Annotated in this window: 37 protein-coding genes and 2 pseudogenes; 28 read left to right on the top strand and 11 right to left on the bottom strand. The window is 54.5% G+C overall.

Going from position 1 to position 42,898, the window contains the following annotated elements:
• Nucleotides 1-57: 57 nt before the first annotated feature.
• The 5 genes and pseudogenes from WF331_RS26725 to WF331_RS26705 all read left to right on the top strand — a co-directional run.
• Nucleotides 58-687, top strand: a pseudogene (locus WF331_RS26725) (CaiB/BaiF CoA transferase family protein); the annotation flags it as partial.
• 61 nt (nt 688-748) lie between these two features.
• Nucleotides 749-1,939 carry an alpha-hydroxy acid oxidase gene (locus tag WF331_RS26720; protein WP_232877749.1) on the top strand — a complete coding sequence of 397 codons (1,191 nt, stop codon included), beginning with the start codon at nt 749-751 and terminating at the stop codon, nt 1,937-1,939.
• 67 nt (nt 1,940-2,006) lie between these two features.
• Nucleotides 2,007-3,308 (top strand): MFS transporter, encoded by a 1,302-nt coding sequence (locus WF331_RS26715; RefSeq protein WP_232877751.1) that lies wholly within the window; start codon nt 2,007-2,009, stop codon nt 3,306-3,308.
• Between the two features lie 325 nt (nt 3,309-3,633).
• The gene (locus WF331_RS26710) at nt 3,634-7,167 is read left to right on the top strand and encodes an indolepyruvate ferredoxin oxidoreductase family protein (protein ID WP_232877753.1); all 3,534 of its coding nucleotides are present in this window, start codon (nt 3,634-3,636) and stop codon (nt 7,165-7,167) included.
• 218 nt (nt 7,168-7,385) lie between these two features.
• Complete coding sequence (locus tag WF331_RS26705; RefSeq protein WP_196184760.1) at nt 7,386-7,982, top strand: TetR/AcrR family transcriptional regulator; 597 nt, start codon at nt 7,386-7,388, stop codon at nt 7,980-7,982.
• 190 nt (nt 7,983-8,172) lie between these two features.
• Here the strand turns inward: WF331_RS26705 and WF331_RS26700 are convergent, their stop codons facing one another.
• Nucleotides 8,173-9,063 carry a LysR family transcriptional regulator gene (locus WF331_RS26700; RefSeq protein WP_340623483.1) on the bottom strand — a complete coding sequence of 297 codons (891 nt, stop codon included), beginning with the start codon at nt 9,061-9,063 and terminating at the stop codon, nt 8,173-8,175.
• Between the two features lie 250 nt (nt 9,064-9,313).
• Here WF331_RS26700 and WF331_RS26695 point away from each other — a divergent pair, with 250 nt between their 5' ends.
• From WF331_RS26695 to WF331_RS26670, 6 genes are all read left to right on the top strand, one after another.
• On the top strand, nt 9,314-10,186 hold the full coding sequence (locus tag WF331_RS26695; protein WP_103447276.1) for a TauD/TfdA dioxygenase family protein: 873 nt from the start codon (nt 9,314-9,316) through the stop codon (nt 10,184-10,186).
• 813 nt (nt 10,187-10,999) lie between these two features.
• On the top strand, nt 11,000-12,352 hold the full coding sequence (locus WF331_RS26690) for an OprD family outer membrane porin (protein ID WP_340623482.1): 1,353 nt from the start codon (nt 11,000-11,002) through the stop codon (nt 12,350-12,352).
• Nucleotides 12,353-12,780: 428 nt separating this feature from the next.
• The gene (locus WF331_RS26685; RefSeq protein ID WP_340623481.1) at nt 12,781-13,686 is read left to right on the top strand and encodes a LysR family transcriptional regulator; all 906 of its coding nucleotides are present in this window, start codon (nt 12,781-12,783) and stop codon (nt 13,684-13,686) included.
• 41 nt (nt 13,687-13,727) lie between these two features.
• On the top strand, nt 13,728-14,543 hold the full coding sequence (locus WF331_RS26680; RefSeq protein ID WP_060501428.1) for a carbon-nitrogen hydrolase family protein: 816 nt from the start codon (nt 13,728-13,730) through the stop codon (nt 14,541-14,543).
• Between the two features lie 2 nt (nt 14,544-14,545).
• Nucleotides 14,546-15,211, top strand: a complete 666-nt coding sequence (locus tag WF331_RS26675) for an RraA family protein (RefSeq protein ID WP_060501426.1) — start codon at nt 14,546-14,548, stop codon at nt 15,209-15,211.
• Nucleotides 15,212-15,323: 112 nt separating this feature from the next.
• Nucleotides 15,324-16,616 (top strand): MFS transporter, encoded by a 1,293-nt coding sequence (locus tag WF331_RS26670; RefSeq protein ID WP_340623480.1) that lies wholly within the window; start codon nt 15,324-15,326, stop codon nt 16,614-16,616.
• Between the two features lie 215 nt (nt 16,617-16,831).
• Here the strand turns inward: WF331_RS26670 and WF331_RS26665 are convergent, their stop codons facing one another.
• Nucleotides 16,832-17,758, bottom strand: coding sequence for a LysR substrate-binding domain-containing protein (locus tag WF331_RS26665; protein WP_340623479.1), 927 nt, complete (start codon nt 17,756-17,758; stop codon nt 16,832-16,834).
• A gap of 637 nt (nt 17,759-18,395) precedes the next feature.
• Here WF331_RS26665 and WF331_RS26660 point away from each other — a divergent pair.
• From WF331_RS26660 to WF331_RS26620, 9 genes are all read left to right on the top strand, one after another.
• Nucleotides 18,396-19,976, top strand: a complete 1,581-nt coding sequence (locus WF331_RS26660) for an ABC transporter substrate-binding protein (RefSeq protein ID WP_103447282.1) — start codon at nt 18,396-18,398, stop codon at nt 19,974-19,976.
• Complete coding sequence (locus tag WF331_RS26655; protein ID WP_340623478.1) at nt 19,977-21,104, top strand: NAD(P)/FAD-dependent oxidoreductase; 1,128 nt, start codon at nt 19,977-19,979, stop codon at nt 21,102-21,104.
• A complete protein-coding gene (locus tag WF331_RS26650) occupies nt 21,073-21,381 on the top strand; it encodes a (2Fe-2S)-binding protein (protein ID WP_197080547.1) in 309 nt (102 codons plus the stop codon). The genes WF331_RS26655 and WF331_RS26650 overlap by 32 nt, the downstream gene beginning before the upstream one ends.
• Nucleotides 21,378-22,778: an NAD(P)/FAD-dependent oxidoreductase gene (locus tag WF331_RS26645; RefSeq protein ID WP_340623477.1), complete on the top strand. Its 1,401-nt coding sequence runs from the start codon at nt 21,378-21,380 to the stop codon at nt 22,776-22,778. The genes WF331_RS26650 and WF331_RS26645 overlap by 4 nt, the downstream gene beginning before the upstream one ends.
• A 124-nt stretch (nt 22,779-22,902) precedes the next feature.
• Nucleotides 22,903-23,844, top strand: a complete 942-nt coding sequence (locus tag WF331_RS26640; protein WP_041505939.1) for an ABC transporter permease — start codon at nt 22,903-22,905, stop codon at nt 23,842-23,844.
• On the top strand, nt 23,841-24,713 hold the full coding sequence (locus WF331_RS26635) for an ABC transporter permease (RefSeq protein WP_302088393.1): 873 nt from the start codon (nt 23,841-23,843) through the stop codon (nt 24,711-24,713). The genes WF331_RS26640 and WF331_RS26635 overlap by 4 nt, the downstream gene beginning before the upstream one ends.
• A 47-nt stretch (nt 24,714-24,760) precedes the next feature.
• Nucleotides 24,761-26,611 (top strand): ABC transporter ATP-binding protein, encoded by a 1,851-nt coding sequence (locus tag WF331_RS26630; protein ID WP_340623476.1) that lies wholly within the window; start codon nt 24,761-24,763, stop codon nt 26,609-26,611.
• A gap of 112 nt (nt 26,612-26,723) precedes the next feature.
• Nucleotides 26,724-27,797: an NAD/NADP octopine/nopaline dehydrogenase family protein gene (locus tag WF331_RS26625; protein ID WP_340623475.1), complete on the top strand. Its 1,074-nt coding sequence runs from the start codon at nt 26,724-26,726 to the stop codon at nt 27,795-27,797.
• Between the two features lie 384 nt (nt 27,798-28,181).
• Complete coding sequence (locus WF331_RS26620) at nt 28,182-29,345, top strand: MFS transporter (protein WP_196184756.1); 1,164 nt, start codon at nt 28,182-28,184, stop codon at nt 29,343-29,345.
• Between the two features lie 403 nt (nt 29,346-29,748).
• Here WF331_RS26620 and WF331_RS26615 read toward each other — a convergent pair whose 3' ends face one another.
• The 3 genes from WF331_RS26615 to WF331_RS26605 all read right to left on the bottom strand — a co-directional run bounded on the left by WF331_RS26615 (nt 29,749) and on the right by WF331_RS26605 (nt 32,387).
• Nucleotides 29,749-29,997: a hypothetical protein gene (locus WF331_RS26615; RefSeq protein WP_033690626.1), complete on the bottom strand. Its 249-nt coding sequence runs from the start codon at nt 29,995-29,997 to the stop codon at nt 29,749-29,751.
• A gap of 80 nt (nt 29,998-30,077) precedes the next feature.
• Entirely contained in the window at nt 30,078-30,542 is a 465-nt protein-coding gene (locus tag WF331_RS26610) for a hemerythrin domain-containing protein (protein WP_196184755.1), read from the bottom strand.
• Between the two features lie 90 nt (nt 30,543-30,632).
• On the bottom strand, nt 30,633-32,387 hold the full coding sequence (locus WF331_RS26605; RefSeq protein ID WP_196184762.1) for a glycoside hydrolase family 15 protein: 1,755 nt from the start codon (nt 32,385-32,387) through the stop codon (nt 30,633-30,635).
• Nucleotides 32,388-32,635: 248 nt separating this feature from the next.
• Here WF331_RS26605 and WF331_RS26600 point away from each other — a divergent pair, with 248 nt between their 5' ends.
• A complete protein-coding gene (locus tag WF331_RS26600; protein ID WP_196184763.1) occupies nt 32,636-32,869 on the top strand; it encodes a hypothetical protein in 234 nt (77 codons plus the stop codon).
• 29 nt (nt 32,870-32,898) lie between these two features.
• Here WF331_RS26600 and WF331_RS26595 read toward each other — a convergent pair whose 3' ends face one another.
• From WF331_RS26595 to WF331_RS26585, 3 genes and pseudogenes are all read right to left on the bottom strand, one after another.
• The gene (locus tag WF331_RS26595; protein WP_196184754.1) at nt 32,899-33,342 is read right to left on the bottom strand and encodes a DUF421 domain-containing protein; all 444 of its coding nucleotides are present in this window, start codon (nt 33,340-33,342) and stop codon (nt 32,899-32,901) included.
• 9 nt (nt 33,343-33,351) lie between these two features.
• The gene (locus WF331_RS26590) at nt 33,352-33,858 is read right to left on the bottom strand and encodes a hypothetical protein (protein WP_181004481.1); all 507 of its coding nucleotides are present in this window, start codon (nt 33,856-33,858) and stop codon (nt 33,352-33,354) included.
• Between the two features lie 11 nt (nt 33,859-33,869).
• Nucleotides 33,870-34,380: pseudogene (locus WF331_RS26585) on the bottom strand (CinA family protein).
• Between the two features lie 153 nt (nt 34,381-34,533).
• Between WF331_RS26585 and WF331_RS26580 the strand changes: the two are divergent.
• Nucleotides 34,534-34,695: a hypothetical protein gene (locus WF331_RS26580; protein ID WP_181004482.1), complete on the top strand. Its 162-nt coding sequence runs from the start codon at nt 34,534-34,536 to the stop codon at nt 34,693-34,695.
• Nucleotides 34,696-34,749: 54 nt separating this feature from the next.
• On the opposite strand, the gene WF331_RS26575 is transcribed toward WF331_RS26580, so the two are convergent.
• Nucleotides 34,750-35,607 carry an SDR family oxidoreductase gene (locus WF331_RS26575; RefSeq protein WP_340623474.1) on the bottom strand — a complete coding sequence of 286 codons (858 nt, stop codon included), beginning with the start codon at nt 35,605-35,607 and terminating at the stop codon, nt 34,750-34,752.
• A 196-nt stretch (nt 35,608-35,803) separates the two neighbouring features.
• Here WF331_RS26575 and WF331_RS26570 point away from each other — a divergent pair, with 196 nt between their 5' ends.
• The 3 genes from WF331_RS26570 to WF331_RS26555 all read left to right on the top strand — a co-directional run bounded on the left by WF331_RS26570 (nt 35,804) and on the right by WF331_RS26555 (nt 37,847).
• On the top strand, nt 35,804-36,328 hold the full coding sequence (locus WF331_RS26570) for a hypothetical protein (protein ID WP_004573937.1): 525 nt from the start codon (nt 35,804-35,806) through the stop codon (nt 36,326-36,328).
• A gap of 32 nt (nt 36,329-36,360) precedes the next feature.
• Nucleotides 36,361-37,431, top strand: a complete 1,071-nt coding sequence (locus WF331_RS26565; RefSeq protein ID WP_340623473.1) for a M42 family peptidase — start codon at nt 36,361-36,363, stop codon at nt 37,429-37,431.
• 329 nt (nt 37,432-37,760) lie between these two features.
• On the top strand, nt 37,761-37,847 hold the full coding sequence (locus tag WF331_RS26555; RefSeq protein WP_258035886.1) for a DUF4113 domain-containing protein: 87 nt from the start codon (nt 37,761-37,763) through the stop codon (nt 37,845-37,847).
• Nucleotides 37,848-37,887: 40 nt separating this feature from the next.
• Here WF331_RS26555 and WF331_RS26550 read toward each other — a convergent pair whose 3' ends face one another.
• Entirely contained in the window at nt 37,888-38,232 is a 345-nt protein-coding gene (locus WF331_RS26550; RefSeq protein WP_103447305.1) for a con-10 family general stress protein, read from the bottom strand.
• A gap of 574 nt (nt 38,233-38,806) precedes the next feature.
• Between WF331_RS26550 and WF331_RS26545 the strand changes: the two genes are divergently transcribed.
• The 3 genes from WF331_RS26545 (at nt 38,807) to WF331_RS26535 (ending at nt 41,951) form a co-directional block, all read left to right on the top strand.
• The gene (locus tag WF331_RS26545; RefSeq protein ID WP_232877770.1) at nt 38,807-39,250 is read left to right on the top strand and encodes a hypothetical protein; all 444 of its coding nucleotides are present in this window, start codon (nt 38,807-38,809) and stop codon (nt 39,248-39,250) included.
• A gap of 62 nt (nt 39,251-39,312) precedes the next feature.
• On the top strand, nt 39,313-39,522 hold the full coding sequence (locus tag WF331_RS26540; protein ID WP_340623472.1) for a hypothetical protein: 210 nt from the start codon (nt 39,313-39,315) through the stop codon (nt 39,520-39,522).
• Nucleotides 39,523-39,860: 338 nt separating this feature from the next.
• Nucleotides 39,861-41,951, top strand: coding sequence for a hybrid sensor histidine kinase/response regulator (locus WF331_RS26535; RefSeq protein WP_340623471.1), 2,091 nt, complete (start codon nt 39,861-39,863; stop codon nt 41,949-41,951).
• Between the two features lie 11 nt (nt 41,952-41,962).
• On the opposite strand, the gene WF331_RS26530 is transcribed toward WF331_RS26535, so the two are convergent.
• A complete protein-coding gene (locus WF331_RS26530; protein WP_103447310.1) occupies nt 41,963-42,655 on the bottom strand; it encodes a DUF421 domain-containing protein in 693 nt (230 codons plus the stop codon).
• Between the last annotated feature and the right edge of the window lie 243 nt (nt 42,656-42,898).

The following is a 42,898-nucleotide window of genomic DNA, read 5'->3' as shown; positions in this document are numbered from 1 at the left end:
AAGGCTTGAGAAAGGCGGCTCAATAGCCAGCCTCTTGGCGTCCGCCGCCACGGGACAGGCCCAGTCGATACTTCGCTCCTGGAAGCATCGGTGATCCACACCTACTGGCCAGCGGCGCTTGCGCTTGCCACTGGCCGCTCAGCAGGGCCCATGGGGTCGGCACACCCTGTCGCTGCGCCATATCAGGCCTTCCGCACTCAAGACGGCTGGATCAACATCGGGGCGATCGGGCCAGCAAACTGGGCCCGCCTTGCCAACGTCCTCGATCTGCCATCGCTGCTGGTTGATGAGCGCTTCATCGACAATGGCAGCCGTATGGCTAACTTGCCGGAGCTGGTCGAGATCATTGAATTGGCGCTGCAGCGCGCTACCACTGACGAGTGGGTTGAGGCCTGTGAGAAAGCAGGGGTGCCAGCAGGCCCGGTGCGTAGCATGGCGCAGGTGCTTGAGGATCCACACACCATCGCTCGAAAGATGGTGATTGAAGTTGAGCATCCAATTGCCGGTACCGTGAAAGCGCTGGGATGCCCAATCAAGTTCTCCAAGGAAGACGGTGTCACAAGCAAAGGCTCGCCGCTGTTCGGAGAGCATACGGTAGAGGTTCTGCGAGAGGTTGGGCTCAGCGCAGACGAGATCTTTCAGCTGGCCAAGGATGGTGTCATTCCATCGCCGCAGACTTCGCTTTGATTTAAGTTGCTGCCCTTAGGCAGCAGCTCACATACAAATATAAGAATATGAGGTGGGCGTGATGTTAAGTAACGCTGCTGATATAAGTGATCTTCGCCTGCAGGCGAAAAAGCGACTGCCCAAGATGGTCTTCGAGTTCATTGATGGAGCAGCTGGCTACGAGTTGACGGCAGGGCGTAACCGCCGTCAGCTGGACGATGTGCTGCTGAAACAAGAAGTATTGATCGATGTATCAAAGCGGACAACCGCTACCAAGGTTTTTGGTCAAGACCTGGCTTACCCCTTCATGATTGGCCCAACCGGGCTTAATGGCGCTTTCTGGGTGAACGGTGATTTGCACCTGGCCCAAGCCGCGAAAGAAGCCAATATTCCATTCATCATCAGCACCTGTGCCACCTCCAAGCTGAACGAAATTGAGCGTGTAGCGGGTGACCTTCGCTGGTTTCAGCTTTACATGCTAAAAGACCGTGGGCTTGCGAAGTCCTTGCTTGATCGTATTGCCGGAAGCGGTTTTCACGTCTTGGAGTTGACGATCGATACGCCAATTCCGGGCAGGCGGAACAGGGATGTCCGCAACGGATTCACTATCCCTTTTCGATGGAATTTGGCCAATTTCTTCGATACCGCCATGCATCCCCGTTGGGCATTGTCGATGCTCAAGCATGGGGCGCCAACCTTAAAGGTCTTCGCAGAAATCATCGGAAAAGTGCCGACGGGCAGGACTGTGAGCGAGGTGGTTCAGCAGCAATTCAGTGACAGTTTCACCTGGAACGACATCGACTGGTTACGAGACCACTGGCAAGGCAAACTGGTCTTGAAAGGCGTCTCCAGCGCAGCAAACACTCGCCAAGCCATCAGCCTGGGCTTGGATGGTGTGGTTATCTCCAATCACGGCGGACGTCAGCTTGAAGGCGCGCGCTCCACAATCGAATGTCTTCCTGAGGTCGCTGATGCTGCTGCAGGATCGTGCACGGTGTTGATCGACAGTGGTTTTCGTAGTGGAAGTGATATTGCCAAGGCAATTGCCCTCGGCGCCGATGCAGTCCAGCTCGGACGCTCAACGCTCTACGGCCTGGCTGCGGGCGGCAAGGCAGGTGTCAGCCATGCGTTGAAAATCCTGGGATCTGAATTCGACATCGCGATGGCGCTTTCCGGTGCACGAACACCTCAAGAGTTGCGTGGTCGCGTAGTGGGACTGCGACAACCGTCGGAAGCGCTGGCAGCAGTACCCACTGCGGTACTCAATCGTTAGCTGTAACACCGTGATGGCGGAGCAATCCGCAGACCAGTTACCAAAACAAGAATAATTGAGGTCTACCATGAGTACGATCAGTGGCGTAGCTATTGGTGCGAGCGATGTAGACGAGCTTAAGATTTATCGGCGTGTAGCGTGGCGAATCCTTCCTCTGTCAATTATTTGCTATTTCTTTTCTTACTTAGATCGAATAAACATCAGTTTTGCGAAAACCCAGATGCAGTCGGAGCTAGGCTTGTCCGACGCGGCATACGGAATTGCAGCAAGTATATTCTTCGTTGGTTATGTCCTCTTTGAGGTGCCGAGCAGTATTGGCTTGCGGAAGTACGGAGCGCCGGCCTGGCTCTGCCGAATCATGGTCTCTTGGGGGCTTGCAACTGCTGCCATCGTCTTTGCTTACAACGAATACACGCTGTATCTGCTGCGCTTCCTAATTGGCGTGATGGAAGCTGGGTTTGCTCCAGCAATCCTGTTCTACCTTGCATGCTGGTTCCCCAAGAAGAAGATGGCCAGTATCAACGGGATTTTCCTGATCGCTGCTCCTCTGTCCGGCGCGCTCGGGGCGCCGATCGCGGGCTTGATCCTTGACGGGATGCACGGCCTGATGGGGTGGTCAGGGTGGCACTGGCTGTTCCTGTTTTCTGGCTTGCCCTGTGCTCTCTTCGGCTTGGTTACGGTCTGGAAGCTGGATCGAGATATCGAGGCGGCAAAATGGCTTAGCCCTGATGAAAAGGTCTTCCTCAAGGAGGCGGTTGCTGAGGGTAGGCAAGCGAAAGGCAAGCATGGCTCTATGTGGGGCGTTCTCTTTACGCGAGAGGTGGCGGTGTTTGCAGTGATCTACTTCATCATCAAGACGTCCGCTTACGGCTTGAATTTCTGGATGCCCAATCTCATTGCGAAGTCGGGAGTGCACGACCTGGTAACAGTCGGCTTCTTGACTGCAATGCCATACGCGGTGGCGGTCGTGGCGATGCTGGCTGTCACCCGTTATTCGGATAAGACCAATAACAGAAGGACACCCACCTGGTGCTGCCTGGTGGTGGCTAGCCTGGGGTACCTTCTGGCATGCCTTTACCATGACAACACCACGATCATGATGTTGGCGCTGACTGCAGCAACTGCAGGGTCATTTGTCGCTGTGCCTGTGTTCTGGGCGCTGCCGCAATCCACGTTCAGCGGTTTGGCCATTGCGACTGGCGTGGCGGCAGTGAACTCGGTAGGTCAGCTGAGCGGCATTGTGGTTCCTGCCTGGGTCGGCTTCATGAATGACCTGACCGGCAACTCGTACATGGGGATGCTCTCGATAGCGCCTCTGTTGTTGATCGGTGCTCTGATTGTGGTGCGGTTCGTCCCCAAGAATGCCTAGAGTGCTGGACGTTACTTCTGTAAATCGTGCCGTCAGGTTGAGCAAGGAAAAAGCTTTTGCCCATCTAGGTACGCCAAGGTGGGCAGCTGCAACCATTGCTGCCCGGTGCTCTTGAGGAGCATGCGGAGAAAATTGTCCAGTTGTTCATCCTCCTTTCAAACCTCTGGTCATGGCAGAACCACGCACGACGCTGGTATCTGATTTTCAAATATCAGGTCTTAATTTTTATAAATATACGATAGCTGAAGGGCTGAATAACCTATCCCGAAAGAGGCCTGCTGCAAGATCAGCGGCGATGACAAGAATAAAATATGAGGGATAACCGATGAGCCAGGTGCTTCCGTCACTCGATGACAAATATGTTCTAGAGACGGGACGGGTGTTGATGACGGGCGTCCAAGCGCTCGTAAGATTGCCTCTGATGCAGCGGCAGCGTGATCAAGCTGCCGGGCTTAATACCGCCGGGTTCATCTCGGGCTATCGAGGGTCGCCCCTCGGTACTTACGATCAAACGCTGTGGAAAGCGAAATCCCATCTCAAGCAACACCACATCACGTTTCAGCCTGGGCTCAATGAGGATCTGGCAGCAACGTCGTTGTGGGGCACCCAGCAGGTCAACATGTTCGAGGGCGCCCAGTACGATGGCGTCTTTGGTATCTGGTATGGCAAGGGCCCGGGGGTAGATCGCTGTGGTGATGTATTCCGGCACGCCAACGCAGCAGGTACCTCCCCATTTGGTGGTGTGCTGGCGATTGCCGGCGACGATCATGGCGCCAAGTCCTCCTCGCTTCCTCACCAGACTGAGCACATCTTCAAAGCTGTCATGATGCCCGTTCTTGCGCCTTCGGGCGTGCAGGAGTATCTGGATTTTGGCATCCATGGATTTGCACTCTCGCGCTTCAGTGGTTGCTGGGTGGCACTCAAGGCAGTTGCAGACACCGTAGAAAGCGGCGCGATTGTCGACGTCAGCCATGACCGTGTTCAAACCATACTGCCGGACTTCCCGCTGCCACCTGGGGGGTTGAATACTCGTTGGCCTGATCCGCCCTTGGCCCAAGAGAAGCGGCTGTTCGAGCACAAGCTGTATGCTGCCGTCGCTTATGCAAGGGAGAACCGGCTTGACCAGCTTGCCGTTGACTCCTCCAAGGCCAAAATCGGGATCATCACGTCGGGTAAGTCTTACCTCGATGTCTGTCAGGCACTCAAGCTTCTCGGCATCAATGAGGCGCGAGCTGAAGAACTTGGTCTGCGCGTTTACAAAGTAGGCCTGGTTTGGCCGTTGGACGCAGCGGGGGTTCGCCAGTTTGCCGAGGGTCTCGAGGAAATTATTGTCGTCGAAGAGAAGCGGCACCTCATCGAGTATCAGCTCAAGGAGGAGCTGTACAACTGGCGTGAAGACGTCCGTCCACGGATCGTCGGCAAGTTTGCGGACAAAGGCGAGTGGACGCTTCCTCATTCGGATTGGCTGCTGCCAGCTATCGGTGAATTGACTCCCGCGATGATCGCCAGGGCAATTGCCAAACGCATTCTTGGCCACGTGCCAAGTGCAGAGCTGCGCGTTTGTCTGGCAGTCTTGGATGGGCAGGCAGCAGCGAAAGCCGAGCTTTCCACATTGGTGGAGCGTGTTCCCCATTTCTGCTCAGGCTGCCCTCACAACACCTCGACCAAGGTGCCCGAAAATAGCCGCGCCCTTGCCGGTATCGGCTGCCACTACATGGCGAAATGGATTTACCCACAAACTGCGACCTTCAGTCAGATGGGCGGGGAGGGCGTAACCTGGATCGGCCAGGCACCCTTCACGAGCACTCCCCATGTGTTCGCCAACCTGGGTGATGGCACCTACTTCCATTCTGGAATTCTGGCCATCCGCGCCGCAGTGGCTGCGAAGGTTTCTATCACCTACAAGATTCTCTACAACGACGCGGTTGCCATGACAGGTGGGCAGCCTGTCGACGGCACGCTGACAGTCTCGCAGATCAGTCAGCAGCTAGTCGCTGAAGGCGTTGGTCGCGTGATGGTCGTGACCGATGATCTTGAGCGATATGAGGAAATCCATGATTTGGCTCCAGGTGTGCCAGTACACCATCGCAAAAAAATGGATGAGCTCCAACGCGAGTTGAGAGAGTACGGTGGCGTTTCAGCGATTATTTACGACCAGACCTGTGCTGCAGAGAAGCGTCGTCGTCGCAAGCGAGGGCAATTTCCTGATCCGGCGCGTCGTGTGGTTATCAATGACGCGGTATGCGAAGGGTGCGGCGATTGTTCCAGTAAGTCGAACTGCATGTCCGTGACCAACCTGGTGACCGAGTTCGGTAACAAGAGAAAGATCGATCAGTCTTCTTGCAATAAGGACTTCACCTGCCTGGATGGCTTCTGCCCCAGTTTCGTCACCGTTGAAGGCGGCAAGCTGAAAAAACCAGCAGCGCTGCAGGATGCGAAGAGCGATGTCTGGCTTCTCCCTGATCCCCAGGTCGCATCTGTAAAAGAGCCCTACGACATTCTGGTGACCGGCGTCGGCGGCACTGGGGTGGTGACCATCGGTGCGCTGCTGGGTATGGCTGCGTTCATTGAGGGCAAAGGCGTTCTTAATCTCGACATGGCTGGCATGGCCCAAAAAGGTGGGGCGGTCTGGTCGCATATCCGCATCGCGGCTGACCAAAGCGATTTAAATGCGCCCCGTATTGCTGAGGGTGAGGCCAAATTGCTGCTTGGTTGTGACCTTGTTGTGAGCGCGAACAGCGAGACACTGGTAAAGCTGCGGCAGAGCGTCACTCATGCCCTGGTCAACCTTGAGGAGAGCATCACGAGCGCATTCGTTCGCACGTATGCGGCTCAGGCCGAAACAGGAGATCTGCAGCGCCATCCGGAGCCGGATTTTTGTGCTGATCAGCTCAAGGATCAAATCAACGAAGCCGTAGGTGCCGACCATGCAGAGTTCATCGAAGGCAGCCGCCTTGCAACGGCATTGATGGGCGACTCGATTGCAACAAACATGTTCATGCTGGGCTACGCCTGCCAAAAAGGCTGGCTACCCGTCGGTCACCAGGCGCTAATGCAGGCGGTTGAGCTCAATGGTACGGCGGTGGGCTCAAACAAGGCTGCGTTCATGTGGGGGCGACGCGCTGCGGTTGATCTACTCAAAGTCAATGAGCGAGCCGCTCGCCAGCAAAACGCTGGAGCTGACCTCTCTCAATCGCTTGATGAGCTGATTGAACGTCGAATGTCGTTCCTCACGCAGTACCACGATGCCAGCTATGCCGAGCGTTATCATCAGCGCATTTTGCGAATCAAAGACAGGGAGCATCAGCTTTTCGGGACTGTGGGCAGGCTGACGGAGGCAGTTGCGCGTAACTACTTCAAGGTGCTCGCGATCAAGGATGAATATGAGGTGGCAAGGCTCTACACCCGTCCTGAATTTCTAAGCAAGATAGCCTCAGAGTTCGAGGGTGACTTCAAGCTTCAATTCCACTTGGCACCTCCGCTATTCAGTGGTGGTAAGAAGACGGGATATGGCCCTTGGGTATTGAGTGCATTCAAGCTTCTCGCGAAGGTGCGCCGGGTTCGCAATACCTGGCTCGATCCTTTTGCTCGAACCCATGAGCGTAAGGTAGAGCTTGCCTGGCAACGGGAGTATGAAGACGTGCTGGATACCCTGGAAAAAGGTTTGGCGTTGAGCAACCACGAACTGGCGGTGGCGCTGGCTGAGCTGCCAGATTCGGTTCGAGGGTACGGTTTGGTGAAGGATCGCTACCTGTCGAGCACTCGTACGCGCTTGCAAGCGTTGCTTGAGAAATGGGCCGCCCCAGAGTTTACAGATGCAACCAGGCATCAATCGAAAATCGCTGTAAAGCTGGTTTAGAAGAACGGAAAGCGAACCCCAATGCTGCAGGAGGATTGATCCAGTGGTTGATGCTTTCGCACACGCGTGCTGCAGCGGGTTCGAGAACGCCGCTAGTGGTGGTATCCAGGGGTTGGATGCCGCCAAGGAAAAGAGACTCGCGCTCGTGCGAGTGTTGAAATAGGCCTCAGGGAAAGGTGTTCACTGACTCTGCGGCAATGGATGCTAGGAGCTATTTCATGGGTGCTGCAGTAGCTGAGAAATCAGTGATGTTCGATCAGATTCGCACGGTTGCCGGAGATCTGTTTAGCCAGGCTGGCTACAAGGGAATGGGCATGCGGAGCCTCGCTGCCGCAGTAGGCATCCAGGTTGGCTCGCTCTACAACCACATTGAAAGCAAGCAGGCGCTGTTGTTTGAGTTGATCAGTGACTACGAACTCAATCTCCTCCAGATCTTGAAAAGCAGGGCGTTAAGCAAATGCACCGGCCCAGTACAAATGAATGCTCATCTCTGGGAAAAGGTATCTGCATACGTTTCTGAAAGCCGAAATCTGGCCAAGCTGGCGAGGGCGGAGCTACGTCATTTGAGTGATGCTCAAGCATCATCGATCTCGGAGATTCGTCAGCATCAACAGGTGCAGCTGCAGCGCCTTGTGTCTCAATCGGCAGGTGAGGTGGGACTGAGCGATGAAGGGCTGGGGCGCCTCAGTGAAGAACTACAGGTACTGCTGGACTGCTTCATCAAGCTGGAGGCAGACCCCTCGGCAGATCCAACCTGGTATGTCAGAGGGCAGTTGAAAAGAATGGCGGCGATGTTACTGGTTAGGCGGGACTGATCTGCGCTGTCAACGTCGAGACTTGAGCGGAGCTGCGGCGCTAATATGGGCTGCACGCTATGCGTTCATGACCTCTCACTGCTTTGCAGTACGGTCATTGCCCATGACATAGCGGGCCAGTCGGAAAAAAACCGAGCTACACGATAACTTCAGGCCTACGGTATTAAGAAGAAACCTTCAGGCTTGATTCTCATGCTTCGCTGTCGATAAGCGATCGGCATAGCTCAATAATGCTGTCCCTATTGACGGTTGGATCATCGACGCTCCACGCCAGGCCCAGCCCAATGTATCGCTCGAGCCCCTCAACCTCGCGCAGCTCAAAGTTTTGCCCGGGAATGGATTTAACCCATTCGGGAACGAACCCTACACCAATCCCAGCGGTAATCATGGCCAGCATCGCTTGGGTGTCGTTACAGCTGTAAATCACTCGTTGATTCAGGTCGTACTTCTTGAATTCCTCAGGGAAATTCTCATCGGTCTCGGATTTGTACGCCCTTGAGAACGCGATAATTTTCTGCTTTCGCAAATCGTCCGGTGTGATGGAGCTCTTAGCGCTCAGTGGGTTTTTCCGTGCGATTGCTAGCAAGTATTTTTCACGATGGATGGACTGCCAGCGTAGAGAACCAATGTTTTCGACCGGACGAATGAACCCGAGATTTATGTTGCCACGCTCTATCTCTCTGACGATGCCCACCGTGTTGCCGTTGTGAATATGGATTCGAGCATCCGGGAAGCGTTGATTGATTCTCGCAATGAAATCGGGGAGCACACCGAACGTTGCAGGATAAATGGTACCGATAGTGATCTGACTGATGTCCTTACCTGCGACTGCTTGGGTAGCAAGGCAGGTGCGGTCGATGTCACGCAAAATGTCGATGCACCGTGAATTGAAAAGTATCCCGGCTTCTGTCAATTGCACGCGTCGGGTTGACCGTGTGAGTAGTGGAACACCTAGCTGCTTCTCAAGCGCTTGAATTTGAGCCGTCACGGCTGGTTGGGCGATCTGCAGCCGGATGGCCGCTCGGCCAAAATGCAATTCTTCCGCGACGGCCAGGAAGGTCTTGATTTGCCGTAGATCCATTGTCTGCTCCCAAGGTGGCTGCTCTTGATTTATAGACAAAGCGGATGAATGTCAAATTGATTGATCACTTCATTGGATGAGTGATGGTGCTAGGCAGCGATCTGTGTCCCACCGGGCCTGCTGTTTCAATCGCGCAGGTGATTGATAGAAATTTATGATTAATGGTTGATTATTATTATTGGATGCCTGTCTGATCGGGACGATAGCTTAGGGGCTCGATCCTAACCTTCAGCTCGTGAGGAAAAAGAGCATGCTGACCAAGAACAAGATCACGACTAGTCCAAACGGCAGTAGCGTTTGTGCGGACATCGTAGGGTTCGACTTCAACGACTACGATGCTCAAGATATCGCCGAAGTGCGCAAGATCTGGCTCCAGTACGGGATTGTCCGTTTCCGTGATATCGACATCACCGATGAGCAGCACATCAAATTTTCCCACCACTTCGGCGAAGCGGTTATTCACCCGAAGCAGCTGCAAGAGGGCGCTCATCCGACGCAAAAAGAGATTCTGGTCATCGCCAACACCACAAAAGATGGTAAGCCCTCAGGTGCTCTGGGTAACAGCGAAGCGACCTGGCACACCGATACGTGGTTTTACGAGCGTCCACCTGCAGGCGCGTTGCTGCGGGCCATTGCACTTCCGCCTGCTGGCGGTGACACCTATTGGGTATCGATGTATCAGGCCTACGAGACCCTGCCTTCCTATTTGCTCGATGCAGTCAAAGGCCGGCAGATTTTCTTCCAGAGCGTCTATGACTCGGCGGGCGATCTGCGTCTGAACAGACAGCTGCCCAAATCGGACGATATCCGTGAATGGCCGGGGATTGTTCACCCGCTCGTGCGGGTGCATGGAGACAGTGGCCGGCAAGCTCTGTTCTTGGGGGCAAAGGGTGTGCGAGAGCAAGACTCCTGGATCGTAGGTTTGCCAATGGATGAAAGCAACGATCTCGTTGCCCAGTTGTGGCAGCACACTTTGAAAGGTGAGGTGTTTGTGCAGAAGTGGCGTCTTGGTGACATGGTTATGTGGGACAATCGCTGCACCATGCATCGTCGCGACTCGTTCAGCCCCGAGCACATTCGCATTATGCACCGCACTACCACTGCAGGTGAGCGCCCGGTGTAACCGGCGAATTAAGGTTGCGAGTTCCTTAGCCCTGATTTGGCCTGGTTTTTCTCGAGTTGTACCTATGCCGGGTCAAGTTTCGGGGGGGGGCTTCGCCTTCTATCATAAGACTTGTAATTGGCTAATCACTTTGTGAGTAGCCAATTATATGTGTTCAGGCCTCAATAATTAAGTTTCGCTCTGGGTGTTAATAACTCACCTCATTTAAAAAGCGCCAACCTCTTTCCTGACTAACCTTCAACTGATGACAGGGTGCACACAGTGCACCTCGACCGTCGTTCGCCTAAGGCTCCCGCACAGCGAGTCAATTTCCGTTTCCTTCCCACTCCTGAGTCATCGCCGAATGTCCTAGGGGCTGCCTTTTTCGTGTGGGCCACTCTGTTTACTCGATTGCGCTCTAAGAGTTTACATCTTGGGCTTGCCTTTCCAAATGTGCTCAAGATACCTGCACTGAATCAATCCTGAGTCGTTACGTACAGGCGGCTAGGTAACACTCCTACTCACCACAATGGCGCACCACGCTTCGGGATAGTGCGTGATGATACGGATGTCTACGTTGCCTTTGATGAAAGTATAGCTTTACAGCATTAGCCTATGTGTATAGGCAATAGTTGGGAGTAAATGAAGATTTAATAGGCCCGTAAACAAAGGGCTTAGCACTTTGCTGGCACCGTTCTTGCTATTTTGTTGTGTGCGTATCAGATGCTCAATAGGGAAATTGAAATCCATTGTATGTGGGTGGGGTTTATTTGTGCGCCAAACGAAACATATAAAAAATGCCAATCAAGAATAAGCAGAGTTTATAGAGACGGAGTGGCGGTGGTGACAAAAGTAAAAAGAATACTGGCTGCTTTTGCATGCGGCACCCTGGCCCAACAAGGCTACGCAGTAGGTTTCCTTGACGATAGTAAGGCGTCCATCAGTTCTCGCACCTTGTACTACGATGGGGATCAAAGGAGTACCGGTGGCGTGGATCAACGGCAAACATTGACGGGGTTAAGGCTTGACTTCCAGTCTGGGTACACCCAGGGAGCGGTAGGGCTGGGGGTAGATTTGCAGGCGCTTGCAGGGTTCAACTTAAGCGGTGGCAGTTCACCACATGATGCCTCCACGGTAAATACTGTTTCCCCAGTAAAGACTGACGGTTCTCCTGTCGATAACTGGTCTAGAATCGGAGGAAACGCTCGCTTCAAATACTCGAAGACTGAAGTAAAGGCTGGTAATGCGCTGGCCTTCAATCTTCCTGTGCTCATTTCAAACGACGGTCGCCTGTTGCCTGCAAACTTCCAAGGGGCTGCAGTGACGTCTAATGAGTTCGACAACATCACTCTGACCGGCGGATTCTTGAATCGTGCTATTGGTCGAGCATCTAGCAACTGGGCAGGAATCGCTGGCGGAGGGAGCAAGGGTAGTGATGGTTTCACGTTTGCTGGAGGTGATTGGAACGTCAGAAAAAACTTAAAGCTGCAGTACTACCATGCCCAGCTAGAAGATTACTACAACCAAAACTTCTTCGGACTCATTCATTCGCTTGATGTTGGTGTTGGTCGATCGTTGACAACCGACTTAAGGTACTTTAAGAGCGATTCTGACGGTAAGAACGGCACGGATAGCCGTTATGCCATGCGCACCGGCTATAACGAAAATGGGAAGATCGACAATAAAACTTGGTCGCTGGCCTTCACCTACAAAGATGGAGGTCACGCGCTGACCTTGGGGCATCAACAAGTCAGTGATAAATCTGGCTTTGCAACTGTCAACAGCAGCAATGTGGTCGACGGTCGAGGTCGACCAGAGGGTGAGGGGGGCGTTCAGTCGCTGTACCTCTACACTGACGTTATGGTGAACAGCTTCATTCGTGCGGGCGAAAATTCAACCTTTGGTATTTATAGCTACGATTTCGCAGCCTTGGGTGTTCCGGGTCTAAAGGCGGGTTGGACATATGTAAGTGGTAAAGATATTCGCGGTACGGGTAATACGACGACAGGTAGATACAGTGAATGGGAAAGTGACTACCGTCTAGATTATGTTGTGCAGTCTGGAACATTCAAAGGCCTTGGCTTTACCCTCCGTAAGGGTATCTTTAGGACAGAGCTACCGGCCTCGACATTAAAGGATCAGGATCAAGTTCGGCTGTTCGTTAACTATACTTATGCGCTCTGGTAAAGCCGGCTAGGTATGTCTGGGTGGCGTTCGAAGTCATCGATCTTAGTTGTTTTGATCAGTGATTTCGTTCGTTGCCGTGCCAGTAAATAGCATGCTGAATTCATGTGTTCAGTGACGATGCTGGCGCTGCGCTGGAGTGGCGTATAAGGAAAAATTATAGGGTGGTGCGATTTTTTGATTATCTATGATGGTCTAGGTGCCACAAACTGAACCTACAGCATTCATCAAGGGCAGTCAGCCCCATCGGATCTGCCCCACCAATGGATGCAAGGGGCTGAGTCAGCACTGCAGGACGCAACGTAGGCAACCGCTGAGGATGCGCTCTGTAAGGTCTAGCCTGGTTGTACCAGGCTAAATCTGCCAGATGGTTAGGGTATTTACTGAGCGCGACGGATATCAAACAAAACCGTCTGCGATAGGGAGTACATATGCCTATTAAATTAAGGCAGATCGAAGCGTTTAGGACGGTCATGCGGGAGGGCAGCATGGTACGTGCTAGTGCGGCTATGGCCGTGACCCAGCCTGCGATCAGCTATATGATTTCTGGTCTCGAAACTGCCGTTGGTTTTCCCCTTTTTAGCAGGCAAGGAGGAAAGCTTAGTGCAACGCCAGAGGCAATCCAGTTACTAGCCGAGGTTGACCGGCTCTATCAAGGGCTCGAGTCCGTAGAGGCAGTAGCCTATAAAATCGCGAATTATGGCAACGCTGAGTTGCGTATCCTCATTACCCAAGCATTGTCCGCTGGGCGGATTGTGAACGGTATTGGAAAATTTGCAGCGTTGCATCCAGGCATAAAAATTGACTTGGACGTTGAGCATCGAGCGCTCATTACCCATCGAGTCAATTCAGGTCAGGCAGATCTCGGCATACTGTCGATCTCGAGTGGTCTCGAAGACCAAAGCTCGACGTTGTTTAGCAGCCCAATTATTTGTGTGGCGTCACCCACTGCTCAAATTTCGCAAGCCTCGACAGTTACCGCTGCGCAGCTGGCGGGAGTCCCCTTGGTAGGGCTCAAATCAAATGGACTCATACGGCCAATGGTCGATCAATGGTTCCATGAGGCTGGAGTGACGCCTAATTATACGATCGAAGTCGGTGGAGCCGGCACGGCTATTGAGTTGGTCAGAGGCGGCCTCGGAGTTACTTTTGTAAGTAGTTTCAGCTTAATGGAGCGGGCTGACAGTCAGCTTCAATCCTTTGAGTTGGAAAAGTCGCTGGAACTTAAGATTGGGGTTATCACCTCATCGTCTGTGCATCCAAACAGGGCGGCGCATGCGCTAGTTCAATATCTGACGCAACTATATTCGGAAAGTGTGTCGGGTGACTGTTCCTGAGGCGCCTGCCTCAAGTGTTAAGCAAATAGTGAGGGTTGATTGTGAAAGTTTCTCTTATTCAGGTGAATTCGGTACAGGATAAAGCGTTTAACTTGGCCGAAGCTGATCGTCTTGCGCGAGAGGCAATTGATCGCGACGGTTCACGTCTGGTTGTCTTCCCTGAGCACTTTGATTGGGCTGGCGGTACGCCTGAGCAAAAGATCGCAGCTGGTGAGCCTCACACTGGTGGGCCGGCATATGAGATGTGCAGAAAGCTAGCGCAGGACTGCAACGTCTACGTTCACACCGGTAGCTTCTACGAAAGCACTCCAGACGGCAGCCGCGTTTACAACACCTCCGTCGTCTTTGATCCCAAAGGTAATGAGTTGGGTCGTTACCGCAAGATCCACCTGTTCGATATCGTAACCCCGGACGGTATGCGCTATGGCGAGTCCAGCGCAGTAGCGCCAGGTACCGAGGTGACGGTAGTCGATATTGACGGTCTGAAGTATGGCTTTGCCATTTGCTATGACATCCGCTTCCCAGAGCTTTTCCAAAAGCTTGTTGCATTGGGTGCTGACGTCATCGTGCTACCAGCAGCATTCACGCTTCAAACGGGCAAAGACCACTGGGATGTGCTCTGTCGCGCACGGGCAATTGAAACACAGTGCTACTTCCTGGCTCCAGGTCAAACGGGCCCATTTGAACAGTCGGGTGAGACTCGCTACTCCTACGGCCACTCACTTGTCTGCGATCCTTGGGGGCATATCATCGCCAAAGCGTCCGATGGCGTGGGCTATGTGACTGCAAATATCGAACCTGAGCGCATTGCAGCAGTTCGCAAGCAAATTCCACTTGCCTCCCACAAGGTACTTTAAAAATGAAAAAGTTCCTCATAGGCGATATGCCGGATCCAATCAGCCCTGAGCTGGAAAAAATTCTACTTGAGGTCGAGACCGCTACCGTTGGTCATCTTCGTCACTGGGGATTCATGGATGGCGAAATTCAAGCGCTGGGTAATAGTAAGCGCGTCGTGGGTACGGCGGTCACTTTGGCACTTCCTGCTCAAGATTCTACGTTGTTGCACTACGCCACCAGCTTGATCAAGCCGGGTCACATTGTGGTGATCGATCGTTTGGGTGATCGCAAGCATGCTTGCTGGGGAGGAGGGGTCACGCAGGCAGCTGTGACTGCTGGTGCAAGCGCCGCAGTCATTGACGGCATGTGTACCGACCCACATGAAATTCAAGAGCATGATTTCCCGGTCTGGAGTCGCGGCGTGTCTCCGATCACAACTCGAATCTATGGCTTGGGCGGCAAGTTGAACATGCCTGTCTCCTGTGGTGGTGTGGCTGTATGTCCCGGCGACATCGTGATCTGCGATGAGAACGGAGTCCTTGTCTTGAGCCCTTCAGAAGTTGATGACGTTGTGCAAACGGCATTGGCTAAACAGGTTCGAGGTGTAGAGAACTGCCGACGGATCAGAGAAGGGGAAAAGCTCGGCGACTTGTCGGGTGCGACAGCGATTGTAGAAGCAGATGCGTAGCCGGATTTGATTCGCGCTTCAAACCTTGCTATGCGGGATGGAAAATAAAAACGAATCAATGCCCCGTACGGTGAAATTACGTGCGGTGCCATCACTCGATAGAAGAAAAATCATGACTAAAACAATATCTACCAGAAAAACCTGGTTCGCCGTGGCCACTTCTGGAAGTGGAAACTTGTTGGAAGTTTACGATTTTGCAGTCTATGCATTTTTTGCTACGACCATTGCTAAGTTGTTCTTTCCAAACGTAGATGAAACAACATCCTTGCTGCAGACGTTTGCGGCTTACGGCGCCGGCTTCATCGCTAGGCCGCTTGGTAGCTTCGTAATTGGTCGAATTGGTGATAGGAGAGGGCGCAAGCCCGCGATGTTGCTGACGATTATTTGCATGGCCATCGGCAGTATTGGTATTGGTTTGATTCCGACTTATGAAACTATTGGTGTTGGTGCGCCGATTTTGTTGGTGGTGTTGAGATGCCTTCAAGGGTTCGCCGCAGGTGGCGAATGGGGTACATCTGCCTCCTACATCGTAGAGTGGTCTCCGGCAGGTCGAAAAGGGTTTTTTGGAAGCTTCCAGAGCGTCAGCTCTTCTGGAGGGGCGCTGCTGGCATCCCTGGTGGCCTCGGCTCTTTTGCTGATCCCTGCTGAAGACCTCTTGGACTGGGGATGGCGAGTTCCATTCATCGCTGGCGGTTTGGCGATCTTTGCTTTCAGTCTGTTCCTGAGGGCTCATGCCGAAGAGACCCCTGAGTACGTCAATAGTAAAACGGAAGTGGTAAATCCGACCGAAACCAAGCCCTATGTACTTGGCTTGCAAGCATTTGGCTTCACCATTTTCTGGACGACTCTATCCTATCTGGTTTCTGCGTACATGGTAACCTACACGCAGAGTCACGCAGGTCTCACCAGGACTGAAGCACTGATCTCTAGCAACATTGCACTGCTCCTTCAGATCATGCTGATTCCGGTTGCGGGCGCTCTGTCCGACCGATTCGGGCGCAAGCCGCTGCTCCTCCTGGGTTGCGTCGGTACAGCTACACTGGCTTACCCGATTCTGAACATGATGTCTGGTGGTGCAAGCTTCCATCAGGTTGTCATGCTGCAATGTTGCTTGAGCGCACTGTTTGCAATGTACTCAGGCCCAGGGCCAGCAACTATCTGTGAGATTTTCCCGACTCGCCTGCGCAACACCTGGATGACCGTGGGATACACGTTGGCAGTATGTTGCTTTGGCGGTTTCGCACCGATGATCTCGACGTGGTTGATCTCTGTAACAAAAGTTGCGGCATCCCCAGCGTTCTTGCTCATTCCTGCTGCTGTCGTGTCGGCCCTGGTGATTCTGAAGCTGCCTTCCAGCCGTATCAGCGGTTTTAAGCCCACCGCTAGGGCAGGAGCATCCTACTGAGCCACATAGCGTCTTCGACTCCTGCATTTCGAGCAATCAACATGGTTAGGAGGGGGGGGCGACGAGGCTCAATGGCATCTCTTTAGAGATATTGACTGAGCGTGACTGCAATGTCCGCTCAGTTTTTTAGTTGGTGCAGCTTATTTTGATTGATCTCGTTGAAGTTCGACTTTCTAACGCGCTTGGAAAATAGAGAGAGGCGCTAGAAAAGCTTATTAACTTCGGATTAGCAAGTGAGCGGGGAGCATGTTTAAAATCTCTTTTTTTGCATGGTCAATGAACGGTTTTAGTATAAGAGTGGATGAGTTTCTCTGAGAGATTACTATGGAGTAAACATTCCTGATGGCAGGCTCGAAATTTATAAATTTTACGCCATTGCCTGTATAACCACAGGCCGTTAGCGGGTCGATAATAGAAATGCCGACGCCTGCTTCAACCAGCTGCAGGACTGCAGCAGAGGTTTGTGTTTCACAGTTTATATGCCGTTTCACGCCATGAGACAGCATCAAGGAGTCGATCCTCATCCGGGATTCCATAAGTGGCATCATGGAGATGAATCGTTCGCCTTCAAAATGCTCTGGTCGTAAGACTCTTTTCGTCGCAAGACTGTGATTTTTTGGCACAGCCGCCACCATTTTTGCGGATACCAGCGTCTCACTGTTTCCCGATTTAGTTGAGCGTGCCGGAAACATGGCGAACCCCAGGTCGCATTGATCCCTTTGCACCATGTCCAGAACTGTGGGAGAACTGTGCATACGCATTGAGACAAGCGCTTCGGGGTGGGCCACCGTGAAGCTATGAATCGCGCGCGGCAGAAACGAGAGCGCCATGCTTGGCGCCGCAGCTATTTCCAGCCGTCCCATTTTTAAAGACTTTATGTTAGTAGCCGCATTAGCGATGCGCTCGATGCTTAGCAATGATTGCTCGACATCTTTGACGAGCAGAGCCGCTTCAGGCGTCGGTATCAGTCGCCCTTTAGTTCTTGTGAAGAGAGTAAGGGCTATCCGCTCTTCTAGATCGGCAATCAACCTCGTGACCACCGGCTGAGTCACCTCAAGCATTTCTGCCGCGCCAGTAACCGATTTTCGCACCATGATCGCCCGAAACGCTTCAAGGTGACGAAGAGTGATCCTGTTCTCCATAGCACACCACCAATCGATAGCATAAAGACATGAGCTTTTAGCTTACGGTAGCGACTTGCACTTATCAAAAGCTTTTCGAGGCCAGTTGCAGCGGGTCTAAGCAGCTATCTCATCTATTCTAAAGAAACATTCCTTACCATCTACCACTCGGCAAGCTTGTTTCGAGGCGCGCATCGTTTGGTGGGAATCGGAAAGAGTCCCTCATGAACTGATCGGGTGGGCGCGCAGGGCAGGTCAGTGCGCAGTCACGGGAGGGTAGTTGTCAATTAGTGCTACTGCGTCGTATTTGCGTTTACGTCAAATAGGATTCTACTTCCCAAATGTTACGGAAGGTAGCGGTTTGAGTGACGACGTTTCATTTTGGAGCGCTTCATGCCCTGTTACGTCCACGCGCGGTGCATTTGAATGGAAGAGTTCTCATCTTCCATATGAAAAAGACATTGTTTGATGTTTTTGTGGCTATGGAGTAAGCAACTATAAAAATAAAAAACCAATAAAATCATGTAGATATGATCGGCTGGCCCACCCATTGCTAAAAAACATACAGGTGAAGGGGCCGAACCATGCCCCTCCGACCTAGCCACGCTGAGCGATCTGACTGGTTGAAATCAGCATCATTACTTCCGGAGTCGTGAAAATGAAATCATTAGGTTTGGCCCTCCGAACGAGCGCTGTTGCCGCGTTGATAACGCTGTCAGGGGTCAGCCCTTTGGCACTGGCCCAAGATGACGTACGGGCAACCATCTCGGTCAGCCCAGGTATTGCTGATATCACCAGTCTTGACCCTCATCGCGCCTCGCTGATCGGTGATAAGGGTATCGTCGCCGAGATGTTCAATGCTTTGGTGCGCTTCCCGCCAGGTAGTTCGGATCCTGCTGCCTTGGAGGCCGACCTTGCCGAGCGCTGGGAAAGTTCTGACGATAAGAAGGTTTGGACGTTCTTCCTGCGAAAAGGGGTGATGTTCCACGGTGGTTATGGCGAGCTCAAGGCTAGCGACGTGGTTTATTCCCTTGAAAGGGCATCAGACCCGAAGCGCTCCAGTTTTTCAGCGAACTTCACTGTCATAGACAAAGTCGAGGCTTTGGACGACTACACGGTTAAGGTAACTCTTAAGTACCCGGATACCGCGTTCCTTGGCCGAGTTTCAAACTACCACGGCGGCCAGATTGTCAGTAAGGCGGCGGTCGAGAAGCTGGGCGAGCGCTATGGCCAAGCGCCGATCGGAACTGGGCCGTTCGCCTTTGGTGAGCATATCACCCAGCAGTATGTAAAATTGGTGGCTAACGATCAGTACTTTCGCGGCAAGCCGAAGCTTGGCGCAATTGTGTATCGGATGATTCCTTCCGACAGTGCTCGTGAGTTGGCGTTTGCATCCGATGAGCTTGATCTGATGCTGGGTAAGCGTGAGCAGCGCTGGGTAGAGAGAAGCAGGGCGCGTGGTGTGACCGTGGACGTTTTCGAGCCTGCGGAATTTCGTACCCTCTTCCTTAACCGGAATATCAAGCCGTTAGATGATATCAAGGTTCGTCAAGCTATTGCGGCGTCGGTCAATATCGATGAAATCATTCGCTATGCCGGTAAAGATGTCGCTGATGGCGGATGCTCCGTTGTACCTAATGGTTACCAAGGGCTCGATTGCAGCGCCGGCCCATACGCCTACGATCCTGCGCACGCGAAAGCCCTTCTGGCCAGCGCTGGCTATCCCAATGGGTTGAAGCTCAAAGCAGTGGTTTCGAACGCGGCACCGCAACTGCCAATTATGGAAATCATTCAGGCGCAGTTGGCCAAGGCGGGCATTAACCTGGAGATGGAGGTCGTGGATCATGCGACTTACCAAGCCAAAAGCCGTCAGGATCAAAGCGCAATCGTGTTTTACGGTGCCGCCAGGTACCCAGGCGCGGACTACTGGCTCACTGAGTTTTATGATTCGGCGTCTGCCATCGGCGCGCCTGCCGCGATGTCGAACTTCGGGCACTGCACTGTAGCTGATGATGCCATTCGCAAAGCCCGGGTAGAGGCGGATCCTCAGACTCAGCTCGATTTGTGGAAGAAAGCGCAGGTTCAGATTCACGACGACGTTTGCGCAATCCCTTTGTTTGGTCTTAAGCAGGTCTGGGCGAAAGCTGCCAGCGTGGATTATGGATACGTTCTGCAAGGCGCTTTGAATCTGCAGCCCCCAGTGACCGAACTCACTACTGTGAAGCGTGGTGGCCAGTAAATGACTCCGCAATTTGATGTGATCATCGTTGGCGGAGGCATGGTAGGTGCCGCTATCGGCTACGGCCTCGCAGGTGGTAAGCGGCGTATTTTGATGCTGGATGGAGCTGATACCGATTACCGCGCGGCCAAGGCCAATTTTGGTCTGGTGTGGGCTCATGGCAAGGGGATGCGAGACCCTGACTACCAGCGGCTGTCGCTCAACGCGGCCAAAACATGGCCAGCATTTGCATCGCAGCTTGAAGAAGAAAGCGGAATCTCGCTGGACTACGAGCAGAAGGGTGGCTTGAACTTCTGTCTGAGTGATGACGAGTTTGAGGCTCGAGCTAAGGCAATGGATGGCTGGAACAGGCAAACGCCAGAACTCGCCCCTTCAGCCCATATGCTGGATCGAGCTGAACTGCTGCGTCGATTCCCAACCATGAAGCTTGGCAAGGCTGTTGTTGGTGCGAGCTTTGGCGAATTCGATGGGCATGCGAACCCGCTTCGGTTGCTTGCCGCCATGCATAAAGCCTTTATGGGACGTGGCGGGCAGCTGCAGAGCAATCGCCCAGTCACCCACATTCGACGCCTTTCTGGTGGGGGCTTTGAAGTTCATGCAGGGGACTACCGTGTCCAGTGCGAGCGAATCGTAGTGGCGGCTGGACTGGGGTGCGCTGCGCTTGGGCCAATGGTGGGCCTGAACGTGCCTATTCGCCCGCAGCGCGGCCAACTGCTGGTCACTGAGCGCCTTGCACCGCTACTCCCGATCCCCGCTAGTGGATTGCGCCAAACGGCGGAAGGTACGGTGATGATCGGCGTTACGCAGGAGGAAGTTGGTTTTGACCTGGCAACAACTACCGAGGGCGCTGCGCGAATAACGCGCAAGGCTTTGAAGATTTTGCCTGAGCTTGCACAAGCCAAGTTGGTTCGCCAATGGTCTTGTCTGCGGATCATGACGCCGGATGGAAATCCTGTGTATGCGCGCTCATTGACTCACCCAGGGGCAGAGATCGCCACCTGTCACTCAGGCGTGACCTTGGCGTCCTTCCACGCCAATGAGTACGCGAAAGTCTTCGACGCCAAATCAATTCCCGCTGATTTAGAGATTTTCCATTATGGACGTTTCGATCTTCAAAAAACTTCCTGAACTGCACGCCGTCACGATCACGATTTATGTGGATGGCGTTCCAGTGATGGCTGAGCAAGGTGAAACGGTAGCAGCGGTGTTGCTGAGACAAAGCACTGCAGTCAACCGCACCTCCCCTGTGAAAGGAAGCCCGCGCGCGCCCTATTGCATGATGGGCGTTTGCTTCGACTGTCTTGCAGTAGTGGATGGGAACGCTTCTACCCAGACTTGCTTGGTGACAGTGAAAGAAGGAATGCGCGTTGAGCGGCAGTATGGCCGCCGGAGTGTAGTGTCGTGAGCCGAAAGTTTGATGTGATTGTTGTCGGTGCTGGCCCTGCCGGCATGAGTGCAGCCATTGTTCTTGGCGAGCAAGGCCTGCAGGTGCTGGTGGTGGACGAACAGCCAGCACCAGGCGGGCAGATTTGGCGTGCTGTTGAAACTGTCGCGCATACCACTGCGGGAGAAATTCTCGGGGCTGAATACAAGGTCGGCGCGGAGCTGGTACAACGCTTTCGGGCGTGCGGTGCGACGTACGAGCCTAATACTCAAGTGTGGAAGATTGAGCCTGGCTGGACTGTGTTCATCAAGCGCGATGGTGTAGCTGAAGCTGTCAGCGCCGGGCAGGTGCTCCTGGCCACCGGTGCACAAGAGCGTCCAGCCCCATTTCCAGGGTGGACTCTGCCCGGTGTCCTAACCGTCGGCGCCGCCCAGATCCTCCTTAAAACGTCTCGCCAGATCCCGGCAGAGCCCGTCTGGGTGGTGGGTAGCGGGCCGTTACCACTGCTGTACATGGCACAGCTCATTCGAGCGGGTGGCAAGGTCGCCGGTTGGCTGGACACCACCCCGCCAGGTGGGTGGCGTCGCGCGCTTCCTTGGGCAAGCTCGATGCTTGCTGAGTTCAAGGAAGTCAGCAAGGGCCTTGCGTGGTTGCATGAGATCCGCCGCTCGGGAGCTCGCCGAATCAAAGGCGTTACAGAGCTGCGAGCCCTGGGTGATGGCAAGCTTCAACAGCTTCAATTCAAGCTTAAAAGCGGGGAGCTCTGCACAGTGCCGGCGAGCGTCCTCCTCTCCCACGAAGGGGTGATTCCCTCAATTCACATTACCCAATCGCTTGGCTGCCAACACAGCTGGAGTAAACAGCAAAGGTGTTTAGTTCCAGACCTTGATGAGTGGGGGGAGACCGATCAACCGGGCATTTTCGTTGCGGGTGATGGTGCAGGAATCGGGGGGGCCAAGGCAGCGTGTGTCAGGGGTGAGCTGGCAGCAATCGGCATGGCTAAACGTGCCGGTCGTATGGCTGCAGACGCCGTTGCACAACAGACGGATGCGTTGAGCCGTCGTCTACAGACACTGTTACGCCTGCGGCCAATGCTGGATTCGATGTATCCACCGCGCGCAAGTATTTACTCCCCATCCGACGAGACGGTGGTCTGTCGCTGTGAGGAGCTGACGGCGGGCGACATTCGTAAGGCCTGCGCAATAGCCCAGCCAGGAGTCAATCAGCTCAAGGCGTTTACCCGCGCCGGCATGGGGCCCTGCCAAGGTCGACAGTGCGGTTACACCATCGCGAACATCGTTGCAGCCGAGCAACAAAAAGCAGTTGAGGATGTTGGTTTCTACCGGATCCGACCACCCCTTAAACCAATAACACTTGGGGAACTGGCCTCACTTGATGTGGAGGAGAAATTGCCATGATTCACAGCTTGAAACACCTGATGAGGCCGCCGCTTGGAGGCTTACCGCTTGCAGTGGTAGCCCAACGGCTGAGCACGACCGTGACAGTGTCAACGACTGAGCTAACGATCGATGGAGAGCTGTCATGATTCAGTTTGCGATTAAGCGACTGATGCTCGCTATTCCAACCTTGCTGGCCATGCTGACTGCTGTCTTTGTACTCGTCCGCCTGGTGCCTGGTGATCCTGCTGCAGTCATGCTCGGTGACCAGGCCAGTGCCGAATCATTGGCGGCCATGCGCGAGCAGTTGGGCCTAAATCAACCAATCGCGATGCAGTACATCCACTTCCTTGGTGACATGCTCTCGGGGAATTTTGGGGCCTCCATGACCAGCGGCAGAACAGTGCTGCAGGAGGTGTCCCTGGTGCTGCCGTGGACGCTCCAATTGACGTTTGCATCCGTACTGATTGGCCTTGTGTTCGGGTTGCCGCTTGGGGTTTGGGCGGCGCTGCGCCGCAACGCCTGGCCAGACTACGTTGGCCGCATTCTGTCATTGACTGGGTTGTCGTTCCCCGCGTTTGTGTCTGCCATGCTGATGCTGCTGGTTTTCGCCATCCATTTCCGTTGGTTCCCTGTAATCGGAAGCCTGGTCGACGGAGGATTTCTCTCCCAGCTCCACGCTCTCACGCTGCCTGCGTTGAACCTGGGGTTGATCATGACGGCCTATGTGATGCGCGTTACGCGCTCCTCGATGATCAGCGTGCTTGGGGAAGATTACATCCGCACAGCCAAAGCTAAAGGAGTTCGTCCTATGCGCTTGGTGTTGCGGCATGGCTTGCGTAACGCACTTATCCCGATTGTGACGGTTGTGGGCCTCTATTTTGGGACGCTCATCGGCAACTCCGTGTTGACCGAAATCGTGTTTAACCGTCCGGGCCTGGGGAAACTGATTCTGGGGGCTTTGAATACCCGGGATTACACCTTGCTCCAAGGGCTGATGGTCGTATTCGCACTGTGCGTGATCGTCGTAAACATCATCACCGACATCGTTTACGGGTTGGTTGATCCTCGGGTGAAAATCAAATGACTAGTCTCACTGCGCCACTCGTAGCCAAGCCCACGACACTTTGGCAAGCACTGTTTCAGAACCGCCTTTCCTGGATTGGGATTGGCCTGCTGGTGGCGATCGTTCTGGTGGCATTGTTCGCGCCTCTGATTGCGCCTCATGATCCATTGCAGCAGAACATCGCTTATCGTTTGGAGCCGCCGTCTGCAGAGTTTTGGCTCGGCACGGACACCTACGGTCGAGACGTATTGTCCCGCCTGATTTACGGGACTCGTGTGTCGTTGCTCGTTGGTTTTGTCGCCGTGCTGATCGCGATGGTTGTTGGTTCCGCGCTTGGTGTGATCGCCGGCTACGTTGGGGGCATCACAGATCGATTGATCACTGGATTGGTTGATGTGCTGTTGTCGTTTCCGACGCTGCTGCTTGGGCTCATGGTGGCCGCCATGCTCGGCGCGAGTCTTGAAAACCTCATCATTGCAATCGCCATCACCGAGATCGCGCCTTTTGTACGGATTGCGCGGGCTCCGACCATAGCCCTTAAACAACGTGATTTTGTCGAGGCTGGTCGGTCGTTGGGGTATGGCCCCGGTCGACTGATGACGGTGCACATTTTGCCGAACATGATTTCGGAAGTGCTTGTGCTCGGTGCGCTGTGGATGGCCACGGCTATTCGTACAGAAGCGTCGCTGAGCTTTATCGGACTGGGTGTTCCACCTCCCGCCCCAACGTGGGGAAGCATGATCAGGGAAGGTTTTGAGAACATTTTGGATGCGTGGTGGCTTACGGTGTTCCCAAGCCTCGCAATTCTGCTGACCGTGCTCGCGCTGAGCCTGCTGGGCGATGCACTGCGCGATGCAAACGATCCCAAAACCCGTTCGGAGCGCTCATGAGTACAATAAATACAGTTCAGGTGAACCGTGATAAGCCCGGAGCAGTCATGAGCGAGACTTCATCTAAAAACGGATCGCTTCCGTTGTGCCAGGAGACTGTACTCGAAGTTACGGGGCTCAACGTCGCATTCCGGCGAGGCGGTGGCTGGTCTCCGGTTGTCAAAGATCTCAGCTTCCGTGTGGCTCGAGGCGAGACGCTGGCAATCGTTGGTGAGTCGGGCTCGGGGAAAAGTGTTTCTGCGATGTCCATCCTGGGACTGCTCCCACCCAATACCTCCCAGGTAACTGGAAGCATTCGGCTGCAGGGGCAAGAACTGCTGAATCTTCCTGAGCAGCAGATGGCCGATATCCGGGGAAACCGGGTTGCGATGATCTTCCAGGAGCCAATGACTTCACTGAATCCGGTCATGACCATCGGTGAGCAGATTGCTGAGCCTGTGCGGTTGCACCGGGGGCTTGATGCAATCCAGGCCAAGGAGGAAGCGCTGAAGCTTATGGAGCGGGTTCGCATTCCCGCTGCACAGGAGCGTTACGACGACTACCCGCATCAGTTCTCCGGCGGGATGCGCCAACGCGTCATGATCGCGATGGCGTTGGCCTGTAATCCTGCAGTTTTGATCGCCGACGAACCGACTACAGCCCTTGATGTGACCATCCAGGCGCAAATCCTTGAGTTGATCAAGGAGCTGCAGGCGCAAGAGCACATGGCGGTGGTGTTCATCACGCATGATATGGGCGTGGTTGCACAGATCGCGGATCGTACGCTGGTCATGTATCGCGGCGACCTGGTGGAAACGGCGTCTACCTCGGAGATTTTTACGGCGCCTCAGAAACCGTATACCAAAGCATTATTGTCTGCAGTGCCCGAGCTCGGATCAATGGCAGCTGAAGCATCGCCTAAGCCGTTCCCGATCTATGACATCGCGAAAGGAACCAATGTCCCCGCGCCTGAGATGAAAGACAGCGTGCGGGTCACCAAGCCCTATCTACTGGAGGTGTCTGGCCTGACAACCCGGTTTGATGTGCGGTCTGGCTTTTTCAAGCGTGTCACTGGTCGCGTGCATGCGGTTGAGAACGTGAGTTTCAATCTCAGCCAAGGCGAGACGCTCGCGATTGTGGGGGAGTCCGGTTGCGGTAAATCGACTACAGGGCGACTCATTACCGGGCTCTTAGACCCAACGCATGGGTCGGTCAAATTGGAGGGGGTAGAGCTGGGATCTATTACACCAATGGAGCGCGCAAGAAAGATCCAGATGGTCTTCCAGGATCCGTACTCCAGCTTGAATCCACGGCAAACGGTAGCGCAAGCAATCATCGAACCGCTCCGCGTACATGGGCTCTACGATGCCAAACGCTGCGAAGAGGTGGCCGTTGAATTACTGGTGAAAGTGGGGTTGCCACCTGATGCTGCCGTGCGGTTGCCGCACGAATTTTCTGGCGGACAGCGCCAACGTGTGTGCATCGCTCGGGCTTTGGCATTGAAGCCGGGAACGATTGTTGCCGACGAGGCGGTTTCAGCCCTGGATGTGTCGGTCAAAGTCCAGATTGTGAATCTGCTGCTTGAGTTGCAGCAGCAGCTTGGCTTGGGCTTCATCTTCATCAGCCACGACATGGCAGTGGTTGAGCGTGTCAGCCACCGTGTTGCAGTTATGTACATGGGTGAAGTGGTCGAAATTGGGCCTCGGGCGGCGATCTTCAATAGTCCAAAGCACCCATACACGCGCCGTTTGATTGATGCGGTACCCATCCCTGATCCTTCACGCAAGCAAGTACAGCGCATTTCTGCCGGTAACTTGAGGACGCCCTACAAGCCTCATGATTTTGTTCCTCCTGCACGGGTATATCACCAAGCCGGCGAGGGCCACTTCTACATGGAGCCTGAGGGCGAGTGGCGCTGAGTCAGATTTAGAGGCTTGGCGAACTGACCAGTTTAGCAACGAAACGCAGTGCTGACTTCTCGGTGTTTATCTATAAACACTGGGCGGCACTGCTTTACCCAGGGTCTGGAAAATGAAGCAATTGAAAGTTGGTATTATCGGAGCAGGTGGTATCGGCCTTGCTTACGCGGCATGGATTGCAAATCGTGGGCACGCAGTCACTGTATGGAATGGTCGATCTACAGGTGAGGCTTCTTCGGGTCGTAGGAAGTTGCAAGCAATTGGTGTGTTCGAAGGCAGTGTTAACGTTGATCATGTAAGCAATGTGAAGGACGTTGTCTCAGAGGCAGATGTAGTGATTATCTGCTTGCCCATGAATGCGCACCGCTATGCCATTGATGCCGCGCTCCCCAGCTTGAAAAGTGGTCAAACGGTGATCGTCAGCTCCATGGGGTCGCTGTCGGCTCTCTATCTTCGTGAACGTGCAAATGACCTGGGAATAGACCTTGTGGTCGCCAGCTTTGGTTCAACTGCGCTTACTGCACGGCGTGTAATGGAAGACAAGGTAAATATCATGGTGCGCCGCCCATCACTGGGTGTCTCATGCTTGCCAGCTTCCAAGATTGAAGATGCATTGTATGTTTGCAATATTTTGTTCGGCAGTAGCTTCGTCGTGGATGAGAATCCGTTGTTGTCTACGATTAGCAATACCAATGCAGTTTTTCATGCGCCGCTTGCAATCCTCAATTGGACGAGGATTGAGCGAAAAGAAAGTTGGCCTCAGTATCATTATATGACATCGTATGTATCAAAAATCATTGATCAGCTCGATGCTGAGCGGATGAGCCTGGCTGCTGCATTCGGTTGGCAGGTGAAAAGCCTAGGTCAGAAACTGCAACAGTCCTTCGGTGTTCGATCCGAAGGTCTGGAGAAAATAGCAGAAGAGCTGCATGAAAAACGTGGTGGGCCGCCCGGGCCTATTGAAGTTGATACCCGATATATTTGCGAAGACGTGCCGTACGGACTCGAGTTTACCTTGGCATTGGGGCGGATCGCCAATGTGCCGATGCCGGTCACCCGAACTATTGTTGCAATGGCTGGTCTATTGCTGCCAGAAGGGTTTGCAAGCGAGAACGAACTGATTGAGGGGTTGAAGCTCGAGTCGGAGTCTATGGAAGGGTTGTTGGCTCGTGTGACAGCGGATTAAGCGTTGTCAATGAAGTCGGTTTAGAGGGGGGGCAATGGTTTGGGCGGAGCATAACCAGAATGAGTGCTTGACATTGATCGTGCTGACTCAGCGTTGCTTTTGCCTCTGCCCAGGCTTGGTTAATCAAATCTGCTTATAGGAACGCTGTGTTTTTTTATTTTACAACTTTGGCGCGTGGCGCCAGAATTGGTTCCTGTGATGTTGTGTGATCGTAAGTCGCTCACTTCATTGACGCTGCTTGCTCTGGCTCTCACCCTAAGACGCCGGGGCAAGATGATCAGATCCTTTGCTTTTTCCTTGAGCCATTCGTGGCTCAGGGATTTTTTTCGTTTTCGAGAGAATAGCTTTTAATGTGCATTCAGATTACCGCAGCGAGTGAATAGGATGTCACGCGCCCAGCTGCTTTTGGTTTTATGTGCTCAAACGCTCATGCTTGCTTCCTTTCAGGGGCTAAAATTAGCAGCGCCTCTTTATGCACTTTCAGTAGGCGTGAGCGACGGAGCGGTTGGGGCGCTAGTGGCCTTGTTCGCCGCGAGCCAAATATTTCTTGCCATCCCTATTGGACGCTACGCCGATAAAAATGGCCTGCACACTCCAATGGCCTACGCAGTAGTCGGTTCTAGTGGAATGCTCTTTATAGGTGCACTGCGTCCGGAGATCTTGATCATTTCAGTAGTTGCAGTTGTGTTGGGGGCTGCCAATTGCGTGACGCTTATCGTTATGCAACGTCACATCGGTAGGGCAGATCTGAGCGATGAGGCCCGTCGAAATTATTTTGGCTGGCTTGCGATATCACCTGCGTTATCAAGCTCTCTGGGCCCTTTGGGTGCTGGGCTTATTATTGATTTGCTGACGCCTGCGGAAGGCGATTATGTCGCATTTCAATATTGTTTTTTATTTTTGGCAGTCTTGTCCTGCGCATCTTGGGCGTTCACTCGTAAGGTAGTCGCAGCGCGAAATTTAAATGCGCCGGCTATGCAAAAGTCGCCATCGTGGGAGCTTTTGCGATCTGCCAATTTTAGAAATATATTATTTATAAATTGGCTGCAATCTACAGTGTGGGATGTGCATTCGTTCGTTGTGCCGGTGATAGGATTTAAAGCCGGATACAGCGCATCAACAATCGGGGTGATATTGGGTGGTTTTGCTTTTGCTGCAGCCGCTATAAGATTAACATTGCCAATGTTAAGTAAGCGGTTTTCGGAAAAGCAAATTATTGCTTGTTCATGTGTGGTGGCAGTGGTTGTGTTTTCACTTTACCCCTTTGCATATTCACCGGTGCTGATGTTTACGTGCTCTGCTGTGTTGGGTGCCGCATTGGGGTGTGTGCAACCCATGATATTGACAATGCTAGTTCAAGTGACGCCCCTGCATCGCCAGGGTGAGGCGTTCGGGATTAGACTGACGGCACTCAATGCGTCAAACTTCCTTGTTCCGATTGTCGCTGGTTCATTTAGTGGATTAATCGGCTTGAGCAGCATTTTTTGGCTTGTATCGGCTTTGATGATCCTGGGTATTCCGAAGATTCGCCATATCAAGATTCGCTGAGCTTTGTTTCGATATGATTGACGCGACATCTTCCTACTGCACAAGCCCGTGCAGGCGCTGACACGGTCGCGCTCGTTGTCCCACAGCATCGCTTGATAATATTCGGTCAGGTCGCATTTGCCCTCAACCATCAGAGCCAGGCAGGCCCCACGGATGAGTAAGTGTCACGGTCGCGCCTGCCGCAAGTTCTTTCGGGGTGGACAGCCCTAATCTGCTTGGTGACTCAGCAATCGCGGACACGAATATTGAAGCTGCCATATGCCCGACGTAGGCGTTTTGGCAGGGCCAGGGGAATCCATTTTCCCTGGCCCTAAGCAACCTAGCGGTTGTCTTCAGTCATCCCGCTGTCTTCGTCTTGTACCGCTTGAGATGCTTCCACTCAATGTCAGTTCAGCAAGCACCGTCAGCCGCATACCTCGAGTTGTGTGTTCTTTCGCCAACCGCGCAAATTCATGGCGCAGAGGCAGAACTGCAGGATGATCAGGGCCCAAGCCTCTGCTTGCCAGCCCCAAACGGCCCACAAGACATTGCTCGCGATGAAGCAGCAGAAGCCGACTTTTCTTCTGCCCGGACGGCGGGAGCCGATGCACCATGCTGCCAGCACGGTCATCACCATGGCTGGCCATTCCAGTAATCCGATCCAATGCTCCATGAAACCTTTCCCAACTCGTTGTTCGATGTTTGAAAGTGGAGACCTGCCAGCCTTGTGAGTGCTGGCAGGGACTGGCCATATCAGGCGGCCCGCTGCTCGCCCTTGAGCATCTTTTTCTGCGTTTCCATGGTTCGCCCAAGCTCCTCCAGAATGTCTTTGCTCAGGAGCTTCTTGGCCGATGGAAATAGCTCGGCTTCTTCTTCCTCAATGTGATGCTCCAGAAGCTCTTTCATGACCTTTACACGACCGGAAAACTCGATAGTGCCGGTTTCGGTGTGAAGCAAATCGGGAAGTACGAGGGAGTCGACAGTCCGATGCTCTTCCTTAGCCTCGTAGTACATCTTCGCTTCTTCCTTGCCTCCTGCCTGCTTGATGGCTGGATAGAGGATTTCCTCCTCGAGTGCCGTGTGAATCTGCAGCTCTTGCTCGATGCGGTGAAGCAGCTCAGCGCGTTTTTTTACAGCCCTTTCGGTGGTGGTAGATAACTCCTCAAGCAGCTTCTTTACCAGCTTGTGGTCTTGAATCAGTAAGTCGATAGCGTTCATGGCGTTACCCCATCACGGATTGGATGTAAGAGCTTGCCTCCGATTGAGTAGCCGCCAAGCGGTACGGTTCAACGCAGATGATGTCCGGCGTCATCGTTCAGGATGGCAACCACCAATGGCCATTGCGGCTTTGAGGGCTGCTAGGTGAGTTAAGCCCTGCGGAAGGTTGCCCAGATACTGCCCATTCTCCGGGTCGATCATCTCCGAGTAGATGCCCACCCCCCGCGCCAGCTCTTTCAGTGACTTGGAAAAGGCAGCCTCGGCTCGATCTTGCTGGCCAAGGATTGCCCAGGCTTCGATCAACCAGAACGTGCAGGCCAGGAAGCAACCTTCCTCCTCCTGAGCTTTGCTGTAGCGATAGTGGAAAGCGCCGGCGCCCAGCTCATTTTGCACAGCCTCCAGCGTGCTGCGCAGCCGATCCACGCTGGGGTAACCAAATCGGACGGCGAGCGCTACCGAAGCATCCAAGCGGTCACTTTCGGGGTAGAACAGGTAGGCCTGGTGAGCCTCGCTCCAACAGTTGGCCTCAATCCACTCTTTGATCCGTTCCCTCTCGCGATCCCAGCGTTCCCGGCATGTAGTGGGGAGGTGACCGCCATCGGCCAATTCGATGGCCCGGCTCAAGGCTTGCCAGCAGCTGATTTTGGACATCGTGTAATGCTGCTTTTCTGGCAGTTCCCAGATACCCGCATCTTCTTGTCTCCAGCAGTCGGCGCACTGGTCGGCAAGGCCGGACAGGATCATGGCGCTTGGCGAGTCTAGAATGTTGCCGCTGTCGATGAAGCAGCGGGCTGTCTCGAAAATATCGCCGAATACGCCATGTTGCCGCTGATCACGAGCATCGTTGCCGACGACGGGAGGCGAGTTCTTGTAGCCGGGGAGATCAATCGGGCGCACGCAATCGCCAATTGCGCCGTCCAGGGTATAAAACACCCGTGGCCCGTGTTCGTCCAGCCGACGCAGCAACCAGGTGAATGCGGCCTTGGCTTCTGGCTGCGCGCCGATGCCTAGAAACGCTTCGATGGTGTAGCCGGCATCACGAATCCAGGCGAATCGGTAGTCGTAGTTTTTGTTGCCACCGATTCGTTCAGGAAGCGATGAAGTAGCTGCCGCCATGATCGACCCACTGGGAGAGGACAGCAGCAGCTTGAGGGCCAAGGCGTTGCGAACCACCTGGCGCTTGTAGGGGCCGTCGTAAATAAGCCCCTTCGACCATTGGCACCACTCCCTGTGTGAGCCGTCGATACGTTCATCGATCAAGGCTAATGACGGTACCACCAGCGGTTCATCACGTCCTGCGATGATCGCGACCACTGAGCGCTGTCCGGCGGCAACGCGAAGGGATGCACGCACACCCATGTCGTTCTTGCGCTCGATGTGTACTTGATCATCGTGCAGGAACATGCCAAGTATGCGCCCAGCATGAAAGACGCAGGCGTTGTCGTTCGGCGATACATAAGGGCTGACCGTATCGGCCTGGGTTCCGAAATCGATGGCGATCTGAAAGTCCACCTGTCCTTCAATGCCTTCGACGCGCCTGGCCAGTTCGGCCCAAGGCAACCGGCCAGCAGGGCCACTGTTCAAGGACTCAGTCAGCCGCGCACGACCCCCGTGGGTTGTGAAGAGTGTCTCGAGGACGTTGCTGCCTGGCAGGTAGCGCCGCTCAGTAACGAACGGCTGGTTGGGGGTAATGGAAAAGTAGCCTCCAGTTTGTGGAGCCAGCAGCTTGTCGAATAGGGGTGGTGAATCCATGTGCGGCACGCACCACCAGTCGATGGAACCGTCCAGACCAATCAGTGCCACAGAGCGCCCATCGCCGAGCGCACCATACTGCTCTAGGGGCAACCATCCACCCTCATCTCTCTGAGGCGCACCCTGTTGAGCGTCTACTGGTTCTCTTTCCATCGGTATGCCTTCGAGATCAAGTGTTCTGATTCCGACATGGCTATCTGGCGTCTGGTTCGTCTTATGTGAGCGCTACGCAAATAGAGGGAATTTAGGATTGGTATGTATATCTCATGTAAAGCGAGACACAAGGGAGCTTCGTGACCTCGCATTTACCCTGCAGGGAACAAGAACAAAAGGGGGTTTACATGAGCTGTCTGATTTGCGCCGGGCAAGCTGAGTCCGTCGAATGCATCGGTGGTTGGGAAGAGCGCCGCTGTTCTCAATGCGGCTGTTACCGAATGTCCCAAGCGCTCATTCTGGTGATGATGGAAGAGGGTCAGATTTTTGATACCGAGCGGATGCGGGCCTGGCTTGTATCTCGGCGCGAACTGATGCCCGTCCCTACCATCGACCATAGCCAGGCGATATTGGCACTCTAAACGGACGTGACCACTGGCAGCCTGGTGTCTCACTCAGCAGGAATGATCGAAATCTTTCCATTGCGTTCGACGATAGCGAACTTAACCTGCGCAATGTTCTCGATGCCTTGGCTGTCCCGCGCTGACTCAAGGATATCGGCCTCCGTGAGTCGTGCTCGACGCATGCGGTGATGCAGAAAGCGCCCATTCTCTACAACCAGGGTAGCGTGCCCGTCCAGAAGTCTGGCTAAGGGCTTGGAGTTGAGCTTTGCGAGTGAAAGACCGACGTCCAAAACGATCAGCGTGGCAATTACCAACATGGCATTGGTGAACGAAAAGTCTTCGCCTAGAAGAGCCTGCTGGGTGGCCTCCCCGATGATCAGCAGCAAGACGAAGTCAAAGGTCGTCAGGTCGGCCAGTGAGCGCCGCCCGGCTACGCGAAACAGCAGCATAAGGGCGACGTACATCCCGGCTGCGCGGAGGATCGAATCCATGACGCACTCCTAGGGGTAAAGGAATGTGGAGAAGTGAACGGCGCTTTCAGGGCCAGCCCTGACACTGCCCTCCAGCGTCCCCACGTGTTCACTTCGAAGGGTTAGGTACAAGGTGGCGATCCCATCTTGCTTAGTTCCCAATTGGAACAGCATGGCCTGGCCATGCGACATCGACCGTTGCGGCTCCGGTTGTAACGTCTCGATACTGGCGTCACGGAGCAACGATCCCTCGAGTTGTACCTCCACCGGCTGACCAGGGATACCCTGAACGGTGATGAAAAGGTTGTCTGTTGTGCCGCTTCGGCTGAGGCGCTGGTACTCAACCCGTACCCGACCATCCTGGCTCACCACCTCGGCATCGCTCAACGGGCCATTACCGAATAGGCCTGCCAAGGCAAGCAATACGATGGCCACGAGTACATACCACCCCACGCGCTCGAAGCGCCAGACGCGCTGCTGCATCGGCATATCTTCTTGAACAGGATGATGCCTGGATAGCAGTTCATCTTCCGACATGATCACAGCCCTCAGGCGCGCTCGCCGCGTAGCCAGCGCTGGTGATAGTGGGAAAGCCGGGTCAACCCGAACAGGGCGCCTTGGCGCATGACTTCAGACCGCTCGCCGAAGAAACGTTGAGTGCGCGTGAAAACGGCAATTGGCTCGCCGGCGAAAGCCCACGCAAAGCACATCGTTCCTGGCGGTATCCCAGATTCGGGCGCCGGCCCGGCTACCCCGGTGGTGGCGATCACCACATTCGCATCGCTGTCTCTCAAGGCGCCCAAGGCCATTTCCCAAGCTACTGCTTCGCTGGTCAGGCCGTATCGTTCGATGGTTTCGGCGCTGACTCCCAGCAGCCGCTTCTTGGCGCTGGGTGAGTAGACGACATAGCCGCTTTCCAGCACCTCCCCGGTACCCGGTACCCGGTACCGCCGCCAACAAAGCTACAAGGCAGCCTGCAGTGCACGATTCTGCTGTGCTCAAAATCAGTTTGTTGTTTTTGAGATAGCCGAGGGCGGCCAGTACAGGGTCGTTTTCCATTTCAGTGTCGACTCGCTTGTTTTGCGGTGGACGCGAGCCTGGAGTAATTGGTTCATCGCCCCTGTTGCCCGCCCATCTCCTGGAGTGTCACTGACCTGAACTTTGCCCCGTAGATTGGCTTCCCTTGTTCAAAGGCAATGGGAGGAGAGCAACATGAAGAAAGTGAGCGACAGGCAAAAAGAAGGTGCGCTGACAAGGCCGCATGGAGAAGAGGAGCGAGACAACGATGCCCATCGTCCGGATGGATCAACGGGTACAGCCCATGACTCGACAGCGCAAAAAACGGCCCGCGATCACGATCAGCACAAACGTTGAAACTGCCACGCAAATAAGAGGGTGAGGCTCGCCAGGACGGCGAGCCTCTTTTCGCTAAAGGATTGGTTTGCCGCCAGTCACTGCATAACGTGACCCAGAGATGTAACTGGCCTCATCTGAGCCTAGCAGCACGTAGATAGGAGCGACCTCCACCGGTTGTCCGGGACGACCCAATGGTGTTTTGGAACCAAAGTGTGTTACCGCTTCGTCCGGCATGGTGGAAGGAATTAGAGGCGTCCAGATAGGCCCTGGCGCAACGCTGTTGACCCGAATACCTTTCTTGCCTAGCAGTTGAGCCAGGCCCGCAGTGAAGTTGGCAATGGCCCCTTTGGTCGTGGCATAGGCCAACAGGCTGGGGGATGGATCGTCGGAATTGACCGAGCTCGTATTGATGATCGAACTGCCCTTGGGCATGGAAGGCAGTGCTGCCCGGCAAATCCTGAAGATTGCGGTGATGTTGGTATCGAAGGTCTTCACCCATTCGTCATCGTCGATATCCTCCAGCGTCTCGTGGGACAACTGGAACGCCGCGTTGTTGACCAGTATGTCGATACGCCCGAACTGGCTGACGGTCTTTTCGACAATGTCGTAGCAGTGCTGTTTCTGCGCCAGGTCTCCGGGCAACAACAGGCACTGACGGCCTGCGGACTCAACCCAGCGCGCGGTTTCTTGCGCGTCTTCATGCTCATTCAGATAAGCGATGGCAACGTCGGCACCTTCACGGGCATAGGCAATCGCTACAGCCCGCCCAATGCCGCTGTCTGCTCCGGTGATGAGTGCAACTTTGCCTTCGAGTCGATTGTGGCCGGTATACGACTGCTCACCACAGTCGGGGTAGGGCTCCATCTTGCGCTGTGAGCCAGGGACATTTTGAGGCTGCGAAGGGAAGGGCGGGGTAGGGAAGTCTCGCATGGTAGAAGCTCCTGCAGTTGAGAACGTTCATACCGGTTCGAAAGGCCTGGCCTCCGCGTGTTGGTTTCAATCTGCCGTTGGTACGACGAGCGGTGCGGGATATCAATCCAATTGAATTCCATGCTCCATCGCCTGTTCTACCGGACTCAGCTCCAGGCTCATCTCTTCGCTTGGAGCCTAATTCCCGGAGTAGCGAGTGCCTCGAATCATTACCCCTGCGACCCCTGAGCACGAGATCAGCGAGCACAATGCCAGGATGTTTGGCTCTCCCAAGGAGCGTTTGGATTTCTACCGGCGTGAGATCCAGTACGAAACCAGCATCCTGGCCAACCGCACGGATGCCTATCTGGCGGCGCAGTCATTCCTGGTCATTGCCTTCGTCTCTTCCATGGGCAACCTCAATCAAGGATGGGGCGAGATGTTCACCCTGATCGTGCCCGCGTTCCTCGCCTTACTCGGCGTACTGAGCTCGCTCAACGCCTGGCCTGGCATCCGAGCGGCGTACAACATCATCGATCACTGGCAGCTCAAGCAGAGCCACCTGCTGCGCAGCGAGCCGTTGATGGGGTTGGCTTACGACGAGTCACCGCTGTTCTGTGAGGCGGAAACCTCGCGTGCAGGGCATAGAAAGTCATTGCTGTTTTCGCTACGGACGCCCTGGATCTTTCTGGTGTTCTGGGTGTTATTGGGTAGCTACTCGGTTTACATCCAGCTGGCTTGAACTCGTTTGCGTGCAAACATGGAGGTAACGTTTTGAAGACTGAGGCATTACTGACAGAGCTCCTCAACGCCCGAGGGCCGGGCGGACAAGAAGATGAGGTGCGAGACATTTGCCTGCGGGAGCTCAGCCGTTTCTGTGAGGAGGCCCATATTGACCCTGCTGGCAATGTGGTGGGGGTGATTCGTGGGGGCCGCGCTTGTAGCCCCGAGCCAGCCATACGCGTTATGGCCCACCTCGATGAGATCGCGATGATTGTCAAAAATGTGCTGGAGAACGGCACCCTGGAGGTGCTCGCTCTAGGTGGGTCGCAACCGATAAGCTTTGGCGTCTGCCCTGTCGATATTCTGGGCGATGAACGCATCCTGCCGGGTGTTTTGTCCTACGGTTCAATGCACAACAGCGGTCGGACTTCGAATGGAAGAGACGTGCTGGCAGGTAATGTTCAGTGGAAAGATGTCTACATCGTCACGCGCAAGAGCAAGTCGGAACTCCAGGAGCTAGGCGTTCGGCCTGGTACTCGAGTCGTGCTCAGTCAGCACTGGCGTAAGCCCTTCAAGGTAAATGACTGTATTGCGGCTCACTTCCTCGACGACCGAGCTCCGCTGAGCGCTGTCATTCTCTGCGCGGAGCTGCTGAGTGAACGGCGAGAAAGACTGAAGCAGGACGTCTGGTTCGTGCTTACGACGCTGGAGGAAGAGTCGAATGCCGGCGCCATGTACGCAGCTTCCCGGCTGCCCGGCGACACCACAATCGCCGTCGAGGTCGGCCCGGTACTAGAGGAGTATGGCACGGAGCTCTCGGCCAACCCGATCATCAATACCGGCGACCAGAAGGGATACTACAGCCGCACCGTGGTGCAGGGCCTGATCGCCGCTGGACGAAAGGCCGGTTATGAGCCCCAGGCGGCATTGCTCGTTGATTTTGCGTCGGATGCGAGTGCGGTATTGAGTGCCGGCATCGATGCCCGGGCCGGTTGCATTGCGATACCGACCGAGAATACCCATGGCTTCGAGATGGTGCATGTGGAAGGGATCACTGCCTGCGCTGAAACCTTGTTCGAATTTCTTACAGGCAGTCAGGACATAACCCCGCTCACTGTCTAACGCTAAAGCGGTACTGAAGGGCACTGCGGTTGCGGTTGCACCATCTCTAATCCCAAGCACCTCATCCTCAGTGAGCGGTGACCCTTTGCGATCCTCCGCTGCCTTAAGCACGGCAATCAGAGGCGGTATAAACACTACACAGATCGGATCATTAGACAAGGTTTGCCTCCTGTAGGAAGTAATCAGAAAGGATTTCTGCAGCCTACAGACCTAGCAAGCACACGCAAAGCCTAAAACAGCCGGTGGTGAGTGAGAAACTTATGAGCGTGCTCGATGCTGTGAGCACCAAGTGGTGAGGGGGACGATGCGTTTGGCAAGCGTGCTTGGGTATGCGGCGGGAGATGATAAGCCAGAGCTTCACAACGCGGGTCGATGAGCTCTTGACTGTATACAGTAAAGAGGGCTGTAGCACCTGAGCAAGGCCAGGGTTTCCATTTTCCCTGGCCCTGAGCAAACTTAGCGGTTGTCTTCAGTCATGCCGCTATCCTCGTCCTGTACCGCTTGCGAGGCTTCATCAATGTCGCTGTGGTCATTGTCGGACTTAGGCCCAGTGGTATGTCCGCCCGTACCGCCTTGATGGGCTGCACCACCTGCTCCCTGTTGATCACCTTGCTGGCTGCCGATTGAGCCCAGGCCACCACCTTGGAATTCACGTTGCCTGTCCATGTCGAACTGCCCGCCCGGCATCTGTCCGCCTCTTTGCCCTGGCTCAGATGGCCGTTGTGGATCGTTCTCGAAGCCACCGGGATTGTTTTGAGCGGTGCCGCCTTGCTGACCGGTCTTGTCTTGATCGTTTGCCATGATCTCGCACCTCGTGGGTTCACACAGAGAACCTGTGTTTACTTCGGACGCCGTGCGGAATCGGCTGGCTCCCTTTTCTTTTGTATTAGCTGACCGGGGGCGCGAAAGGTCGTGAAGCGCAACGTATTGCGCGATAAAGGGCGCTGCGAAGGCAGTGACAAATTGCGGACAAAAGAAAGCCCGCTGCTAGGCGGGCAAGGGAGCTTCTATCACACGTAGGGATAGCTAACGTTCCCACACTGCATGTGAAAAAGCCGTGAAGACTATTGGACGCGACGGGCTATCACCCACGGTTTGAGTGAACCCAGGCTGTGTAAGCCGAAACTAGGTTTTGTGGGATGCTTGGCAAACCCTGCTCAATCTCGTCCAACCTTGACGGACTACTTACCCAATCGGTGACCCAGGTGATCAACCTCAACCGGGATGCGGGGCAGGGAGCTACTTGCTGCTCAAGCTCGTCCGCGATACGTGACACACACTCGATGCTGTCGTCGAGCTGGGTAATCTGATCCATGATTCCGCTCCTTGGGTGATAGCCCAAAGATAACACGTCGAAATCGGGTGCCATCGAAGCGTGACAAATCTCGACCCCACATTCATTGCGGCGTGGAGTTACGTCACCAGGAACAAGCTCTCCATCTGGGCCAGCCATCGCCACTGCCAGCGAAAACCTACCTCGTTCCAGCGACTGATCTGTTCCCATCGCAGGCGTATTTCGTCCGAAGTACCTATGCAGCCGAGCATTTTCAGAATACTGTACGCATATACAGCAATAGAGAATGCCGCCATGACAGGCACCAACCTGCCCGTAATGTCGATCCAAGAGTGGCGGCAGCTGCTCAACGACACCCGGGCACTGCTCCTCGCGCCGAAGAAACATCACAGGGAGCTTCTGCATCACGCTTATGCGCTACGTGATACGCATGCCGTGGACTCTGGAACCTTGGCCGATATGCTGGAGCTTGCGGACGAAGCTTTGATGTACGCCCACTCCGTCCAAGCGGATCAGCAGTGGTAGGCCGAATACACTCCTTGGTGGCACGGCGTCGTGAGGGATAGCCATGGCGAAAGGGAGAGATTGTGAAAAAAGATCTGAGCAAGGTGCTCATGCCCGACCACCCTCTGTACGCCGAGGCTGTGGAAGCACTCAAGCTGTACCACCAAGCCCAAGCTGATGGGGTAATTGGAGCGGAGCTGGAGCGCCTTCGGTTGATGGCTGAACATCGTTTCCAGGCGGTCACCGACTACCAGCTGCACGCCCTTGGCGGGCCCGCAGTGAAAGGCCATTAGCAAGCGGCCTTCCTATCGGTCGACAATAGCAAGGGATGCGTTTTCCCAATGGCTGTTGACCTTCGATGGCCTTTACTCGACAACCGTTGAAATGTTATCCGGGAAGCCACAGCGCACTTCGAGCGTGCCGAAGTCACTAGGCCGCAAACTCATCTGTGACGGAATTGATTCAGCTTCTGGTAGGAATGAGTCGTTGCGCTCGGGTAAAAGTCTCTGTACACCTTGATCTACAACCTCGTCCGTGAATCGCGGGACGATGTATCACATCGTCTGATGGCGTTTAACGGAAACCCTCAGCCTTCATAGCTATGATCTGGAGGCAGTGACAGAGGTGAGTGATGGACAAAGATGGGTTTCAGCAATCCCCGACGCCCCAGGCGGCAGATCGTCAGTCTGTGAGCGAGACGTTTGAGGACGACCCTTCAGAGAAGCTGCGCCTCGTTCTGGAGGCCGCTTCAGTTGTCGGTACTTGGGTCTGGGATATTCCGAACGACCGGGTTACGGCAGACGAACGCTTCTCTCGGTCTTTTGGTATTCCTGCCCAGAAGTGTGAAGCGGGTATCCCAATAGCTGAAGCCTTCACATCGATCTATCCAGAAGATCGTGAGCGCGTTTCTCGGGAGATTGAAGGTGCGATGTCGCGTGGCGGCACGTTTCGCTGTGAATATCGAGTTCGCAACGATGCCGGTCACTATCACTGGATCGAAGCCAACGGACATGCCGAACTCGATGCCCAGGGGCAGGCTGTACGTTTTCCAGGCGTGCTCATGGACATCGAGTCACGGAGGGCTGCAGAGGTCGAGCGGGATCGTGTGTCGGCGCTGTTGCGCACCTTCACAGCCGCAGTACCGGGTGTTGTCTATGCGAAAGACCTGGAGGGTAGAGTCCTCATTGCGAACCATGGGGCGACAGAACTGATCGGTAAGCCTCCAGAATTTTATCTGGGGAAAACTGATCTTGAGTTCCTGGAAGACAAGGCCCAGGCACGCCAGGTGATGCAAACCGACCAGGAGGTCATGCGTGGCGGCAAGGCTGTCCAGATCGAAGAGCGGATCGATATGCCAGACGGCTCTGCGACTACGTGGCTGTCCGTAAAAGCCCCTCTCCTTGATGAGGCTGGGGAGGTCATAGGGCTTATTGGTTCCTCAATCGATGTCTCCGCTCGAAAAGAGGCCGAGGCGGCGCTTTTGAACTTGAACCGGACGCTGGAGGATCGCGTCAGCGAAGCCGTAGCCCAACGCGAGGCCGCACAGGAAGCACTGCGCCAAGCGCAGAAAATGGAAGCGATAGGTCAGCTCACCGGGGGCATCGCTCACGACTTCAATAATCTCCTGGCAGGCATCACAGGCAGTCTGGATTTGGCCAAACTGCGGGGAAGGGAAGGGCGCTCGGCGGACGTCGAACGCTACCTAGAAATCGCGCACCAGGCGGCCCATAAAGCGGCAGCACTCACTCACCGGTTGCTGGCTTTTTCACGCCGTCAGCCATTGCAGCCCATCCGTACGGACATCATTGATTTGATAGGTGGCCTGACGGATCTCATACAACGTACCGTAGGGCCGTCGATTCACCTACAGGTCGAATTTACGGCAGATGCTGCCACCTGCCTGGTTGACCCCGTGCAGGTCGAGAACTCACTGCTGAACCTTTGTATCAACGCGCGGGATGCCATCGGCAAAAAGGCTGGCAAGATCATAATCACGACAGCCAACGTGACACTTGAGGAAGGCCCCGATTTGGATTCGGAGCTGAAGGCTGGTTCGTACCTGACGATTAGCGTAATCGACAATGGTATGGGCATGTCTCCCGAAACGTTGTTGAAAGCTTGTGAACCGTTCTTCACTACCAAGTCCACGGGTGAAGGCACTGGACTGGGATTGTCGATGGTTTACGGATTTGCCAAGCAGTCGGGAGGACAGGTCAGGATTTTTTCAGAGGAAAAGGTAGGTACGAGGGTTCACCTTTCTCTGCCAACTTCTCTGGGAAAGCCAGAGCCCACTGGCAGCGCGGAGAGCCTTTGCGATTTTTCACCCCAATGGTCAGACCGCACTGTACTGATAGTCGATGACGAGCCATCAGTACGTTTGTTCGTCAGTGACGTTCTCAGTGGTTTGGGGTGCACGGTTATCGAGGCTACTGACAGCCAGGCTGGCCTGCAGCTGCTGGCCTCCGATACACGCATCGATCTGCTGGTGACCGATATAGGCCTGCCCGGTGGGTTCGACGGGCGGCAGATGGCAACGTTTGGACGACAAGCCCGTGAAGGCCTGCCAGTCATTTTCATGACTGGGTACGCGAGCCCCTCGGTGTTTGAAGATGACGTATGGCGGGATACATCAGCAGTGTTGATCAAGCCATTCGCCATGGATGACTTGGTCGCCAATGTCCACAAGATGTTAGGAAGGCCTGCCCAGCCCACGCGCACCTAAGTGGAGGTGGTCTAGCGGTTGCGTAACGTATCCAATGCAGGTGACCAGACGTTGTGTCCGCAGCGTTCACAGACGGCCGAGTCCAGAGGTTCAAGGAAGCTCGGGAAGCCGCAGCTGACGCAACAGTGTAGGCCCGCGTTGGGCGGCGCCTGGTACTCTGGACGGTGTTCAACTGGCAGGACTGACAGGCCCGGACGCGTGTCCTCAGGGTTGTAAAAATACAAGCTGAGGTCGCCATCCGTCTCCAATAAGCCCAGGCGCACCTGGCCGAGATGTTCTACACCTTGTTGGCGCAGCTCCATGAACAGCTCGTTCGACGAGATGTTCAAGTTCCGCAGTGAATGGATCTCGTACATTCCGTCCTTTACGACCGTGATCGGTAACCCATCGATCCATGCCTCGCATGTTCTGCTGCGCCTCATCATGTAGACGGTTCCGCGATAGAGCAGCAATAGCGTGAGGAAAACCAGTGCAACCGGGAGGAGGGGTACATCTTCGTAGAAGGTCACATCGCCTGCGGCTGAACCCAAGGTGAGAATTACCACGAGCTCGAACCGGGACAGCTGCCTGATTCCACGTCGACCACTGAATTTCAGAAAGAAGAACACGGCTAGAAACGCCGCTGAAACGCGGAGGGCGACCTCCAAGAGGAAGGTCAGCGGGAACTCGCCAATGAGCATCCTTTGCAGATCAAATGAAACCATTCACTGTATTCCACCCGTTTCAATCTTCTGTTACAGATTGACCGGCAACTCTCGACCTTGGTTCATGCGGTGGTGTAGGCGAGACAGGCATTCATGTTCACCGGGAGCGAAGCAGCTCTTCCATCGCCCGCCAGGCTCGGCTATTCGCATTGCTGATTCGATTGAACAAGAGCGGCTATGTGAATCGCCCCTGGTTTCGTAGACACCTCCAAGCCTCATAATGAGGCCCAAATAGGAGGTGCC

Origin of the sequence: Pseudomonas sp. YNh, assembly GCF_037993085.1 — a bacterium.
Taxonomy (GTDB): domain Bacteria; phylum Pseudomonadota; class Gammaproteobacteria; order Pseudomonadales; family Pseudomonadaceae; genus Aquipseudomonas; species Aquipseudomonas putida.
This window is presented reverse-complemented; position numbering and strand designations above follow the sequence as displayed.

Bases quoted from the DNA above. Each gene is read 5' to 3' on its own strand.
- WF331_RS26720 (WP_232877749.1), top strand. From the start codon at position 749: ATGTTAAGTAACGCTGCTGATATAAGTGATCTTCGCCTGCAGGCGAAA.
- WF331_RS26715 (WP_232877751.1), top strand. From the start codon at position 2,007: ATGAGTACGATCAGTGGCGTAGCTATTGGTGCGAGCGATGTAGACGAG.
- WF331_RS26710 (WP_232877753.1), top strand. From the start codon at position 3,634: ATGAGCCAGGTGCTTCCGTCACTCGATGACAAATATGTTCTAGAGACG.
- WF331_RS26705 (WP_196184760.1), top strand. From the start codon at position 7,386: ATGGGTGCTGCAGTAGCTGAGAAATCAGTGATGTTCGATCAGATTCGC.
- WF331_RS26700 (WP_340623483.1), bottom strand. From the start codon at position 9,063: ATGGATCTACGGCAAATCAAGACCTTCCTGGCCGTCGCGGAAGAATTG.
- WF331_RS26695 (WP_103447276.1), top strand. From the start codon at position 9,314: ATGCTGACCAAGAACAAGATCACGACTAGTCCAAACGGCAGTAGCGTT.
- WF331_RS26685 (WP_340623481.1), top strand. From the start codon at position 12,781: ATGCCTATTAAATTAAGGCAGATCGAAGCGTTTAGGACGGTCATGCGG.
- WF331_RS26675 (WP_060501426.1), top strand. From the start codon at position 14,546: ATGAAAAAGTTCCTCATAGGCGATATGCCGGATCCAATCAGCCCTGAG.
- WF331_RS26670 (WP_340623480.1), top strand. From the start codon at position 15,324: ATGACTAAAACAATATCTACCAGAAAAACCTGGTTCGCCGTGGCCACT.
- WF331_RS26665 (WP_340623479.1), bottom strand. From the start codon at position 17,758: ATGGAGAACAGGATCACTCTTCGTCACCTTGAAGCGTTTCGGGCGATC.
- WF331_RS26660 (WP_103447282.1), top strand. From the start codon at position 18,396: ATGAAATCATTAGGTTTGGCCCTCCGAACGAGCGCTGTTGCCGCGTTG.
- WF331_RS26655 (WP_340623478.1), top strand. From the start codon at position 19,977: ATGACTCCGCAATTTGATGTGATCATCGTTGGCGGAGGCATGGTAGGT.
- WF331_RS26650 (WP_197080547.1), top strand. From the start codon at position 21,073: ATGGACGTTTCGATCTTCAAAAAACTTCCTGAACTGCACGCCGTCACG.
- WF331_RS26640 (WP_041505939.1), top strand. From the start codon at position 22,903: ATGATTCAGTTTGCGATTAAGCGACTGATGCTCGCTATTCCAACCTTG.
- WF331_RS26635 (WP_302088393.1), top strand. From the start codon at position 23,841: ATGACTAGTCTCACTGCGCCACTCGTAGCCAAGCCCACGACACTTTGG.
- WF331_RS26630 (WP_340623476.1), top strand. From the start codon at position 24,761: ATGAGCGAGACTTCATCTAAAAACGGATCGCTTCCGTTGTGCCAGGAG.
- WF331_RS26625 (WP_340623475.1), top strand. From the start codon at position 26,724: ATGAAGCAATTGAAAGTTGGTATTATCGGAGCAGGTGGTATCGGCCTT.
- WF331_RS26620 (WP_196184756.1), top strand. From the start codon at position 28,182: ATGTCACGCGCCCAGCTGCTTTTGGTTTTATGTGCTCAAACGCTCATG.
- WF331_RS26615 (WP_033690626.1), bottom strand. From the start codon at position 29,997: ATGGAGCATTGGATCGGATTACTGGAATGGCCAGCCATGGTGATGACC.
- WF331_RS26610 (WP_196184755.1), bottom strand. From the start codon at position 30,542: ATGAACGCTATCGACTTACTGATTCAAGACCACAAGCTGGTAAAGAAG.
- WF331_RS26600 (WP_196184763.1), top strand. From the start codon at position 32,636: ATGAGCTGTCTGATTTGCGCCGGGCAAGCTGAGTCCGTCGAATGCATC.
- WF331_RS26595 (WP_196184754.1), bottom strand. From the start codon at position 33,342: ATGGATTCGATCCTCCGCGCAGCCGGGATGTACGTCGCCCTTATGCTG.
- WF331_RS26590 (WP_181004481.1), bottom strand. From the start codon at position 33,858: ATGTCGGAAGATGAACTGCTATCCAGGCATCATCCTGTTCAAGAAGAT.
- WF331_RS26580 (WP_181004482.1), top strand. From the start codon at position 34,534: ATGAAGAAAGTGAGCGACAGGCAAAAAGAAGGTGCGCTGACAAGGCCG.
- WF331_RS26575 (WP_340623474.1), bottom strand. From the start codon at position 35,607: ATGCGAGACTTCCCTACCCCGCCCTTCCCTTCGCAGCCTCAAAATGTC.
- WF331_RS26555 (WP_258035886.1), top strand. From the start codon at position 37,761: ATGCGGCGGGAGATGATAAGCCAGAGCTTCACAACGCGGGTCGATGAG.
- WF331_RS26550 (WP_103447305.1), bottom strand. From the start codon at position 38,232: ATGGCAAACGATCAAGACAAGACCGGTCAGCAAGGCGGCACCGCTCAA.
- WF331_RS26535 (WP_340623471.1), top strand. From the start codon at position 39,861: ATGGACAAAGATGGGTTTCAGCAATCCCCGACGCCCCAGGCGGCAGAT.
- WF331_RS26530 (WP_103447310.1), bottom strand. From the start codon at position 42,655: ATGGTTTCATTTGATCTGCAAAGGATGCTCATTGGCGAGTTCCCGCTG.